Origin of the sequence: Streptomyces sp. NPDC088732, assembly GCF_044751205.1 — a bacterium.
Classification (GTDB): Bacteria; Actinomycetota; Actinomycetes; order Streptomycetales; family Streptomycetaceae; genus Actinacidiphila.
The window spans coordinates 1-50,684 of the sequence record NZ_JBIVLI010000041.1; the positions used below are offsets into that span (position 1 = coordinate 1).

Annotated in this window: 38 protein-coding genes; 19 read left to right on the plus strand and 19 right to left on the minus strand. The window is 72.1% G+C overall.

Going from position 1 to position 50,684, the window contains the following annotated elements:
- Positions 1-127: 127 nt before the first annotated feature.
- The 4 genes from ACIP9H_RS40620 to panB all read right to left on the minus strand — a co-directional run bounded on the left by ACIP9H_RS40620 (position 128) and on the right by panB (position 3,075).
- Positions 128-838 carry an anti-sigma factor family protein gene (locus ACIP9H_RS40620; RefSeq protein ID WP_401592970.1) on the minus strand — a complete coding sequence of 237 codons (711 nt, stop codon included), beginning with the start codon at positions 836-838 and terminating at the stop codon, positions 128-130.
- Positions 835-1,428: a sigma-70 family RNA polymerase sigma factor gene (locus tag ACIP9H_RS40625; RefSeq protein WP_319662217.1), complete on the minus strand. Its 594-nt coding sequence runs from the start codon at positions 1,426-1,428 to the stop codon at positions 835-837. The genes ACIP9H_RS40620 and ACIP9H_RS40625 overlap by 4 nt, the downstream gene beginning before the upstream one ends.
- On the minus strand, positions 1,428-1,976 hold the full coding sequence (locus ACIP9H_RS40630) for a hypothetical protein (protein ID WP_401592967.1): 549 nt from the start codon (positions 1,974-1,976) through the stop codon (positions 1,428-1,430). The genes ACIP9H_RS40625 and ACIP9H_RS40630 overlap by 1 nt, the downstream gene beginning before the upstream one ends.
- Before the next feature lie 217 nt (positions 1,977-2,193).
- The gene (panB, locus tag ACIP9H_RS40635) at positions 2,194-3,075 is read right to left on the minus strand and encodes a 3-methyl-2-oxobutanoate hydroxymethyltransferase (RefSeq protein WP_401592965.1); all 882 of its coding nucleotides are present in this window, start codon (positions 3,073-3,075) and stop codon (positions 2,194-2,196) included.
- A gap of 168 nt (positions 3,076-3,243) precedes the next feature.
- Between panB and ACIP9H_RS40640 the strand changes: the two genes are divergently transcribed.
- From ACIP9H_RS40640 to ACIP9H_RS40655, 4 genes are all read left to right on the plus strand, one after another.
- The gene (locus ACIP9H_RS40640) at positions 3,244-4,848 is read left to right on the plus strand and encodes an MFS transporter (RefSeq protein ID WP_401964056.1); all 1,605 of its coding nucleotides are present in this window, start codon (positions 3,244-3,246) and stop codon (positions 4,846-4,848) included.
- Positions 4,845-5,489 carry a TetR/AcrR family transcriptional regulator gene (locus tag ACIP9H_RS40645; protein ID WP_401592961.1) on the plus strand — a complete coding sequence of 215 codons (645 nt, stop codon included), beginning with the start codon at positions 4,845-4,847 and terminating at the stop codon, positions 5,487-5,489. The genes ACIP9H_RS40640 and ACIP9H_RS40645 overlap by 4 nt, the downstream gene beginning before the upstream one ends.
- Before the next feature lie 261 nt (positions 5,490-5,750).
- Positions 5,751-6,671, plus strand: a complete 921-nt coding sequence (locus ACIP9H_RS40650) for an endonuclease/exonuclease/phosphatase family protein (RefSeq protein WP_401593122.1) — start codon at positions 5,751-5,753, stop codon at positions 6,669-6,671.
- Positions 6,672-6,793: 122 nt separating this feature from the next.
- Entirely contained in the window at positions 6,794-8,005 is a 1,212-nt protein-coding gene (locus ACIP9H_RS40655; RefSeq protein WP_401592959.1) for an MFS transporter, read from the plus strand.
- Positions 8,006-8,833: 828 nt separating this feature from the next.
- Here the strand turns inward: ACIP9H_RS40655 and ACIP9H_RS40660 are convergent.
- Positions 8,834-10,591, minus strand: coding sequence for an NAD+ synthase (locus ACIP9H_RS40660; protein ID WP_401592957.1), 1,758 nt, complete (start codon positions 10,589-10,591; stop codon positions 8,834-8,836).
- Positions 10,592-10,789: 198 nt separating this feature from the next.
- Between ACIP9H_RS40660 and ACIP9H_RS40665 the strand changes: the two genes are divergently transcribed.
- Both ACIP9H_RS40665 and ACIP9H_RS40670 read left to right on the plus strand, forming a co-directional pair.
- Positions 10,790-12,151 carry a glutamine synthetase family protein gene (locus tag ACIP9H_RS40665; protein WP_401592955.1) on the plus strand — a complete coding sequence of 454 codons (1,362 nt, stop codon included), beginning with the start codon at positions 10,790-10,792 and terminating at the stop codon, positions 12,149-12,151.
- A gap of 331 nt (positions 12,152-12,482) precedes the next feature.
- Complete coding sequence (locus ACIP9H_RS40670; RefSeq protein WP_401964059.1) at positions 12,483-12,635, plus strand: hypothetical protein; 153 nt, start codon at positions 12,483-12,485, stop codon at positions 12,633-12,635.
- On the opposite strand, the gene pstS is transcribed toward ACIP9H_RS40670, so the two are convergent.
- Complete coding sequence (gene pstS, locus ACIP9H_RS40675) at positions 12,628-14,373, minus strand: phosphate ABC transporter substrate-binding protein PstS (RefSeq protein ID WP_401592953.1); 1,746 nt, start codon at positions 14,371-14,373, stop codon at positions 12,628-12,630. The two genes, ACIP9H_RS40670 and pstS, sit on opposite strands and share 8 nt — an antisense overlap.
- A gap of 399 nt (positions 14,374-14,772) precedes the next feature.
- Here pstS and ACIP9H_RS40680 point away from each other — a divergent pair, with 399 nt between their 5' ends.
- Positions 14,773-15,084, plus strand: coding sequence for a hypothetical protein (locus tag ACIP9H_RS40680; protein ID WP_401592951.1), 312 nt, complete (start codon positions 14,773-14,775; stop codon positions 15,082-15,084).
- A 76-nt stretch (positions 15,085-15,160) separates the two neighbouring features.
- Here ACIP9H_RS40680 and ACIP9H_RS40685 read toward each other — a convergent pair whose 3' ends face one another.
- A complete protein-coding gene (locus ACIP9H_RS40685; RefSeq protein WP_401592949.1) occupies positions 15,161-15,508 on the minus strand; it encodes an ankyrin repeat domain-containing protein in 348 nt (115 codons plus the stop codon).
- A gap of 55 nt (positions 15,509-15,563) precedes the next feature.
- Here ACIP9H_RS40685 and ACIP9H_RS40690 point away from each other — a divergent pair, with 55 nt between their 5' ends.
- Positions 15,564-16,106 carry a DUF6368 family protein gene (locus ACIP9H_RS40690; RefSeq protein WP_401592947.1) on the plus strand — a complete coding sequence of 181 codons (543 nt, stop codon included), beginning with the start codon at positions 15,564-15,566 and terminating at the stop codon, positions 16,104-16,106.
- Between the two features lie 50 nt (positions 16,107-16,156).
- On the opposite strand, the gene glpK is transcribed toward ACIP9H_RS40690, so the two are convergent.
- Together glpK and ACIP9H_RS40700 are read right to left on the minus strand one after the other, a co-directional pair.
- On the minus strand, positions 16,157-17,671 hold the full coding sequence (gene glpK, locus ACIP9H_RS40695; protein WP_401592945.1) for a glycerol kinase GlpK: 1,515 nt from the start codon (positions 17,669-17,671) through the stop codon (positions 16,157-16,159).
- 47 nt (positions 17,672-17,718) lie between these two features.
- Complete coding sequence (locus ACIP9H_RS40700; protein WP_401592943.1) at positions 17,719-18,486, minus strand: IclR family transcriptional regulator; 768 nt, start codon at positions 18,484-18,486, stop codon at positions 17,719-17,721.
- A gap of 183 nt (positions 18,487-18,669) precedes the next feature.
- On the opposite strand from ACIP9H_RS40700, the gene ACIP9H_RS40705 reads away from it, so the two are divergent.
- Positions 18,670-19,104, plus strand: a complete 435-nt coding sequence (locus ACIP9H_RS40705) for an ATP-binding protein (protein ID WP_401592941.1) — start codon at positions 18,670-18,672, stop codon at positions 19,102-19,104.
- A gap of 34 nt (positions 19,105-19,138) precedes the next feature.
- Here the strand turns inward: ACIP9H_RS40705 and ACIP9H_RS40710 are convergent, their stop codons facing one another.
- The 4 genes from ACIP9H_RS40710 to ACIP9H_RS40725 form a co-directional block, all read right to left on the minus strand.
- On the minus strand, positions 19,139-20,182 hold the full coding sequence (locus ACIP9H_RS40710) for a TolB family protein (protein WP_401592939.1): 1,044 nt from the start codon (positions 20,180-20,182) through the stop codon (positions 19,139-19,141).
- Positions 20,183-20,202: 20 nt separating this feature from the next.
- On the minus strand, positions 20,203-21,477 hold the full coding sequence (locus ACIP9H_RS40715) for an MFS transporter (protein ID WP_401592937.1): 1,275 nt from the start codon (positions 21,475-21,477) through the stop codon (positions 20,203-20,205).
- A gap of 2 nt (positions 21,478-21,479) precedes the next feature.
- Positions 21,480-22,379, minus strand: coding sequence for an alkaline phosphatase family protein (locus tag ACIP9H_RS40720; protein WP_401592935.1), 900 nt, complete (start codon positions 22,377-22,379; stop codon positions 21,480-21,482).
- Positions 22,380-22,579: 200 nt separating this feature from the next.
- Positions 22,580-24,874: a peptidoglycan recognition protein gene (locus ACIP9H_RS40725; RefSeq protein ID WP_401592933.1), complete on the minus strand. Its 2,295-nt coding sequence runs from the start codon at positions 24,872-24,874 to the stop codon at positions 22,580-22,582.
- Positions 24,875-25,227: 353 nt separating this feature from the next.
- Between ACIP9H_RS40725 and ACIP9H_RS40730 the strand changes: the two genes are divergently transcribed.
- Positions 25,228-28,200: a bifunctional [glutamine synthetase] adenylyltransferase/[glutamine synthetase]-adenylyl-L-tyrosine phosphorylase gene (locus ACIP9H_RS40730; RefSeq protein WP_401592931.1), complete on the plus strand. Its 2,973-nt coding sequence runs from the start codon at positions 25,228-25,230 to the stop codon at positions 28,198-28,200.
- A 47-nt stretch (positions 28,201-28,247) separates the two neighbouring features.
- On the opposite strand, the gene ACIP9H_RS40735 is transcribed toward ACIP9H_RS40730, so the two are convergent.
- Genes ACIP9H_RS40735 through ACIP9H_RS40745 form a run of 3 tightly spaced genes read right to left on the minus strand, consistent with a single transcriptional unit; the run spans position 28,248 to position 31,873 of the window.
- Positions 28,248-29,090, minus strand: coding sequence for a phosphatase PAP2 family protein (locus ACIP9H_RS40735; protein WP_360911568.1), 843 nt, complete (start codon positions 29,088-29,090; stop codon positions 28,248-28,250).
- A 37-nt stretch (positions 29,091-29,127) separates the two neighbouring features.
- The gene (locus ACIP9H_RS40740) at positions 29,128-30,216 is read right to left on the minus strand and encodes a LacI family DNA-binding transcriptional regulator (RefSeq protein ID WP_401592928.1); all 1,089 of its coding nucleotides are present in this window, start codon (positions 30,214-30,216) and stop codon (positions 29,128-29,130) included.
- A 25-nt stretch (positions 30,217-30,241) separates the two neighbouring features.
- A complete protein-coding gene (locus ACIP9H_RS40745) occupies positions 30,242-31,873 on the minus strand; it encodes a glycoside hydrolase family 13 protein (protein WP_401592926.1) in 1,632 nt (543 codons plus the stop codon).
- Between the two features lie 325 nt (positions 31,874-32,198).
- On the opposite strand from ACIP9H_RS40745, the gene ACIP9H_RS40750 reads away from it, so the two are divergent.
- The 5 genes from ACIP9H_RS40750 to ACIP9H_RS40770 all read left to right on the plus strand — a co-directional run bounded on the left by ACIP9H_RS40750 (position 32,199) and on the right by ACIP9H_RS40770 (position 38,326).
- Complete coding sequence (locus tag ACIP9H_RS40750) at positions 32,199-33,470, plus strand: extracellular solute-binding protein (RefSeq protein WP_401592924.1); 1,272 nt, start codon at positions 32,199-32,201, stop codon at positions 33,468-33,470.
- 118 nt (positions 33,471-33,588) lie between these two features.
- Complete coding sequence (locus ACIP9H_RS40755; protein ID WP_401592922.1) at positions 33,589-34,590, plus strand: carbohydrate ABC transporter permease; 1,002 nt, start codon at positions 33,589-33,591, stop codon at positions 34,588-34,590.
- A gap of 10 nt (positions 34,591-34,600) precedes the next feature.
- Positions 34,601-35,533, plus strand: coding sequence for a sugar ABC transporter permease (locus ACIP9H_RS40760; protein WP_401592920.1), 933 nt, complete (start codon positions 34,601-34,603; stop codon positions 35,531-35,533).
- A gap of 92 nt (positions 35,534-35,625) precedes the next feature.
- Entirely contained in the window at positions 35,626-37,257 is a 1,632-nt protein-coding gene (locus ACIP9H_RS40765; protein WP_401592918.1) for a glycoside hydrolase family 13 protein, read from the plus strand.
- A 31-nt stretch (positions 37,258-37,288) separates the two neighbouring features.
- Positions 37,289-38,326 carry a LacI family DNA-binding transcriptional regulator gene (locus ACIP9H_RS40770; protein WP_401592916.1) on the plus strand — a complete coding sequence of 346 codons (1,038 nt, stop codon included), beginning with the start codon at positions 37,289-37,291 and terminating at the stop codon, positions 38,324-38,326.
- Between the two features lie 214 nt (positions 38,327-38,540).
- Here ACIP9H_RS40770 and ACIP9H_RS40775 read toward each other — a convergent pair whose 3' ends face one another.
- On the minus strand, positions 38,541-40,034 hold the full coding sequence (locus ACIP9H_RS40775) for a hypothetical protein (RefSeq protein ID WP_401592914.1): 1,494 nt from the start codon (positions 40,032-40,034) through the stop codon (positions 38,541-38,543).
- 325 nt (positions 40,035-40,359) lie between these two features.
- Between ACIP9H_RS40775 and pulA the strand changes: the two genes are divergently transcribed.
- From pulA to ACIP9H_RS40790, 3 genes are all read left to right on the plus strand, one after another.
- Positions 40,360-45,792 carry a pullulanase-type alpha-1,6-glucosidase gene (gene pulA / locus ACIP9H_RS40780; protein ID WP_401592912.1) on the plus strand — a complete coding sequence of 1,811 codons (5,433 nt, stop codon included), beginning with the start codon at positions 40,360-40,362 and terminating at the stop codon, positions 45,790-45,792.
- A 215-nt stretch (positions 45,793-46,007) separates the two neighbouring features.
- A complete protein-coding gene (locus ACIP9H_RS40785; protein ID WP_401592910.1) occupies positions 46,008-46,766 on the plus strand; it encodes a TNT domain-containing protein in 759 nt (252 codons plus the stop codon).
- 13 nt (positions 46,767-46,779) lie between these two features.
- Entirely contained in the window at positions 46,780-47,130 is a 351-nt protein-coding gene (locus ACIP9H_RS40790; protein ID WP_401592908.1) for a hypothetical protein, read from the plus strand.
- A 73-nt stretch (positions 47,131-47,203) separates the two neighbouring features.
- On the opposite strand, the gene ACIP9H_RS40795 is transcribed toward ACIP9H_RS40790, so the two are convergent.
- A complete protein-coding gene (locus tag ACIP9H_RS40795) occupies positions 47,204-47,710 on the minus strand; it encodes a GNAT family N-acetyltransferase (protein WP_401592906.1) in 507 nt (168 codons plus the stop codon).
- Positions 47,711-47,817: 107 nt separating this feature from the next.
- On the minus strand, positions 47,818-49,797 hold the full coding sequence (locus ACIP9H_RS40800) for a hypothetical protein (RefSeq protein WP_401964067.1): 1,980 nt from the start codon (positions 49,795-49,797) through the stop codon (positions 47,818-47,820).
- 186 nt (positions 49,798-49,983) lie between these two features.
- Here ACIP9H_RS40800 and ACIP9H_RS40805 point away from each other — a divergent pair, with 186 nt between their 5' ends.
- Entirely contained in the window at positions 49,984-50,538 is a 555-nt protein-coding gene (locus ACIP9H_RS40805) for a DUF1203 domain-containing protein (RefSeq protein WP_401592902.1), read from the plus strand.
- The last annotated feature ends 146 nt before the right edge of the window (positions 50,539-50,684 follow it).

The following is a 50,684-nucleotide window of genomic DNA, read 5'->3' on the forward strand; positions in this document are numbered from 1 at the left end:
GCACCGGGCCCATATTTTGGGCGTCCGGGGGCGCCTAGCCCCCCCCGCGGGGCCCCCGCGGGCGGTATGGGCGGGGGGGGGCCGCGCCCCGGGCCCCCCCCCGCGCCTCTTCCGGGCCCCGCAGGGCTCAGACGTTCACCGACACCAGCCGCTGCCCCTGCGCCGTGATGACGTCGAAGCGCGCGATGTCGTCCGGCTGCATCCCCGCCGACCCGTCGAGCGTCAGCGGCTGCGGCTGGGCGGAGGTGCCGTAACCCGCCGTCGGGACGCTCCAGGTGGAGACGGTCTGCTGCGAGCCGTCCTTGCCGATGGCGACGAGGCGGCAGGTGAGCGGGCCCTGGACGCCGGAGAGGTTGAGGCCGACCTCGCTGCCCCACTTCTTCTCGTTGACGCCGACCGTGGCCTTGACGCCCGTGGCGGTGTCGGAGCTCTTGAACTCCTGGGCGTAGGTGTGGGCCGCCGGGGAGTCCGAGCCGCCGGAGGCCAGCACCGCGACCGTCGGGCCGCCGATGATGAGGGCGACGGACGCGGCGAGCGCGAACATCCTGCGCCGGGCGCGGGTCCTGCGCTCGTCGGAGACCTTGCCGAGCAGCTTGCCGAGGACCGCGTCGCCGCTGGGCGGCAGCGGTGCGCCGGCGCCGGCGGGGGCGAGTTCGGCGAGCACGGGCACCAGCCCGCTCAGCTCGTCGAGCTGCTGTCCGCACTGGTGGCAGATGGCCAGGTGCTCCTCGAAGCGCGCCATGTCGGCGTCGTCGAGGACGCCGAGGACGTAGGCCCCGACGTCGACGTGCGGGTCGTGAGGCGTACCTGCCCCGGAACCGTAACCGTAGACCGTCACGAGGTGGTCACACCCCTTTCCTCAAGAGCGATTTTCAGTGAGCGGAGGGCATAGAAGACCCGCGAGCGCACGGTGCCGGGCGGTACCCCCAGCGCCGCCGCGGCCTCGTTGACCGTCCGGCCCTTGAAGTACGTTTCGATCAGCACCTGGCGGTGGGCCTCGGTGAGATCTTCCAGTGCGTCGGAGATCGTCATCAGCCTCAGGGAGCGTTCGAGTTCGTCCTCGGCCGGGAGCTGGTCGAGGGCGGCCGGGGAGGCCTCCGGGGGCCGTGCCTGACGGCTGCGGTGGCCGTCTATCACGATCCGTCGGGCGACCGTCACCAACCAGGGCCGCAATGACCGGGCGCCCGGGTCGAGCCGCGAAGCGCTCTTCCATGCGCGCAGGAGGGTTTCCTGCACGACGTCCTCGGCGAGGTAGCGGTCACCGCCGACCAGCCGAAGGACGTATGCGAAGAGAGCGCCCGCGTGTTCGCGGTAGAGCGCCCGCATGAGGTCCTCTTCGGGGACCCCACCTGAGCGATGGTCGGCCACGAGCGCATCCTGCCCTACTGATCGCTGCGGGTCGAGTCCTCGCAATGCCTGCTGTCCCATCAGTATCCGTCTGACCCGTTCTGGGTGGTGGCGCTCTTCGGCCGTGCACCGGGCACGGCCTTCTCGCCTTGGATGTCGGCCGCGAACCAGACCCGGTCCACGCCCTGGCCCTTGGTGTCGCCCGGGTTCTTGTCGCCCGTGAAGCGGTAGAGCGGCCAGCCGTTGAGCGTGAGCTGGAGGGATCCGTCGGGACGCTTGACGCTGCCGACCAGGTTCTGGTCGACGCCCTGCACCTGGGTGTCGGAGACCGCGGCGGCCGGCAGCCACCGGGTCGCGCACGGGCCGGCGCAGGTCGCCGTCGGCGGGACGTTCCTGTCCTGGTCGAAGCGGTAGAGGACCCACCCCTGGTTGTCGGTGACGAGCGTGCCCAGCTGGGCGTTGTCCACGGTCCGCAGTCCCACCGCCTGCTGTGTGGCGGAGGGCAGGGGAAGGACCGCGTCCACCGGGGGACCGCTGCCGCCGCTCGCGTTGCAGGCGGTGGCAGCGATCAGCATCGTGGCGGCGAAGGCCCCCGCGATCACTGATCGGTGCAGCTTGTCAAGGCTCATGCCTGTGCCCCCGGCATTCCTGGTCGGTGCTCCGCCGCCCCCTGGTGGGCGGCTGCCCACTCATACGCGCGGGGGCCCGGGCGTACTCAACCGTCCCGGAAAAAACTTCCGCCCCGGGGAGGGGGATTCCCGGGGCGGAAGCAGGCGGCAGGGCGCACCGCCGCTCAGGAGGGTCTTCGGGGGGCCGGACCTCGCAGGAAGGCCCCGGCGGAAGACCTCAGTGGAAGCTGTGTTCCGCGGCGGGGTAGGCCCCGCCGGCCACGTCCTCCGCGAAGGCCTTCGCGGCGCCGCCGAGCGTCTCGCGCAGGGCGGCGTACTGCTTGACGAAGCGCGGCACGCGGCCGCCCGTCATCCCCGCCATGTCGGTCCACACCAGTACCTGGGCGTCGCACTCCGCGCCCGCGCCGATGCCGACGGTCGGGATGTGCAGGCTGCGGGTGACCTCCGCGGCCAGCTCGGCCGGGACCAGCTCCAGGACGACGGCGAAGGCGCCCGCGTCCTGCACGGCCTTGGCGTCGCGCAGCAGCTGCTGCGCCGCCTCCTCGCCGCGGCCCTGCACGGTGTAGCCGCCGAAGGCGTTGACGGACTGCGGGGTGAGGCCGATGTGGGCCATCACGGGGATGCCGGCCTGGACCAGCAGCTCGATCTGGTGGGCGGAGCGCTCGCCGCCCTCCAGCTTCACGGCGCCGACGCCGGCCTCCTTCAGCAGGCGGGTGGCGCTGCGCAGTGCCTGCGTCGGGCCCTCCTGGTACGAGCCGAAGGGCAGGTCGCCGATCACCATCGCGCGCTTGGTGCCGCGCACGACGGCGGCGGCGAGCATCGTCATCTCGTCCAGGGTGACGGGGACGGTGCTGTCGTAGCCGAGGTGGCAGTTGCCCATGGAGTCGCCGACCAGCAGGACGGGGATGCCGGCCTCGTCGAAGACGGAAGCGGTCATCGCGTCGTAGGCGGTGAGCATGGGCCACTTCTCGCCGCGCTCCTTGGCGGCGGCGATGTCCCGGACCGTGATGCGCCGGGTCCCCTTGCCCCCGTACAGCGCCTTGCTGCTGTCGGGTGCGGACGGGGCAGGCGGCTGGGCAGCCGAAACGGCGTGCGTCATCGCAACGCTCCTTGTGTTCATCTCGAGGCGCCCTGACGGCGTCCCCGGACCGTTTCCATGCTGACACGACCTGCCGCCCGCGCAAAGGGGGACTCCGGTCCCGTCGCTTTGCCGAGGTTTTACAATACGAGACGGTCTCGTATCGAAACTCGGGTCTAGCGTGGGACCATGTCCGCCGACGTGCCGCAGATCCGGCCCCTCAGCGTCCCGGAGGCGGTTCACCGCCGCCGCTGGGCGATACTCAGCGTCCTGTTGCTCAGCCTCCTCGTGGTGGTGCTGGACAACTCGATCCTCAACGTGGCGATGAAGACCATCGCCGAGCCCGCCCCGACCGGACTGGGCGCCACCCAGAGCCAGCTGGAGTGGGCCATCAACTCCTACACGCTGGTCTTCGCCGGTCTGCTCTTCACCGCCGGCCTGCTCGGCGACCGGATCGGCCGCAAGAAGGTGCTGCTCTTCGGCATGGTCGCCTTCGGCATCGGATCGGTGCTGTCGGCCTTCGCCGGCTCCTCCGGGGAACTGATCGCCTTCCGCGCCGTCATGGGATTCGGCGGCGCGTTCGTCATGCCCGCCACCCTCGCCATCATCATCAACGTCTTCGAGCGCGAGGAGCAGCCCAAGGCGATCGGCATCTGGACCGGCGCCGTGGGCCTGGGCATCGCCATCGGCCCGGTCACCGGCGGCCTGCTGCTCCAGCACTTCTGGTGGGGCTCGGTCTTCCTGGTGAACGTGCCGATCATCCTGGTCGCGCTGGTGGCGATGGTGCTGCTCGTCCCCGACTCCCGGGACCCGAAGCCGGGCCGGCTCGACCCGATCGGTGTGTCGCTGTCCATCGTCGGCCTCGTGCTGCTGGTGTACGGCATCATCAAGGGCGGCCAGCTGGCCGACTTCGGCGCCCCCGCCGCCTGGACGACCATCGTCGGCGGCCTGGTGATCCTGGGCGCCTTCGTCTGGTTCGAGGCGCGCAGCAGCCACCCCGCCTTCGACGTGGCGTACTTCCGCAACCCGACCTTCTCGGCCTCGGTCTCCGCGATCGGCCTGGTCTTCTTCGCGCTCATGGGCGTGACGTTCTTCATGGTCTTCTACATGCAGAGCGTGCGCGGCTACAGCGCCCTGGAGTCCGGTCTGCTCCTGCTCCCGCTCGCCGTCGCCCAGCTGATCTTCGCGCCGCGGGCCCGGCTCGTGGTCGACCGCATCGGCGCCCGGGCGACCTGCGGCGCCGGCCTCGGGCTGATCGCGCTGTCCTTCCTCGGCTTCCAGCTGCTGGACTCCGACAGCCCGATCTGGATCCTCGAGCTGCTGTTCTTCCTGATGGGCACGGCCATGGCGCACGTCATGCCGCCGGCGACCGTCGCCATCATGTCCTCCCTGCCGCGCGAGAAGGCCGGCTCGGGCTCGGCCGTCAACAACACCTTCCGGCAGGTCGGCGGCGCCCTCGGCGTGGCAGTCCTCGGCTCCGTGATGTCCACGGTCTACCGTGACGGCATCAAGGACCATCTGACCGGCCTCCCCGCCGGCGTGCAGCACCAGGCCGGCGAGTCCATCGAGGCCACCCGGGCCGTCGCCGAGCACATGGGGCCCGCGGGCAAGGCGCTGATCGCCCCCGCCACCGACGCCTTCATCCACGCCATCCACGTCACCGCGCTGGCCTCGACCGCCGTCGCCCTGCTCGGGATGGTCGTCGTGCTGATCTTCCTGCCGCGCAAGGGCGCCGCGGCGCGGCCCGCGGGCGGCGAGGAGCGTGAGGCCCGTCCGGTGGAGGTCGGCCGATGACGTTGCCGGCGACGCCCGCGCGGGAGGACTCCGAGGCCGGCCGGCCCCGGTGCCCGCGCGGGCGTCCGCGCAGCGCGGAGGCCGACTCGGCGATCGTCGAGGCCGTCCTGCGGCTCATCGAGGAGGGCGCCACGATCGGCGGGCTGTCCATGGAGGGCATTGCCCGCGCCGCGGGCGTCGGCAAGGCCACCGTCTACCGGCGCTGGCCCGGCAAGGACGCCCTCATGCTGGACGTCCTGCGCTCCGTCGACGAGGAGGCGCCCGAACTCGCCGGCGTCTCGGTCCGCGACGACCTGGTGACCTGCGTGGAGTTCATACGGCGCCGCGCCCTGGTGAAGCGGTCGTCCGCGCTCATGCGCAACGTCCTCGCCCAGTTCCAGAACGTGCCCGAGCTGTGGGCCGCGTACCACGACACCGTCATCGTCACCCGCCGCCGGCAGGTCGCCGACGTGCTCGCCCGCGGTATCCGCGAGGGCGAGCTGCGCGACGACGTGGACCTGGAACTGCTCAGCGACCTCTTCGTCGGGCCGATGCTCTCCCGCGTGATGCTCCGCCCGGAGGCCTCGCTCCCGGACGGACTGTCCGAGCAGATCGTGGACTCGGTGCTGAGCGGCGTGCGTGCCGTGCGTGGCGCGCCCTGAGCGGGCGGTAACGGGCGGAATGTGCCCGTTGTGTCACAGGCGGCCTCCCGCCACCCTTCGCGGGAACCCGCCGTCCGGCGCGCCCCGTCCTCCTTGTGTCGATCCCCTATGGTCGACTGAGCACTTCGCAAGACAGTGAGGACTTCCCCCATGGCGCAGGCGTACGACGCGAACGTGACCACCGACGGCGGCGGAGAGCCGCGACGCGGGTCCGGCGCGGCGGGGCGACTCAGGCGCTGGGCCGGGAAGTTCAGGGACGGCATGTGGCGGCGCGGCATCATCACCGCCGTACTGGCCGTCCTCATTGCCCTGGTGATGGGCTTTCACGGTGCCCTGCCCAACCGGATCGGCAACGTGGGCAGCCTGACCGAGACCTTCCTGCCGTGGGTCGGCCTGGCGATCCCGGTCCTGCTCCTGGTCGCCCTGCTGCGGCGCTCGGCGACCGCGCTGATCGCGCTCCTGGTGCCGGTGCTGGTCTGGGTCAACTTCTTCGGCGGCCTGCTCTCGGACAAGCACACCGGCGGCGGCGACCTGACCGTGCTCACCCACAACGTCAACGCCGACAACCCCGACCCGGCCGGCACCGCCCGCGACCTCATCGCCTCCGGCGCCGACGTGATCGCCCTGGAGGAGATCGCGGTCGGCCAGGCGCCCTCGTACGAGCACGGCCTCAAGGCCGCCTACCCCTACCACTCGGTGCAGGGCACGGTCGGGCTGTGGAGCAAGTACCCCCTCACCGGCGTGCACCCGGTCGACATCGGGCTCGGCTGGGTCCGCGCCATGCGGGCCGCGATCACCACACCGGACGGGAAGGCCGCGGTCTACGTCGCCCACCTGCCCTCGGTGCGGGTCAAGTTCAACGCGGGCTTCACGGCCGGGGAGCGGGACCACAGCGCCGACGACCTCGGCGAGGCCATCGCCGAGGAGAAGATGCCCGACGTGATCCTCATGGGCGACCTCAACGGGACCATGAACGACCGCGCGCTCGCCAACATCACCTCGCAGATGCGCTCCACGCAGGGCGCCGCCGGCCACGGGTTCGGCTTCAGCTGGCCCGCCGACTTCCCGATGGCCCGGATCGACCAGATCCTCGTCAGGGGCGCGGAACCCACCGACTCCTGGGTGCTGCCGGCGACCGACAGCGACCACCGGCCGGTGGCCGCGAAAGTGGCCCTTTCGTAGCAAGCGGGTTTAACGTGCCGTTCGTCTGTGGGTGACACCACGGGAAGAATGGTCGGGGAGAGTTTGTTCCGAAGATAAACTAATAACGCTCCCCGCGTCCCACCTCCCCGGAAGGGTCACTCATGCCTCTCGCCCTGCTCGCACTGGCGATCAGCGCATTCGGCATCGGCACGACGGAGTTCGTGATGATGGGCCTGCTGCCCAACGTCGCGGACGACCTGCACACCTCCATCCCGACCGCCGGCTACCTCGTCTCCGGCTACGCCCTCGGCGTCGTCATCGGCGCGCCCGCGCTGGCCGCCCTCACCACGCGCATGCCGCGCAAGACCCTGCTCATCATGCTCATGGGCCTGTTCACGGTCGGCAACACCCTCTCCGCGCTCGCCCCCGGCTTCGGCTGGCTGCTCGCCGGACGCATCGTCGCCGGGCTCCCGCACGGCGCCTTCTTCGGCGCCGGCGCGGTCGTGGCCGCGGGCATGGTCGACCCGGCGCGCAGGGCCCGCGCGGTCTCCCTCATGATCGCCGGGCTCACCGTCGCCAACATCGTGGGCGTCCCCGCGGCCACGCTCATGGGCCAGCACCTGGGATGGCGGGCCACCTTCCTCACCGTCGGCGTGATCGGCCTCATCGCCATGGCCAGCATCGCGCTCCTCGTCCCCCGCCTGCCCATGACGCCGGGCGGCGGACTGCGGCACGAACTCTCGGTCTTCCGCAACGGACAGGTCTGGCTGGCACTCGCCACCACGATCTTCGGCTTCGCCGCGGTCTTCACGGTCTACAGCTACGTCACGCCGCTGCTCACCAAGGTCGCCGGCTTCGGCGAGAGCAGCGTCACGATCGTGCTCGCGCTCTTCGGCGTCGGCGCCACCATAGGCAACCTGCTCGGCGGCCGCCTCGCCGACCGGGCCCTGCGGCCCGCCCTGCTCGGCAGCCTCGGCGCGCTCGCGGTGGTCCTGCTCCTGTTCACGGTGACCGCGCACGCGCAGTGGAGCGCCGCGCTCACCGTCGTCCTCCTCGGGATCGCGGCGTTCGCCGCGGGCTCCCCCCTGATGATGCTCGTCATGGACAAGGCCCGGCAGGCCCCCGGCCTCGCCTCCGCCGCGAACCAGGCGGCGTTCAACCTCGCCAACGCGGGCGGCGCGTGGCTCGGCGGGTTCGTCATCGCCCGCGGCCTGGGCTACGTCGCGCCCGCGGTGGCGGGGGCGGGGCTCGCCGTGTTCGGCGTCGCGATAGCGGGGGCGGCTGCGCTGCTGGAGCGGCGTGGCGGGGTGTCCGGGTCGCGGGTCGTGGCGGCGGGGGTGGTGCGGGGGGCGGCGCCCGAGCGGGTCGGCTAGCGCCTGGCCGCCGGGGTTTTTCCCCCGCCCTCCCTCCCGTGTGCCCTGTGAAGTCACGCGCCCCGACGCGCGTTGTTGGGGGTCGGGTTCGGGGCCTCCGGGGCTGCCATTCTGGACAGCACATTTAGGTGCCTCAGGTACCCGGCTTGATCACTCCGGGTCATGCACCCAAATATGCTCCAGTGTCCAGAACGCCACCCCTACGACCCCGCCCCCTCCGTCTCGTATCGCGCCTGATCCCCGGTGGGTGGGTAGAGACGGCACCGTGCCCAAGCCGTCGTTGGCGCAGCGCGGCCGTCACCTGTAGGCACTCGGACCGCGCCGGATCGCCAATGCACCGGGAAGTGTCGCGAGAGGATCGCGGGGCTGCCCAGCGCTGTCGGCTGGTCATCGACCGCAGCCGACCGTGCCGCACCGACGGGTGACCTGGCCGCCTTCCTACCCCCCGCCGGGGATCGGGCGCGAATGCCCACCTGCGGCACCCCCGGCCGAAGGCTGGTGGCCGTTCCCCTGCACCCGACTGCGCCGCGCCGACAGGTGGCCTGAGCACGGTGCTGCTTCATACCCCCCACCGGGGATCAGGCGCGAGAGCTCACGGAGGGGGCGGGGTCGTAGGGGTGGATGTTCTGGACGTTCGGCATATTTGTGTGCGGTATCCGGGGCGAACAGTGGAAAGCGCTGGAAAGGCACGTAAATATCCAGTCCAGGACGTGCAGCCCCGGAGGCCCCGAACCCGGCGCCCCGACGACTTGCGTCGGGGCGCGTGACTTCACAGGGCACACGGGCGGGAGGGCAGGAAAGGAACCTGACCGGTCCGGACGCGAAGCGTCAGGCGTGTTCGCGCCAGCGGTTCGTGATCGGAAGCCGCCGGTCCTTGCCGAACCCCTTTGCCGAGATCTTCGTCCCCGGCGGATACTGCCGCCGCTTGTACTCCGCCGTGTCCACCATCCGCAGCACCTTGGCGACGAGTTCCGCGTCGAACCCGGCGGCGACGATCGCGTCGCGTCCCTGGTCCTGGTCGACGTACATCGCCAGCATCCGGTCCAGGACGTCGTAGTCCGGCAGGGAGTCCGTGTCGACCTGCCCCGGCCGCAGTTCCGCGCTGGGGGGCTTGGCGATGGAGTTCTCGGGGATGGGCGGGGTCTGGCCCCGCTCCGCCGCGGCGCGGTTCCGCCACTGCGCGAGGCGGAAGACCGTGGTCTTGTAGACGTCCTTGATGGGCCCGTACGCGCCGACGGAGTCGCCGTACAGGGTGGAGTAGCCGACCGCGAGCTCGCTCTTGTTGCCCGGGGCGAGGACGATGTGCCCCTCCTGGTTGGAGATGGCCATCAGCATCGTGCCGCGCAGCCGGGACTGGAGGTTCTCCTCGGCGAGGCCGGTGAGCCCGAGGGCGCCCATGTACGCGTCGAACATCGGGGCGATGGGGACGGTGCGGAAGTTGAGCCCGGTGCGCCGGGCGAGTTCGGCCGCGTCGTCCTTGGAGTGGTCCGAGGAGTACCGGGACGGCATGGAGACGCCGTACACGTTGGCCGCCCCGACCGCGTCGCACGCGATGGCCGCGACGAGGGCCGAGTCGATGCCGCCGGAGAGCCCGATGAGGACGGAGCGGAAGCCGTTCTTGGCGACGTAGGCGCGCAGGCCCACCACGAGCGCGGTGTAGATCTCCTCGTCGTCGCCGAGCCGGGCCGCCTCCTCGCCGCGGACTTCCGGCTCGTACGCCGGGAGCGGTTCGGCGGAGAGCGTGACGTGCTCGATCTCCAGCCCGTCGTCCACGATGCCGCTCGGCACCTTGGCGGGGTCGGCGGCCGGCAGGTCGAGGTCGAGCAGGACGCAGCCCTCCTCGAACTGCGGGGCGCGCCCGATCACGTCGCCGGAGGCGGAGACGACGATGGAGTCGCCGTCGAAGACCAGCTCGTCCTGGCCGCCGATCATCGCACCGTAGGCGAGGGTGCAGCCGGCCTCCTGGGCCCGCTTGCGCACCAGCTCCAGCCGGGTGTCGTCCTTGGCGACCTCGTACGGGGAGGCGTTGATCGCGACCAGCAGCCCGGCTCCCGCGGTGCGGGCGGCGGGCACGCGGCCGCCGTCCTGCCACAGGTCCTCGCAGATGGCGAGGGCGACGTCGACCCCGTGCACGCGGACGACCGGGAGGGTGTCGCCGGGCACGAAGTAGCGGAACTCGTCGAAGACGCCGTAGTTGGGCAGGTGGTGCTTGGCGAACTTCAGCACGACCTTGCCGCCGTGCAGCACGGCGGCGGCGTTGCGGGGCGAGCCGGCCGGCTGGCCGTACCGCGGCTGGGCCTTCTCACTGCGGTCGAGGTAGCCGACGATCACCGGCAGGTCCCCGAGGCCCTCGGCGGCCAGGCGGGCCGCGAGCCGCTCCAGGGCGGTCCGGCTGGCTTCGACGAAGGAGGAGCGCAGCACGAGGTCCTCGACGGGGTACCCGGTCAGCGCCATCTCGGGGAACGCCACGAGGTGGGCTCCCTGTTCGGCCGCGTGCCGGGTCCAGCGCACCACCGACTCCGCGTTGCCGGCGAGGTCGCCCACCGTGGAGTCGATCTGATTCAGAGCGAGGCGTAGTTGAGGCACGGCGCCCAGTGTAATCGTCAAACCGACGCGATGTAGGAGTGCGCGCTGTGTGGCGCAAGCCACGTCCGTGCTTTCCCGACTGTCGTAGCGGCGCGACGGATGCGTAATCTTGTGGAAACCGCGGCGGGTGATACTGACGTGCTCCCGCCATGCCCTTGGCTGTGGTGCACAGGCCGTATGACCTGCAAGGATGTAGCTATGGACAAGCAGCAGGAGTTCGTTCTCCGCACCCTTGAGGAGCGGGACATCCGCTTTGTGCGGCTTTGGTTCACGGACGTGCTGGGCTATCTGAAGTCCGTGGCCGTCGCGCCGGCGGAACTGGAGCAGGCCTTCGACGAGGGCATCGGCTTCGACGGCTCCGCGATCGAGGGCTTCGCCCGGGTCTACGAGTCCGACATGATCGCCAAACCGGACCCCGGCAGCTTCCAGATCCTCCCGTGGCGCGCCGAGGCGCCCGGCGCCGCCCGGATGTTCTGCGACATCCTCATGCCCGACGGCTCGCCGTCGTACGCGGACCCGCGCTTCGTCCTCAAGCGATCCCTGGCCAAGGCCTCGGACCTGGGGTTCACGTTCTACACGCACCCCGAGATCGAGTTCTTCCTGCTGAAGAACCTTCCGCTGGACGGCACCGTGCCGGTCCCGGCGGACAACTCCGGCTACTTCGACCACACGCCGCAGAACGTGGGCCAGGACTTCCGCCGCCAGGCGATCACGATGCTGGAGTCGATGGGCATCTCCGTGGAGTTCTCCCACCACGAGGGCGCCCCGGGCCAGCAGGAGATCGACCTGCGCTACGCGGACGCGCTCTCCACCGCCGACAACATCATGACCTTCCGGCTGGTCATGAAGCAGGTCGCGCTGGAGCAGGGCGTGAACGCCACCTTCATGCCGAAGCCCTTCAGCGAGCACCCCGGCTCCGGCATGCACACCCACCTGTCCCTCTTCGAGGGCGACCGCAACGCCTTCCACGAGTCCGGTGCCGAGTACCAGCTCTCCAAAGTCGGCCGCTCCTTCATCGCCGGCCTGCTGAAGTACGCCGGCGAGATCTCCGCGGTCACCAACCAGTGGGTCAACTCGTACAAGCGCATCTGGGGCGGCGCCAACCGCACCGCGGGCGCCGGCGGCGAGGCCCCCTCGTACATCTGCTGGGGCCACAACAACCGCTCCGCGCTGATCCGCGTGCCCATGTACAAGCCCGGCAAGACCGGCTCCACCCGCGTCGAGGTCCGCTCCCTCGATTCCGGCGCCAACCCCTACCTCGCCTACGCCGTGCTCCTCGCGGCCGGCCTCAAGGGCATCGAGCAGGGCATCGAGCTCCCGCCGGGCGCCGACGACGACGTCTGGGCCCTGTCCGACGCCGAGCGCCGCGCCCTCGGCATCGAGCCGCTGCCGCAGAACCTCGGCGAGGCCATCCACCTCATGGAGCGCAGCGAACTGGTCGCCGAGACGCTGGGCGAGCACGTCTTCGACTTCTTCCTCCGCAACAAGAAGCAGGAGTGGGAGGAGTACCGCTCCGAGGTCACGGCGTTCGAGCTCCGCAAGAACCTCCCGAACCTGTAGCCGCGCCTCCGGCGGAGGTCCCGCCGTTACGACGCGCTCCGGGCCGGCAGCACGACGCTGCCGGCCCGGCGTCGTCTTGTTCGGCCTGTGCCGCCCGCGGGTTTCCCCGCTCGCGGCCGACCGGGTCCCGGTCGTCCGCTGGTGGACCGGGTCAGTTCCTGCGCCGGGCTCGTGGTGGCCCTCGTGATCCTGAGCGTGGGAGTCTCCCAGTACCGGCAGGGTGGCTCGGTCTGGTGGGCCCTCGTGCCCGCGCTCGGGGTTCTCAGCGAACTCCGTCTGGTGTGGCGGGCCTTCCGTTCGCGTCGCCCGCCGACAGCCGGGGAAGTCCGGAGTGACACTGCCGTCTGACATCGTCGACGCCGCACAGCGATCGTGGGTCGCGCCGGTGCGGGGGCCGTACGAGGAGCGTGAGCGCGGGGCGGCCGCGCTCACGCTCTCGTTCCGGGGCGGGCCCGCGGTGGCCGGGGCCGGGTCGCTCAGATGACGGTCAGCGTGAGGACCGCGGTGTACGTGCCGGGCACGGTGGTGGTGGGGGCGTCCAGGTTGAGCTCGGCGCCGAGGTCCGCGGTGCCGGGGCCGGTGCCGGTGGCCAGGGTCCGGGCGTCCGCGAGGCCGGTGCCGTCGCCGAGGGGGATGGGGTCGCCTGCGGTGACCGTGTGGACGTTGCCGCGGTCGGCGACGCTGGGGGTCCAGGTCAGGTGGGTCGCGTCGATGGTGTTGCCGGCCGGGTCGGTGAAGTCGCCTGCCTGGGCCGTGGCGGTCCAGCCGAAGTTGCCGGGGCGGGTGTCGGTGACGGTGACCGGGGTCAGCTGACCCGAGGTGTGCAGGTACTCGCCCGACTCACCGAGCAGCGGGGTCGGCAGCTCCACGTGAGGGTCGCCCGCGACGGACATCACGAGCGTCCCGGGTTCGAGGGTCGTCGTGATGAACTCCGACGCGTCGTCGGGGGTGCCGTCGCACGAGGGACCGCTGCCCAAGCGGTCGCAGACGGACGGGTAAGGGGCCGTCTTGACGAGGGTGTTGGTGCCGTCGGAGGAGAAGGTGGGGTTGTGGCAGTTCGTGATGTCGATGCCGGCGACGTTGACGCCGGGGACCTTGCGGACCTGTTCCAGACCCGCCTGCACGAGGTTGACGGGCAGCGGCGCGTAACCCAGGTCGTCCACGCTCTGCTGGCCCTGGCAGAGCGCGAAGTAGGCGAAGGCGCCCAGGGTCTCGCCCTTCTGGGCGTTGAAGTGCGACTCCAAGGCGGTCGGAATGATCATGTAGCTGTAGCTGGAGAGCGGGTAGGCACGCGGGTCGGTGCTGTTGTAGACGCCGTCGAGGTTCTGCGTCGCGTCCTGGTTGATCCGCGCCTCCAGCAGTGCCACCGCGACGTTCGACGCGGTGGGCTCGACGTAGTAGCCGGCCTTGTTGAGCACCTTGGCGACCGGAAAGCCGGTGGTGTACTTCGCGTACGAGTACTCGACGTACGTGATGGTGCCCATGCTGCCGCTCTGCGCCACGTAGCCGGAGACCCCGTTCGAGCCCGCCTGGGCGACGAAGCCGCTGCCCTGCACCAGCGGGTAGTTCGAGGTCGTCCCGCAGGGGGCGCTGCGCCCGGCCCGGGCGCAGTAGTCGTCCCACAGGGAGGGGTACTGCTTGCTCATCCAGGTGCTGAGCTGCGCCGTGGTGCCGGAGGTGTCGGAACGCACCACCGGGACGACCGGGCGGTCGGGCAGCTTGGAAGCGATGGCCGGGTTGTCGGCCTTGATGGCGGGGTCGTTCCAGTTCGTGATCCGGCCGGTGAAGATCTTGGCGATGACCTCGCCGGACAGCCGCAGGTCGGTGACCCGCTTCCCGTCGATGGTGAGGTTGTACATGAAGGACGTGCCACCGGCCGTGATCGGTAGGTAGCTGTAACGGCGCACCGGTGGCACGTCGACGACGCCGGAGTCCGCCATGCCGTAGGGGATCTCGGAGACGGCGTAGTCCACCGTGCCGTTGCGGAACTGGTTGCGGCCGTCCGACGAGCCCGTGCCGCTGTAGTTGATGATCATGTTGTACTGCTTGACGCTGGCCCGCCACTGGTCGAGCGCGTTCTGGCTCCAGGTCGACCCGGCGCCCGAGATCGGCGTGTACGTCGCGGCGGTTGCCGGGCCGGCGCCGAACAGGACGCCGGCCAGAAGGGTGAGAGCGGTGACGACTCTCAGGCGTGCGAGAAATGCCGGAAGTGAGCCGGGCATGGTGAAGGACTCCTGGTTGCTGTGGGTGAGTGCGTGCCGTCGGTGGAGCGGTTGCTCAGTGCCCGGGGCGGCGGTTGCGGACCTGAGGCGGGCTCGCCTGCTCACGCGTGCTCGGCGTTCCGGCGCCGGGCCGGTACCGGCCGGTGCCGTCGATTGCCGACCGTTCCCATGAACCATCGATCCCCCCGTGTCGCGGAGCACGGATTCCGTGCCCGCGGTGCGATCAAGGGCCCCCTGCGCCTTGTTCGCATCGCGTAAGACTGCGCGCCCGGCCGCAACCCACGACGACGGCCAGGTGAAGGACGAACGAACGCGCCTGCCCCGTACGGCCGTTGAACCTGCTGTGGCTCAACCCGTTCGGTGCCGCGTGTGTCGGACCCTGCTGGAACCGTGTTTCGTATGCCGGCGACCAACAGTTCCGAACAGTCCGTGACCGCTCGCTACCGCCTCGGCGGCGAGGGCTTCGGCGAGCCTGACGAGCGCGCACGCTTCTACGCGGCGCAACGTGCGCTGTCGGCGGCCGTCGAGGCGGCGGGGGTCGGTGAGCTGGGCGGGAACGAGTTCGGCGGGGGTGAAGCCGTGCTCTACGCGTACGGCCCGGATGCCGATGCCCTCTTTGCCGTGCTGGAACCGGGCTTGCGCGCGCTTCCGTTCCGGCCGGCGCACGTCGTCCTCTGCCGCGAGGCCGACGTGTCCCGGACCGACCTGTGAAGTGGCGACCCGCAAGGCGAGGACCTGCGGCCCTGACGCCTGCGCGCCGGATACGCCACGAGAACGCCTGAGGCGGCTACCCCTGGGCGCGACGGCGAGCAATGTGCGCTTCCAGGAGGCGCACCGCCATCTCGTGCCGTGCCTGGAACGCGAGATGCATCGGGGTGAGTCCGTCCCGTGAGGGCCGCTCGGGGTCAGCACCGTACGCCAGGAGAATCGCGGTCGTTGCCGCCTCCAGCGGCTTTCCCGTCTGCACCGACCCGTCCGACTCGCCTTCGATCGCGCGGAGCAGCGGGGTCCAGCCGTTGAACTCGTCGACTTCGTCAGGATCGGCGCCGGCATCGAGAAGGCGCGTCAGTTCCTCGCGCTCGTCCATCTCAACAGCCAGGTGCACGGTGAACAAGTGGTCCGGCTCATCGCTCATACGCTGGATGATCACATGCGCCGGACCGCCGTGGCGGGCGGGCTGGGCTCGCGCTGTGGCCGACCCGGTGTTGGTGATCGAGTTGCCCGCGGCTCCCTCCGCCGCGGTGATCCAGCGACTCCGCGACCTGCTGGTAGGTGCTTCGTCCTGGTTCGAGGAGCGGCGTCCCGGCTTCTACGACATCAACGTCTTCGCGGACCGTCTGGGCGTTGTGGGCCCAGGGAATGTCGACACGCGCCGGCCTTTCCTGGTGTCCGTGGTGGGGCCCGGCATCGGGGACGAGGAGATCTTCGAAGGCGAGCACGAAGACGGGCCTGATCTGGAGGCACTCGTCGGATTCCGCCCCACGCATGCCGTGGACGTCATCGCCGGGTGCAACGACCGGATCGATCACATCGCCACGGCCTTGCTGACGGCTTCCATCATGGACGTGATGGGCGGCGTGGCCGGTGTCGAGCTGTGGGACGGCCGGATGGCCGTCGTGGCAGGCCTTCCGGGTGTGCCGGCGATGACGGACGATGCGTGGCCGACCGCGTTCGCCACAGCGGAGTTCCTGCGCGCGTGGACAGCCCGGCCGGGCTTCCGGCTCCTCGAATAACCGGGGCGTCGCCGGCCGGCCCGGCTGCGCCCCCGCGCCGCGGGGCCGGGTCAGGGGGCCTTGGGGGGCCGGATCCAGCCGATGGAGCGCTCGACGGCGCGCTTCCAGCAGTCGTACTCGGCCTCGCGTTCCGCGGGTTCCATCGCGGGCAGCCATTGCCCCGCGCGGTGCCAGTTGCGGCGCAGGACCTTCAGATCGGGCCAGTAGCCGGCGGCGAGGCCGGCGGCGTAGGCGGCGCCGAGGGAGACGGTCTCGGCGACCATGGGGCGCACCACGGGGACGTCGAGGACGTCGGCGAGGAACTGCATGAGGAGGTTGTCGGCGGTCATGCCGCCGTCGACCTTGAGTTCCTTCAGGGCGATCGAGGAGTCGGCGTTCATCGCGTCGACGACCTCGCGGGTCTGCCAGCCCGTGGCCTCCAGGACGGCGCGGGCCAGGTGGCCCTTGGTGATGTACGAGGTGAGGCCGACGATGACGCCGCGGGCGTCGCTGCGCCAGTGCGGGGCGAAGAGCCCGGAGAAGGCGGGGACGATGTAGCAGCCGCCGTTGTCCTCGACCGTGCGGGCCAGGGTCTCGATCTCCGGCGCGCTGTTGATCAGGCCGAGCCGGTCCCGGAACCACTGGACGAGCGAGCCGGTGACGGCGATCGGGCCCTCCAGCGCGTAGACCGCGGGCTGTCCGTCGATCTTGTAGGCGATGGTGGTGATCAGCCCGTGGTTCGAGAGTACGAGCCGGTCGCCGGTGTTGAGCAGCAGGAAGCTGCCGGTGCCGTACGTGCACTTCGCCTCGCCGGGCGAGAAGCAGGTCTGCCCGAACAGCGCGGCCTGCTGGTCGCCGAGGGCGGCGGCCAGGCGCACCCCGGGGAGCACGGCCTTGGCCTCGCCGTAGACCTCGGCCGAGGCGCGGATCTCCGGGAGCATGGCGCGGGGCACGCCGAAGAAGTCCAGCAGCTCGTCGTCCCAGGCCAGCGAGCGGAAGCTCATCAGCATGGTGCGGCTGGCGTTGGTGACGTCGGTGATGTGCAGGCCGCCGTCCGGGCCGCCGGTGAGGTTCCACAGCAGCCAGGTCTCCATCGTCCCGAAGAGCACCTCGCCGTCCGCGGCGCGCTCCCGCAGGCCGGGGGAGTGCTCGAAGAGCCAGCGCAGCCGGGGCGCGGAGAAGTAGGTGGAGGGCGGCAGGCAGCACCGTTCCATGAAGAACTCCGCCCCGGGGTCCCGCAGCAGCTCGTCGACGAGGGGGCCGGTGCGGGTGTCCTGCCAGACGATGGCCCGTCCCAGCGGGGTGCCGGTGGCGCGGTCCCACACGACGGCGGTCTCCCGCTGGTTCGCGATCCCGATGGCGGCGACCTCCTCGGGGGTGATGCCGGCCTCGGACAGCGCCTGCGGCACGACGCGCTGGAGGTTGCGCCATATCTCCAGGGCGTCGTGCTCCACCCACCCGGGCTTGGGGAAGTGCTGCTGGTGCTCGCGCTGGGCGACCGCCACCAGGCGGCCGCGATGGTCGAACAGGATGCATCGGGTGGAGGTGGTGCCCTGGTCGATGGACAACACATACCGTTCAACCATGTCGGGGGCCTGCCTTCCGATGCGTTCGGGGCCAGCTGGGTGACCTGCTACCAGCGGGCCGCGCCCAGGTCTCTGGAGATCGCCCGTGCCGCCTCCCGGAGCAGGGTGACCATGGCCGGTTGCGGCCGGCCCTTGGAGTCGCAGATCCGCTCGACGGGGCCGGAGACCCCGATCGCGCCCACCACCAGCCCGCCGTGCCCGCGGATGGGTGCCGCGATGCCCGCCTCGCCCATCGACATCTCCTGCACCTCGCCGCCCCAGCCCTGCTCGCGGACCTCCGCGAGGGCGCGCTGGAGGTCGTCGGGGTCGGTCAGGGTGTGCCGGGTGTACGCCTCCAGTCCGGCGGCGATCGCCGCTTCCACGGGGCTGGACCCGAACGCCATCAGCACCTTGCCGAGGGCGGAGGCGTGCAGCGGCAGCAGCACCCCCATGTCGAGGGTCTGCAGGCTGTCGTCGGGGCGGAAGACGTGGTGGACGATGAGCACCTGGCCCTCCAGGGGGGTGCCCAGCCGTACCGCCTCGCCGCTGCGCGCGGCCAGGGCGTCCGCCCAGTTGATGGAGCGCGAGCGCAGGTCGTTGACGTCCAGGTAGCTGCTGCCCAGGTGCAGCAGGGCGGCGCCGAGCTGGTACTTCCCGGTGGCGGGGTCCTGCTCGACGAAGTCGACGTGCTGGAGGGTGCGCAGAATTCCGTGGGCGGTGCCCTTCGCCAGCCCCAGCGAGGCCGCCACCTCGCCGAGTCCCAGTCGGCGGGAGCCGCCGGCCAGCAGACGCAGGATCGCCGCCGCCCGTTCGATGGACTGGAGCGGGCCGGCCATGTATCGATCGTAGCCCGGCTGTTACGGGTCGGCAGCGGACGCGCTCCCGGGGGCCCCGGGGCGGGCGGATTGCGGCGTTCGGTAATGCCGACCCGGTTTCATTGCCCTTCGCCGGGTCTGTCAATACCGTTCCCACGACGCCCGGGTGCCCACGCCCGGCCGGGCCCCTCGGAGGGAGGACACATGGCGGCGGAGCCGAACACGATGCCGCAGCGTGAAGACGTGCACGTGGCCCCGCTCTCGCACATCCCCGGCGCCCTGTCCGTCGTGCGCCGGCGGGTGCGCGCGGTACTGGCCGACTGGAACCTCTGCCCCGAGCTGGCGGAGGACGTGCTCCTGGTGATCTCCGAGCTGACCACCAACGCGATCGTGCACGCCCTGGGGCCCGCGACCCTGCGGGTGTCGTGGACCGCGCTGGACGGTCTGAGCGCCCTGCACATCGAGGTGACCGACTCCGGGCCGGCCAACCCCTGCGGGCCGCCCGGCGGCATCGACCCGGACGAGCACGGCCGGGGGCTCGGCATCGTCAAGGCACTGTCCGCCCGCTACGGCATGCGCACCGACTGCGAGGGCGTCACCCGCTGGGCGGAGCTCCCCGTGCGGGTGGTCGCTGCCTGACCCGGCCCCACCGCCCGGGTCCCCGCCGCCGCGGCTAGCCGAGGTACGCCGGCGCCAGCGCGGCGGTGGCCATGCGCCGCGCAGTCCCGGTCCCGTCGGCGGGCACGGTCCACAGGTCGGCGCCGAAGTCGCCCGCGAGGGCGTAGACGAGCGTGCGGTCGTCCCGCCAGACGACCTGGTCGTCCACGCTGCGCTCCTCCGCGAGCGGGCGCTCGCGCATCGTGGCGAGGTCCAGCACGTACAGCCGCCACGGGGCGTCGGGGGACAGGCCCGCCACGCGCTTCTTGAAGACCAGGCGGGTGCCGTCGGGGGACAGCGAGGGGCATTCCACGTTGCTGCGCAGGGTGCGGACGGTCCGGGCCGCGACGTCGCCGTGCACCAGGTAGGTGTGGCCCGCGGTGCCCAGGGTGGCGTAGAAGTGCCCGTCGTCGGCGAAGGTCACGCCCCAGAAGTTGGCGTCGGCCGCGTGGTAGGGCTTGCCGTCCTTGGTGATCGAGAAGTCCTCCAGGTTCGCGCGCAGGTCCCAGGTGCGCGTGTCGAGGACGGAGGTGCGGGTGGAGAAGTTGGTGCCGGCGTAGGAGTCGCCGCCGACGAAGACCGTCCAGGCGACCATGCGGCCGCTGGGGGAGACCCGGGCCCGGGTGGGGATGCCGGCCAGCGGGTAGGAGCGCAGCTCCTTCAGGTGCGCGTCGAGCACGACCGCCCGGTAGGAGTCCTGGACGGCGCCGTGCACGGCCTGGAGGCAGATGCCGGTGCCGGCGGCCGCGTAGAAGCGCAGGCACTTGGTGCCGGAGGCGGTACGGGCCCCGGTGGGGTCGTCGGCGGGGACCGTGGCGAGCTCGTCGCGGTGCGGGCCCCAGGCCATGTTCCGGAAGACCATGCGGGGCGCGTCCGGCGCGAGCGAGACGGTGCCCTCGGTGACGGCGGGACCGCCCGCCTGGGGGCGGTCCTTCTCGGCGGCCCGGTCCGCGGCGTGCAGCACGGCCGCCGCGGCGACGGCGGCCAGCACCGCGACCGCCGCCAGCAGCACGAGCAGGCGGTTCCGGGTGCCGAGGGGGGCGCTGTGGGCGCTGTCCATGCGCAGCCTTTCTGTGGAGGTCAGGCGGCCGGGGCCGGCGGGGCTGTCGGGCGCAGCCACACCGCGCAGACCGCGCACGCGGCCAGGGCCACGGTGGCGGTGGTCAGGGCCGTACGGTCGCCCCAGGCGGTCCAGGCGGCGCCGAAGGCCAGGGACGCGGCGAAGCGGGCCGCGGCCTGGCCGGTCTGGATGAGGGCGAGCCCGGCACCGCGTTGCTCGGCGGGCACGGCGGTGGAGGCGGCGGCCATCAGGACGCCGTCCGTGGCGGCGTAGAAGGTGCCGTGCAGCAGCAGCACGAGGACGGCGGGCCCGTGCGCGAGCAGCAGGGCGTACGCGCCGAGCAGCGCCACGTGCCCGGCGAGGAACATCCGCCAGCGCCCCAGCCGGTCGGCGAGCCGCCCCAGCGGGATCGCGAGCAGCAGGAAGCCCGCCGCGGTGCCCAGCGGCATCAGTGCGAACCAGCGGTCGGGCACCCCGAGGCGGTGCTGGAGCAGCAGGTAGACGAAGGAGTCGCTGACCGTCGACAGCCCGAGCAGGGTGGCGCAGATCGTCAGCCGCCGTACGTCGGGCCGGCGCAGCAGCGCCACCGACGCGCGCAGTGAGGGCTGCGCGGCGGGGGCCGCGGGGACCGCCGGGTCCTCGGCGGGCCGCGCCCGGCCACCGGGGACGAAGAGCAGCAGCACGACCACGCCGACCGCGGCCACGCAGAAGCTGACCGTGAAGACCGCGTCGTAGCCCTCGGCCGCCTGGCGCAGGATGAGGAAGGCGACCAGCGGGCCGAGCAGCGCCCCGGCGGTGTCCATCGCGCGGTGCACGCCGAAGGCCCGCCCGCGCGCCTCGGGCGTGGAGGAGAGCGAGATCATGGCGTCGCGCGGCGCCGTGCGCAGGCCCTTGCCGGTGCGGTCGACGGCGAGGACCGCGCCGATCAGCGGCAGGCTGTGGACCAGCAGCAGGGCCGGCTTGCACACCGCCGACAGGCCGTAGCCGAAGGCGGCGACGGCCTTGTGGCGGCCGCCGCCGCGGTCGGCGAGGTGGCCGCCGACCAGGCGCACCAGCGCGCTGAAGCCGTTGTAGACGCCGTCGAGCAGGCCGAAGCCGAGCGGTGACAGGCCGAGCCCGGCGACGAGGTAGAGCGGCAGTACGGCCGTGACCATCTCCGACGAGACGTCGGTGATGAGGCTGACCGTGCCGAGGACGAGGACCGTGGGGGCGACGGCGGCCGCGACCCGAGGCCCGGGACGCGTCGCGTCCCGGGCCTCGCTGCCGGCGGCGCCGCGGCTGTCCGCGACGTACACGCTCAGCTCGCCCAGATGCCGGTGATGTCGGAGGCGGAGGCGGCGTTGCCCGCGTGCGTGGTGAGACCGGCGAGGTCCTCCAGCGTGCGGAGCATGTTGTAGTGGTTGTAGGTCGTGGCCGAGGTCGAACCGGGCGTGACCAGCTGCCCGTACAGGACCGTCGGGATGCGGTTGCCCGCCAGGCGGTTGTCCTCGTCGAAGGTGACGACGAGGACGCTGTTGTGGGTCTTGGCCCAGGTGGCGTAGGCGCCCAGCTTGTTCTTCACCCAGGTGTCGCCGGTGGAGACGGAGCAGTCGTGCATGTCGCTGCACAGGTTCGGCGTGACGAAGGAGATCTTCGGCAGCGTCGTGAAGTCCGTCGGGAACTGCGTGAAGGTCTTCGCCGTCGACGTCGGGACGTTGCTGAAGGCGAACCAGGGGTTGTGCTTGCGCGCGTAGTCGCCGCTGCTGCAGGTGGTGGAGCCCTGGCTCGGCAGCGTCTCGTTGTAGCTGGCCCAGCTCTTGCCCGCGGCGATCAGCTCGGAGGCGAGGTTGGCGGCCTTGCTGAAGCCGGGGGTGTAGCAGCCGTCGTCGGTGACGCCCTGGTTGCCGCCCGAGAAGATCTGCATGTAGTTGGGCTGGCTCGGGTGCGTGACGCCGTACGACTGGGTGAGGCTGGCGCCGCCGGCCTTCAGCGTGTTGTTGATGTACGGGGCGCTGGAGCTGCCGATGACCTGGTTGTACGCGTGGTTCTCCATCATCACCACGACCACGTGGTCGGGGTTGGGAACGCTGCCCGCGGCGTGGGCGGTCTCGGAGCCGCCGAGCGCGGCCCACAGGCCGAGCGAGGCGGCGGCGAGGCCGCAGGCGGATGCGAGTGCGGTGACAGTGCGGCGGGGACTGGACAGGGACCAGCCGGACACGACGGACCTCCGGGGCGGGGGACAGGGAGTGGCGCCGCGCCAGGTTAGGAGGGGGCCGCGGAAGCCGGAAGCGCTCCGCAGATGAAGGTACGTCGAACGCTCCGTAGGACCGGGTTCCGGGAGGTCAAGGGCAGGCAAAGGGCCCGGGAGGCGCGCAACTCGCGTCTCCCGGGCCCTTGCTGTCAGAGCGTCACCTCAGGTCATTTGATGTAGGTGATGCCGTCCGTGGTGATGGCCGGGCGGCCCGAGGTGCCGACCACGACGATCTTCAGGGTGTGCTTGGCGCTGGTGCTCCAGGAGGTGGACCAGATGGTCTGCCGGTACAGCGTGCCGGCGGACTTCAGCTCCACGGTGGCGGTCTTCTTGCCGTCCACGTAGATGTACGCCTGTCCCGAGGTCGAGGCCCGCGAGACCACCCAGCCCACCGAGCGTCCGGTGAACGTCCAGGTGAGCGACGCGTTCTTGGAGCTGGAGGTGAGCGACTTGCCGCCCAGGTAGCTGGTGGAGCTCTTCGCCGACCAGGTTCCGGTCTTGACCGCGGAGGTCTCCTGGATGATCGCCGCCGTGCGGCTCACCGAGGCGCTGCCGTAGTTGCCGGCCATGTCGGTGGCCCTGAGCCCGTAGGTGACGGCGCTGCCGGCCTTGCCCGCGGTGCTCCAACTCGTCGTCGTGGGACCGAAGGAGGCGACGCTCGGGGCAGTGCCCGAGGAGCCCTTGAGCACCGTGTTGTCGGCGGCCTTCCAGGTCACCGTGACCGGCACCGAGGTGTTGGACACCGTGGCGTTGCGGATCTTCACGGCCGGCGCGGTGGTGAACGTGGGCGCGGTGGTGTCGCCGGTCACGGCGAGCGACGCCGAGACGGAGGTCTTGTTGTTGATGTGCACCGCGCGCACCGCCACCGTGTGCTTGCCCGTCGGCACCGTGATCGCGGCCGAGGTGGCCGTCGCGGTCGCGGTGGCCTTCACGGCGCCGTCGACCAGCACCTCGAAGCGCTTGACCAGCACGGCCGGCGTCGTGGTCTTCCAGGTCACCGTCATGGCGCCCTTGGTGTAGTACGTGGTGCCGGACTTCGTGGCGCCGGTCGGCGTGCCGAGCGTGGGCGCCGCGACGGGGCCCGCCGCGTAGGCGCGGATCGTGGGCAGCTTGTCGTACAGGTCCTGGCCGGGGCAGGCGGTGGCGAAGCCGTCACGGTGCCCGGAGATCGCGTTGAACGAGTACGTCTTGCCCAGGACGAACGGCTTGCTGTCGCTCGCGCCCTCGGTCAGCGTCTGCGTCTTGCTGCCCGGGTTGGGGTTGATCCCGTACTGGCCGAGCTTCCAGGCGGCGAGCGCCGCCACCGAACCCAGCATCTGCGAGGTGATGGGCGTGGCGGACTTGCCGTCGATGACCTGGTAGGTGCCGAGCACCGCGATGCCGAAGCTGCGGGTGTTGAAGCCGTAGGTGTGCGCGCCGATGACGGGCAGGTCGATGCCGCCGAAGCGGCCCTCGAAGATCTTGCCGCACTTGTCGACCAGGGCGTTGTAGCCGATGTCGCGCCAGCCCTCGGCCTGCACGTGGTACGCGTAGACCGAGCGCACGATGCTCGCCGACTGGGAGCAGTCGTAGCTGACCGCGGTGTCGGTGTGGTGCACGAAGACCGCGTTCACCTTGTCCGCGTAGTCCGGGTCGCCGGCCTCGCGGATCTTCTCGTCGGCACCCCAGCCGGCCCGGGTGACGATGGCCGGCTTCGCCACGGTCGAGGAGGGCGCGACCGGCCGGGTCGAGGTCGGGGTCGGGGTGGCGCTCTTGGTCGCCGTGGCCGTCGGGGTGGCGGTCTTCGTCGGCGTCGCGCTCACGGACGGCGAGGTGCCGGTCGTCGGCGTGGTGGTCTGCGAGGCCGGGGCGGACGCGGTCGCGGTGTCGGTGGCCGTGGCGGTCGCCGACGGGTCCGGCGTGGTGCTGCCGGTCGCGGTGTCCGTCGGCGTGGACTCGCCGGCGGTGGCGGTGGGGGAGTCCTCGCCGCCGGCGGCGTCCGCCTCGAAGGCCGCGGGGGCCATCGCCAGGCCGGAGCCGGAGGTGCCGGAGTCGCCGTGTGCCGCGTCGCCGACGAGTGCGAGGCGCATGCCCTCGGGCAGCTTCCCGGACACGCCGTGCGCGGAGACGACCTTCAGCTGCACGCCGTTGGACGGCCCCACGTACAGCGGCGCGGAGCCGCCGCGGGTGCCCTGCTCGGCGTCCGGGTCCGGCGCGTCGTCGTTGTGCGGGTCGACCGTGTTCCAGTCGGACCACTGGCCGGTGGCCACCGACCGGGTCCGTACCTGCACGGTGCCGTCCAGGACGCTGCGCGGGTCGTCCCACGTCACGCCGACCAGCCCGAAGGTGTCGGTGGCGCGCTGCGGCACGGTGCGCTCGCCGCCCTGCCCCTTCAGCTCCACCGAGCGGACGACGGTGGGCACCGGCTTGCCGGCCTCCGACGCGGCGGTGGTGGTGCCCTCCGGGCTCTGCGCGACGGTCACGGCCGTGACCGCTCCCACGCCGCCGAGCACGACCGCTCCCACCGCGAGCCAGGCCCGACCGCGCAGCGGCGGCAGTCCCGGCAGTCTTCTCGACCCTGCGGATCTCCTGGATCCCTTTGGCATTCCGTTGCCCCGCCCCTGATGACCGATCGGCCGGCTGGTTGTAGGTTCAAATGACCAACGCTTTCTATCAGATGGCCCTTTGGCCCCTCGCGTCGCGGTCGGGGTTCGCGCGAAAGCACCCATAACGTGGCATATCGGAGCCGGAACAGGCCGGATACTCTCTGACATGCGGATCGGCGCGGCCGAGGGCCGGACGCCGTGACGCCGGGAGACGGCGGAAGGTGGTCGGAGTGCTGGAAGGGCGACGGGACACCAGGTTCGGGCGGCTGCTCAAACGGGGCTTCGCCGACGCCGTCGCCGCCGAGCGGCTCCTGGGCGGCGAGGAACTGGGGTCCGTCGGCAGTGACCCGGTGCTCCTGGACGCCCTGGGCGCCACCGCGGACCCGGACCAGGCGCTGACCGGTCTCGTCCGGCTGGTGGAGGCCCTGGACGAGGGCGAGCGCCGCACCCTGCTCGACACGATCACCGCCGCCAAACCGCTGCGCGACCGGCTGCTCGGCGTGCTGGGAGCCTCCGAGGCGCTGGGCGACCACCTGACCCGGCACCCGCGCGACTGGCACGCCCTGGTGACCTACGAGCACGCCGATCTCCACCCGGGGACAGCGGAGTTCGAACGCGGCCTGCGCGCCGCCGCCGACCCCGACGCGCTGCGGGCCGCCTACCGGCGCTGCCTGCTGGGCATCGCCGCCCGCGACGTGTGCGGCACCAGCGACCTCGTGCAGACCGCCGCCGAACTGGCCGATTTGGCGACCGCGACCCTGCGCGTCGCGCTGTCGATGGCCGAGGCGGAGGCCCCCGCCGACGCCGCGCAGTGCCGGCTCGCGGTGATCGCCATGGGCAAGTGCGGCGGCCACGAACTCAACTACATCTCCGACGTGGACGTCATCTTCGTCGCCGAGGCCCGGGCCGAGACCGAGGGCCTGGAGGACGAGGCCAAGGCGGTCCAGGCGGCCGGCCGGCTGGCCTCGCGCATGATGCGGATCTGCTCCGACACCACCGCCGAGGGCACCATCTGGCAGGTCGACGCCAACCTGCGGCCCGAGGGCCGGCGCGGCCCCCTGGTCCGGACGCTCTCCAGCCACGTCGCGTACTACAAGAGGTGGGCGAAGACCTGGGAGTTCCAGGCGCTGCTCAAGGCCCGCCCGGTCGCCGGCGACCCGGCGCTCGGCCAGGCGTACGTCGAGGCCCTCTCGCCGATGGTGTGGCAGGCCGCCGAACGCGACCACTTCGTGCCGGACGTGCAGGAGATGCGGCGCCGCGTCGTGGAGAACATCCCCGTCGCGCACGTGGACCGGGAGCTCAAGCTGGGCCCCGGCGGACTGCGGGACGTGGAGTTCGCCGTGCAGCTCCTCCAGCTCGTGCACGGCCGCACCGACCCCGCGCTGCGCAGCGGCACCACCTTGACCGCGCTCGCCCAGCTCGCCGCCGGCGGCTACGTGGGGCGGGCGGACGCAGCGGCGCTCGACGCCTCGTACCGCTTCCTGCGGACGATGGAGCACCGTATCCAGCTGCAGAAGCTGCGCCGCACCCATCTCGTGCCCGAGGACGAGACGGACCTGCGCCGCCTCGGCCGCTCCCTGGGGTTCCGCGCCGACCCCGTCACCGAGCTGCACCGGGAGTGGAAGCGGCACGCCCGTGAGGTGCGCCGCCTGCACGAGAAGCTCTTCTACCGGCCGCTGCTGGACGCCGTGGCGCAGCTCGCGCCCGGCGAGGTCGGCCTCAGCCCGGACGCGGCCAAGCAGCGCCTGGAGGCGCTCGGCTACGCCGATCCCGCCGCCGCCCTGCGCCACCTGGAGGCGCTGGCCTCCGGGGTGAGCCGCAAGGCCGCCATCCAGCGCACGCTGCTGCCGGTGCTGCTCGGCTGGTTCGCCGACTCCGCCGATCCGGACGCGGGCCTGCTGAACTTCCGCAAGGTCAGCGACGCGCTGGGCCGCACCCCCTGGTACCTGCGGCTGCTGCGCGACGAGGGCGCCGCCGCCGAGAACCTCGCCCGGGTGCTGTCCTCGGGACGGCTCGCCCCCGACCTGCTGATGCGCGCGCCCGAGGCGGTCGCCCTCCTCGCCGACGACGAGGGCCTGCAACCGCGTTCCCGGGCCGCGCTCGACCAGGAGGTGCTGGCCGCCGTCCACCGCGCCGGCTCCGCCGAGCAGGCCGTGGCCGCCGTGCGCGGCGTCCGGCGCCGCGAGCTGTTCCGCACCGCCGCGGCCGATGTGACCGGGGTCCACCGGGAGGCGCCCGACGCGGTGGGCGCGGCCCTCACCGACGTCAATGCCACCGCCGTCGCGGGGGCGCTGCAGGCCGCCGTCAACGCCGTCGAGGCCGCGGACGGCGAGCCGCTGCCGACCCGTTTCGCGGTCATCGGCATGGGCCGCTTCGGCGGTCACGAACTCGGCTACGGCTCCGACGCCGACGTCCTGTTCGTCCACGAGCCGTACGAGGGAGTGGAGGAGCACCACGCCTCCCGCACGGCCGTGAAGGTCGCCAACGAACTGCGGCGCCTGCTGCAGATCCCGACCACCGACCCGCCGCTCCTCATCGACGCCGACCTGCGACCGGAGGGCAAGAGCGGCCCCCTGGTGCGCACGCTGGCCTCGTACGCCGCCTACTACCGGCGCTGGTCGCTGGCGTGGGAGAGCCACGCGCTGCTGCGGGCCGAACACGTCGCGGGCGACGAGCAGCTGGGCGCGCGCTTCATGGAGCTCGCGGACCCGCTGCGCTACCCGGCCGGGGGACTGACGGAGGAGGCGGTCCGGGAGATCCGCCGTCTCAAGGCCCGCATGGAGTCCGAGCGCCTGCCGCGCGGCGCCGACCCGACGACGCACGCCAAGCTGGGGCGGGGCGGGCTCAGCGACGTCGAGTGGACGGTGCAGCTCTTCCAGCTGCAGCACGGCGCGCGGATCGCGGGCCTGCGGACCACCCGTACCCGGCCCGCGCTCGCCGCGGCGACGGAGGCGGGCCTGCTCGGCGCGGAGGACGCCGAAGTCCTCGACGCCGCCTGGGTGCTGGCCGGCCGCGTCCGCAACGCGGTGATGCTCGTCCGCGCCCGCCCCGGCGACACCTTCCCGGGGGACGGCAGGGAACTCGCCGCGGTCGGCCGCCACCTCGGGTACGAACCCGGGCACGTCGGCGACATGGTGGAGGACTACCGCCGGACGACCCGCCGCGCACGTGCGGTGGTGGAGCGCCTCTTCTACGACGCCTAGCGCCGGCGGGACGGGACGCGACCGTGTCCCGCACCGCCCGCGCGGCGCTATGCGGTGGCGACCCGCACCTGGCGGGGGAGTTTGTACGCCAGCCCGCCGTAGACCGCCCAGGACGCGGCGAAGCCGACCGTGAGGCAGGCGGTGCCGCCGGCCGCGTCCAGCCAGAAGTGGTTGGCGGTGGACACGATCACGAGCAGCGTGGTGACGGGGTAGAGCACCCCGAGCACCCGGACCCAGGTGTGCCGCGCCAGCATCGCGACCGTGATGCCGCACCACAGCGACCACCCGATGTGCATCGAGGGCATGGCCGCGTACTGGTTGGACACGTGCGCCAGGTCGCCGGAGGCCATCGAGCCCCAGGTGTGGTGGATCCGCACGGTGTCGATGAAGCCGCTGCCCATCAGCCGCGGCGGCGCCAGCGGGAAGAAGTAGTACCCCAGCAGTGCGATGCCGGTCGTCACGAACAGCACCAGCCGGGTCGGGGCGTAGCGCCCGGGGTGCCGGCGGAAGAGCCAGACGAGCACCGCGAGAGTTACCACGAAGTGCAGCGTGGCGTAGTAATAGTTCATCCCGACGATGAGCCACGTTACCGAATTCACGGCATGGTTGATCGCGTGCTCGAAGGCGAGGCCGAAGGACTGTTCCAGGTCCCACACCCGGTCCGCGTTGCGCATGGCCGCGGCCTGCTGTTCGGGCACGGCGTTGCGCACGAGTGAGTAGATCCAGTAGCTGACGGCGATCAGCAGGATCTCGAACCACAGCCGTGGTCGGCGTGGTGCCAGCCGCCCGTTGCCCGTCGTCGCTCCATCGGCGTCACGGGAATCGATGGAGCGCGGCGGGGCTGCCGTTGCGGCTCGGCGTGCCAGGATCTTCGCGGTCGATTCCCCCATGGGGGGATAGTCTGCCATGCGGGGGTAGGCCGTCCGATCAGCCCCCGGTCGGATTCCGTGCATCCTGCGTACGCCTCCAGGCCGACTGCTGTACCGGTACGGCTGCCCCGGCCCCGGGACCTGATGCCGTCGAACCGCGTACGACCAGTTCAGGCAGGAAGACGAACTCGCTGTGCGGGGCCGGGGTGCCCCCGACCTCCTCCAGCAGCGCGCGCACCGCGGCCTGGCCCATCGCCGTGACCGGCTGGCGGATCGTGGTGAGCGGCGGATCGGTGAACGCGATGAGCGGGGAGTCGTCGAACCCGACGACCGAGACGTCACCGGGCACCGACAGGCCGTGCTGCCGGGCGGCCCGGACGGCGCCGAGCGCCATCATGTCCGAGGCGCAGACCACGGCGGTGCAGCCGGCCCCGATCAGCCCCGAGGCGGCCGCCTGGCCGCCCTCCAAGGTGAACAGCGAGTGCTGGATGCGGTCCTCGGCGAGCCGCGCCGGTATGCCGAGCACCTGGTCCATGCTGCGCAGGAAGCCCTCGATCTTGCGCTGCACCGGGACGAAGCGCTTGGGCCCGACGGCCAGGCCGATCCGCTCGTGGCCGAGCGATGCCAGATGAGTGACGGCCAGCCGCATCGCGCCCCGGTCGTCGGGGGACACGAACGGCGCCTTGATCCGGTCGGAGAACCCGTTGATGAGGACGAAGGGCACGCCCTGGCCGTGCAGCCGGTCGTAGCGCTCCATGTCGGCGGTGGAGTCGGCGTGCAGGCCGGAGACGAAGATGATCCCGGCGACGCCGCGCTCGACGAGCATCTCCACCAGTTCGTCCTCGGTGGAGCCGCCGGGTGTCTGGGTGGCCAGCACCGGGGTGTATCCCTGGCGGGTCAGCGCCTGGCCGATGACCTGGGCGAAGGCCGGGAAGATGGGGTTCTCCAGCTCGGGCGTGATGAGCCCGACGAGCCCGGCGCTGCGCCGGCGCAGCCGGACCGGCCGTTCGTAGCCGAGCAGATCGAGTGCGGTCAGCACGGATTGGCGGGTTGCCGCGGAGACCCCGGGCTTGCCGTTGAGAACCCGGCTGACCGTCGCTTCGCTCACCCCCGCCTGGGCTGCGATGTCGGCAAGCCTTGCGGTCACAGGATTGGACTGTACCGGTCGCATCTCAGATCGCCCACCAGATGCACGAATGGGCCGGAAGACGGATGTTTCCGCCGGTGGTTCCCAACGGCTCGCTGGAGAGCACCGGCCGCCCGGGAACGGGCAGTTCGACGGGCGTGGAGCGGGTGTTCAGGGTGCAGACCAGGCCGGGCCGGGAGAGGGCCAGCACACCCTCGGGGGCGTCCAGCCACCGCATCGGGCCGTCGCCGAGACCGGGCAGTTCGCGGCGCAGCCGCAGGGCCTTGCGGTACAGCTCCAGCGTGGACGCCGGGTCCCCGGTCTGGGCCTCGACACTCAGGCCGGCCCAGGAGGCGGGCTGCGGCAGCCAGCTGCCGCCGCTGCCGAAACCGTACGAGCTGCCGCCCGCCGTCCACGGGATCGGCACCCGGCAGCCGTCGCGCAGTCCGTCCTGCCCGTTGTCGCGGAAGAAGGAGGGGTCCTGGCGGACCTCGTCCGGCAGGTCGGTGACCTCGGGCAGGCCCAGTTCCTCGCCCTGGTAGACGTAGACCGAGCCGGGCAGCGCCAGCATCAGCAGCGCCGCGGCCCGCGCGCGGCGCAGCCCGGTGGCGCCGCCGCCGTAGCGGGTGACATGGCGGACCACGTCGTGGTTGGAGAGCACCCAGGTGGTGGGGGCGCCGACGGAGACGGTGGCGGCCAGCGACTCGTCGATGACGGCGCGCATGGCGGCGGCGTCCCAGTCGCAGCGCAGGAAGTGGAAGTTGAAGGCCTGGTGCAGTTCGTCGGGGCGCACATAGAGCGCCATGCGCTCGGGGGTGGGCGCCCAGGCCTCGGCGACGCCGATGCGCCGGCCCGGGTAGCCGTCGAGCAGCCGCCGCCAGGAGCGGTGGATCTCGTGCACGCCGTCCTGGTCGAAGAACGGCAGCACCTGGGAGCCGATCAGCTTGACCTGCTCCTTGTGCCCGATGTCGGGCAGGCCGGGGGCCTTGACCATGCCGTGGGCGACGTCGACGCGGAAGCCGTCGACGCCGAGGTCGAGCCAGAAGCGCAGGATCTGCTCGAACTCCTCCCGCACCTCGGGGTGCTCCCAGTTGAGGTCGGGCTGCTCGGGCGCGAACAGGTGGAGGTACCAGTCGCCGTCGGGCACGCGGGTCCAGGCCGGGCCGCCGAAGACCGACTCCCAGTCGTTGGGCGGCAGTTCGCCGTTCCCGCCCTTGCCGGTGCGGAAGTGGTAGCGCTCGCGGGCCGGACCCCCGTGCCGGTCCGCGAGCGCGGCCCGGAACCACGCGTGCCGGTCGGAGGTGTGGTTCGGGACGACGTCCACGATCACCCTCAGGCCCAGTTCGTGCGCGGTCCGGACGAGGTCGTCGGCGTCTGCGAGGGAGCCGAAGAGGGGGTCCACGGTCCGGTAGTCGGCGACGTCGTAGCCGCCGTCGGCCTGCGGGGAGGCGTAGAAGGGGGTCAGCCAGACGGCGTCGGCCCCCAGCTCCGCCAGGTAGGGCAGCCGCGCCCGGGCGCCGGGCAGGTCGCCCACGCCGTCGCCGTCGCCGTCCGCGAAGGAGCGCACGTACACCTGGTAGATGACGGCACTGCGCCACCAGTCGGGGTCCGAGCCCTCGGGGCGGCCCGCGGCCGCGGGGGCCGCGCCGTGGACGACGGGGGCGAGCTCTTGGGTCATGTCGGTCCCTCGTGAGTCGGCGCCGGTTCCTGCCGATGATTCCCATCCACCGCCCGATCGGCAATGCCTTTCAGAATTTTGCGGAAGATGGCGTAATGACTTCCACGTCGTCGTGCTTCCTCCCGCACGTCTCCTCTCGGCAACTGCCGGGACACACCGACGTAACGATCGGAAGATCTTGCAAGTCTTTGCTGCAAGGTCTTTCCGGAAGCTTTCATCCCTGTTACGTTCCTCGACAGCCCGGCGGCCGCAACGGTGCAGTCGGCAGGGGGGACGCGGCGACGCGCCCCGCAGTATCACGGGCTTTCATCCTGGAGGAGATCACATGCGGCGTGGCATAGCGGCCACCGCGCTGGTTGCGGCGCTCGGGCTCGCGGCGACGGCTTGCGGCGGCGACAGCGGCAGTGACAAGGCCGACGGTCCCGTCACCATCACCTGGTGGGACACCTCGAACGCCACCAATGAGGCGCCGACCTACAAGGCCCTGGTGGCGGACTTCGAGAAGGCGAACTCGAAGATCAAGGTCAAGTACGTCAACGTCCCCTTCGACGCGGCGCAGAACAAGTTCGACACCGCCGCCGGCAGCAAGGGCGCCCCCGATGTGCTCCGCTCCGAGGTCGGCTGGACGCCCGCGTTCGCCAAGAAGAGCTACTTCCTGCCGCTGGACGGCACCGAGGCCCTCGCCGACCAGGACAAGTTCCAGGCGTCCCTGCTCAAGCAGGCCCAGTTCGACGGCAAGACCTACGGTGTCCCCTTCACCACCGACACCCTGGCGCTGGTCTACAACAAGAAGCTCTTCCAGCAGGCCGGCATCGCCGAGGCCCCCAAGACCTGGGACGACCTGAAGGCCGCCGCCAAGACCATCAAGGCGAAGACCGGTGCCGACGGCTTCTGGCTGAACACCGCCTCCTACTACGCCCAGCCGTTCCTGTACGGCGAGGGCACCGACATGGTCGACACCTCCGCCAAGAAGATCACCGTCAACGGTGACGCCGCAGTCAAGGGCCTCACCACCTGGCAGAGCATGTTCTCCGGCGCCGGGCTGCACAAGGCCGACACCACCGCGGACGCCTACGCCCACATCCAGGACGCCTTCGTCAACGGCAAGGTCGCCGCGATCATCCAGGGCCCGTGGGAGATCACCAACTTCTACAAGGGCTCCGCGTTCGCCGACAAGGCGAACCTCGGTATCGCCCCGGTCCCGGCCGGCTCCGCCGGTTCGGCCGGCGCCCCCACCGGCGGCCACAACCTCGCCGTCTACGCCGGCTCGGACAAGGCCCACCAGGAAGCCGCGCTGAAGTTCGTGAACTTCATGACCTCGGCGAAGAGCCAGACCACCATCGCCCTGAAGAACTCCACGCTGCCGACCCGCTCGGACGCCTACACCGCGCAGGTGACCGCGGACCCGGGTGTCGCGGGCTTCCAGTCGGTGCTGTCCTCCGCCCAGCCGCGCCCCGAGCTGCCCGAGTACAGCTCGTTGTGGGGTCCGCTCGGCGACGAGCTGACCAAGGTCGCCGGCGGCAAGGAGCCGCTGGACAAGGGCCTGGACAACGCGGCCGTCGCGATGGCCAAGCTGCTGCCCGACTACAGCAAGTGATCCCCGCGGCCGCCGGCCCCGCCCCCGAACCGGGCGGGCCGGCGGCCACCGGCTGTCCTCCGCCGGAAGACGCCCCGCACGAAGCCCCGCACGACACCCCGTGGAGAAGGCCCCAACGATGACAGCCGCCGCCCCGGGCACGGTGCGCGAGTCCCGCGAAACGCGCGGATCGCGCCCCGGTCCGATCGAGCGCCTCAAGCGCTCCTACCAGAAGCACTGGTACGCGTACGCGATGATCGCCCCGGTGGTCGTCGTGCTCGGCGTCCTGGTGGGCTACCCGCTCGTCCAGGGCATGTACCTCACGCTCACCGACGCCAACAGCCTGAACTCGGCCCGCACCATCGGCGTCAACCACATCGACGCCACCTACCAGTTCATCGGCCTGCACAACTACGCCGACATCCTCTGGGGCCCGACCTCCTACGACCGCTTCTGGTCGCACTTCATCTGGACGGTGATCTGGACCGCGGTCTGCGTCGCCCTCCACTACGGCCTCGGCCTCGGCCTGGCGCTGCTGCTCAACCAGAAGCTGCGCGGGCGCACCTTCTACCGGATGATGCTGATCCTGCCCTGGGCGGTGCCGACGTTCGTCACCGTCTTCTCCTGGCGGATCATGCTCGGCGACTCCGGGGTGGTGAACTCCGTCCTGGGGGGCCTGCACCTGCCGCAGCCGCAGTGGCTGGAGGACAGCACCTTCCAGCAGATCGCCGCGATCCTGGTCAACACCTGGGTGGGCGTGCCCTTCATGATGGTCTCGCTCCTCGGCGGTCTCCAGTCGATTCCGTCGGAGCTGTACGAGGCCGCCGAGATGGACGGCGCGAACGCCTGGCAGCGCTTCCGCAATGTGACCCTGCCCGGCCTGCGCTCGGTCAGCAGCACCGTCGTGCTGCTCGGCATTATCTGGACGTTCAACCAGTTCGCCATCATCTACCTGCTCTTCGGCAGCGGCGCGCCGGACGCGCAGATCCTCGTGACCTGGGCCTACCAACTCGGGTTCGGCCAGCAGCCGCGCGACTACGCGCAGTCCGCCGCCTACGGCGTGCTCCTGCTGTCGATCCTGGTCGTCTTCACCACCTTCTACCGCCGCTGGCTGGCCCGCCATGACCAGCTCGCCGCCTGAGGGGATCAGCATGAGCACCACGACCCAGACCACGATCCCGGGGCCCGGCCCCGATTCCTCCGGCGAGCCGCAGGGCGCCGCGCCGGGGAAGCGGCGCCCGGGCGGGTACCGCCGCGGCCGCCGCAGCCGGACCGCCTCGGTGCTGTCGCACGGTGTACTGTCCGGCGCCAGCCTGATCGCGCTCTTCCCGATCGGCTGGCTGGTCTTCCTCTCCCTCGGCCCGGACAAGGACGACTACCTGCACCCCGGCCGGATCCTGGACAAGGCCGGCTTCTCCAACTACTCCTTCGTCCTGCAGCACACGGGCTTCCTCACCTGGTTCGGCAACACCCTGATCGTCGCGGGGGCCACCTGCCTCATCGGCGTACTGATCGCGGCCACCACCGGCTACGCGGTCTCCCGCATGCGCTTCCCGGGCTACAAGAAGTTCATGTGGGCGCTGCTGATCACCCAGATGTTCCCGGTCGCCGTGCTCATGGTCCCGATGTACGTGATCCTCTCGGACCTGGGGCTGATCGACACCTACGGCGGCCTGATCCTCGTCTACTGCAGCACCGCCGTGCCGTACTGCGCGTGGATGCTCAAGGGCTACTTCGACACGATCCCCTTCGAGATCGACGAGGCCGGCCGCGTCGACGGGCTCAGCCCGTTCGGCACCTTCTGGCGGCTGGTGCTGCCGCTGGCCCGGCCCGGCCTGGCGGTGGCCGCCTTCTACACCTGCCTCACCGCTTGGGGCGAGGTCGCCTTCGCCACCACCTTCATGCTCGACGACGGCAAGTACACCCTCGCCGTGGGCCTGAGCAGCTTCGTCAGCGAGCACGACGCGCAGTGGAACTACATGGCCGCCACCGCGGTGCTCATCGCCATCCCCGTCAGCTTCGTCTTCTACCTCGTGCAGAAGCACCTGGTCACCGGCCTCACCGCCGGCGCCGCCAAGTCCTGACCGCACGCCCCGGGGTGCCCGGCCCGACCGGCCGGGCACCCCGGCCCCGCCTTCCTCGCCGTACCGCGCCTCCACTCCTCCAAGGGATCACCATGACCCAGTACCTGGCGGACTCCACCCGTCACCCCCACCCCTCCGACCAGCCCGTGGCCGCCACGGACTGGTGGAGAGACGCGGTCATCTACCAGGTCTACCCCCGGAGTTTCGCCGACGGGAACGGCGACGGCATGGGCGACATCCCCGGCGTCCGCGAGCGCCTTCCGTACCTGCGCGACCTGGGTGTCGACGCGGTCTGGCTGAGCCCCTTCTACGCCTCCCCGCAGGCCGACGGCGGCTACGACGTCGCCGACTACCGGGCCATCGACCCGATGTTCGGCACCCTGCACGACGCCGACGGGCTGATCCGCGACGCCCACCGGCTGGGCCTGCGGATCATCGTCGACCTGGTCCCCAACCACTCCTCCGACCAGCACGAGTGGTTCAAGCAGGCGCTGCGCGAGGGCCCCGGCTCCCCGCTGCGGCAGCGCTACCACTTCCGTGCCGGCAAGGGCGGGAACGGCGAACTGCCGCCCAACGACTGGGAGTCGGTCTTCGGCGGCCCGGCCTGGACCCGCGCGGCCGACGGCGAGTGGTTCCTGCACCTGTTCGCGCCCGAGCAGCCCGACTTCAACTGGGAGCACCCGGCCGTCCAGGACGAGTTCCGCTCGATCCTGCGCTTCTGGCTGGACATGGGCGTCGACGGCTTCCGCATCGACGTCGCGCACGGCCTGGTGAAGGCCGACGGCCTGCCCGACATCGGCGCCCACGAGCAGCTCAAGCTGCTTGGCAACGATGTCCTGCCCTTCTTCGACCAGGACGGCGTGCACGAGGTCTACCGCTCGTGGCGGCGCATCCTCGACGAGTACCAGGGGCAGCGCATCGCCGTCGCCGAGGCCTGGACGCCCACCGTGGAGCGCACGGCCAACTACGTCCGCCACGACGAACTGCACCAGGCCTTCAACTTCCAGTACCTGGGCACCCGGTGGGACGCCGCCGAGCTGCGCGAGGTCATCGACCGCTCGCTGGACGCCATGCGCCCGGTCGCCGCGCCCACCACCTGGGTGCTGTCCAACCACGACGTGGTCCGCCACGCCACCCGGCTCTCCGCCGACCAGCGGACGTACGACGTGGGCCGCGCCCGTGCCGCCTCCCTGCTGATGCTGGCGCTGCCCGGCTCCGCGTACGTCTACCAGGGCGAGGAGCTGGGCCTGCCCGAGGTCACCGACCTGCCGGACGAGGTCCGCCAGGACCCGGCGTTCTTCCGCGCCGCCGGCCAGGACGGCTTCCGCGACGGCTGCCGGGTGCCGATCCCGTGGACGGCGGAGGGCAGCTCGTACGGCTTCGGCAGCGGCGGCAGCTGGCTGCCGCAGCCCGCCTCCTGGGCCGGCCTGAGCGTGGCGGCGCAGACCGGGGACCCGGCGTCCACGCTGGAGCTGTACCGCGCGGCCCTGCGGCTGCGCCGCGAACTGCCGGGCCTCGGCGCGGGGGAGTCGGTGCACTGGCAGGACGCCCCGCGGGGCGTGCTGGTCTTCCGCCGCCCCGGCTTCGTCTGCACCGTCAACACCACGGGCGCCCCGGTGACCCTGCCGGCGCCGGGCACGGTGCTGCTGAGCAGCGCCCCCGTCGAGGTCACGGCGGACGGGGCCGTCCTCCCGTCCGACACGACCGTCTGGTGGGCCGTTTGACGTGCGCCGCGGTCGCATAGGCTCGGGGATCGTGAACACCACGGCCCGCCTCGCCGACATCGCGGCACAGGCGGGGGTCAGCGAGGCCACCGCCAGCCGCGTGCTGAACGGGAAGGCGGGGGTCGCCCCCGCCACCCGGCAGAAGGTGCTGGCCGCACTCGACGTGCTCGGTTACGAGCGCCCGGTGCGGCTGCGCCGGCGCAGCGCCGGTCAGATCGGCCTGATCACCCCCGAGCTCAACAACCCGATCTTTCCCGCCTTCGCCCAGGTCATCGAGCAGAACCTGACCGGCTACGGCTACACCGCGGTGCTGTGCACCCAGCACCCCGGCGGCTCCACCGAGGACGAACTGGTGGAGGCGCTCGTGGAGCGCGGGGTGCGCGGCATCGTCTTCCTGTCCGGCCTGCACGCCGATGTCACCGCCGACCCCGAGCGCTATGCCCGGCTCCTCGGCCAGGGCGTGCCCTATGTGCTCGTCAACGGTTACAACCCGGCCATCGCGGGCCCGTACATCTCGCCGGACGAGCGCGCCTCGGCGCGGATCGCCGTGCAGCACCTGGTGGACCTCGGCCACCAGCGGATCGGGCTGGCCGTCGGGCCCAACCGGTATGTGCCGGTGCACCGCAAGGTCGACGGCTTCGTGGAGGCGCTGGGCGACTTCCTGGGCCTGGACAAGGAGGAGGCGGCGGGCTGCGTGCAGCACACGCTCTTCTCCGTCGAGGGCGGTCACGCGGCCGCCGGCGCGCTGCTGGACCGGGGCTGCACGGGCATCGTGTGCGGCAGCGACCTGATGGCGCTGGGGGCCGTGCGGGCGGCGCGGGAGCGGGGGCTGACGGTCCCCGGGGACGTCTCGGTCGTCGGCTACGACGACTCGCCGCTGATCGCCTTCACCGACCCGCCGCTGACCACGGTCCGGCAGCCGGTCGAGGCGATGGGGGCGGCCGCCGTGAACGCGCTGCTGGAGGAGATCGGCGGCAATCCGGTGCAGCGTTCGGAGTTCGTCTTCCAGACGGAGCTCGTCGTGCGCGGCTCCACGGGCCAGGCGCCCGGCGGCGGCCGCCGCTCCTGACGCCGGGCCCGGCGTCAGGAACGGCCTTTGTCCGTACGTCCCCGGTCCGGCCGGCCGGGCGCGTGGGGCCGCCGTCAGGCGCGGACCCCCGGCCGGCCGGACCGGGACGATGAGGAACGTAACAGCGCTTCCCGGCGGGACGGAAGGCCCCTGCAGAAACTTTCTGCAAGATTCTGCAGGTGGGAGGCGGGCGGCGCCGCCCGGGGCGCGCCGCTCAGGGCGCGATGCCCACGCCCGGCAGCCGGCTGAGCACCCGCTCCCGTGCCGCGGACAGCGCCGGCCAGTGCGTACCGCCCGGCCGCGGGTAGACGCGGGTGGCGTACGGGCGCGGGAACCAGTCCGGGGCGAAGAAGCAGCCGGTGCCGTAGCCGGCGTCGTACGCCGGGCAGGAGGCCGCGACCGACGCCGGTGTGGGCGTGCGGCCGGTGCGCACCCAGCCGGCGAGGGCGTCGAGGGCGGCGGCGTACTCCGCGGAGCTCAGTTCGCTGTGCTCGGACTCCCGGGTGAAGGTCTGCACGAGACGGACCCGCCCCCGGTCGCCGCGGGAGCGGGCCGCGCCCTCCAGCGACGCCCGGTAGGCCGCCTCGTGCTCGACGAACGCCGTGGGGTCGTCGATGGCGTGCATCGTGAGCACGGGCAGGGAGACGGCGCCGGTGATGTCGCTGTCGAAGGACAGGTCCCGCTTGGCCGACGGGTCCGCGGCGAAGCGCTCCACGCCCGCGTTGAGGGCGGCGTCGTCGTGCGAACCGCGGTACCGCACGGTCGTGTTGTCGAACGGATTGCGGCCGCCCAGCCGGTTGACGACGATGTCGCGGAAGGTGAAGGTCGCGAAGCGCAGGTGCGACTCCAGCGTCCGCTCGGGGACGCGCGTCACCGCGAGGATGTCGTCCAGGTTCCGCTGCTGGAGCGGCGTGCGCTCCTGCGGCGGCGACGCGTAACCGGTGCACTCCTGGAGCCTGGAGCGCAGACCCGTGGCCGTCATCGTCGAGTCCGCGCGCAGCCCCGTCCACAGGGGGTACTGGGGCTCCGTGGGACGCGGGTGGTTCCGGCAGTAGTACTGGTAGACCACGCGCAGGTCCACCCGGTAGTCGTAGCCGCGCGAACCGCCGCCGAGGACACCGCTGGTGAGCAGGACGCCGTCGTAGGGCGCGTGCCTGCCGGTGCCGTAGATCTCGGCGACCTTGGCCGCCACGTCGCCGCCCCAGGACTGGCCGTGGACGAAGGTCCGGCGCGGGGTGCCGAAGCGCTTCACGAACAGCCGGCGCACGTTCTCGGTGTCCGCGGCGGCCATCCGCGTGCCGTAGCCGCCGCGGCGGTACGACGAACCCGCCCAGGCGTAGCCCTCCTTGACCATCACCGACCAGCGCTCCAGGTCCCCGGTGCTGCGCTCGGGGTCGGAGGTGTCGCCGAGGTCGGGGCCGCCGTGGGCGTGCACGACCAGCGAGCCGTTCCAGTCGTGCGGGACGGCCATCGCGTAGAAGGCGCCGCTCGCGTCCTGGCCCCGGTAGCAGGTGGCCTCCGCCGCCAGGTTCGCCGGGCACTGCGCGGGGGCGGGGCCGTCCGTCGCGGCGGCCGGGAGGGGTCCGGCCGTGCCGGCGGCGAGGATCGCGGCGAGGCCGCCGGCCACCGCGGCGACGCGGCGTCCCGCGGACCGGCCCCCGGCCGGCGGCACCGCGGAGCGTGTGCGGCGAGAGAAAAGCCCGAGCATCTCGTCGTCTCCCTTCGGTCTTCCCGCGCCTCGTCGCGCGGCGCACCGATGCTCGGCGACCGCGGGCCGGCGGTCCAGGGACATCGCGTTTGCGTTCATAGTGTTCGGTGACGGTTCGTCAGAACTCGTGTGGCGAGAAGGGGTCGGGCGGGTCGCAGGGGCAGGGCGCGACCCGGTTGGAAATCCTTGCGACATCTTGCTGTAAGACCCGCGCAAGAGGTACGGTCCCGCTCACGGTCCGGCACTGCCGCCGGGCCACGGCTCATGGCGCGTGGGCTCCCAGAGGTACAACCGTCCGCACACGGATTCCGCAAGGAGAACCCCCGTGGCCCAGCCCACCGGGCTGCCCGCGTCCGCCGCGCGTCCCCGCGCGCGCAGACGCGGAGCCGCAGCCGTCGCGGTGGCGGCCCTCGCCGCCGCCCTCGCCGTTCCCGCCTCGGCCCCCGCCGCGTCGGCGGCCGCCCCGCCCGCCCCGCCGTCCGATGCCGTGCTCGCCGTACAGCCCGCCCGTCACGACCTGACGCGCGAGCAGTTCTACTTCGTCCTGCCGGATCGTTTCGCCAATGGCGACCCCTCCAACGACAGGGGCGGCCTGACCGGCACCCGGCTCAGCACCGGCTACGACCCCACCGACAAGGGCTTCTACCAGGGCGGCGACCTCAAGGGCCTGACCCGGCGCCTCGACTACATCAAGGGCCTCGGCACCACCGCGATATGGATGGCGCCGATCTTCAAGAACCGGCCCGTGCAGGGCACGGGGGACCAGGCCTCGGCCGGCTACCACGGCTACTGGATCACCGACTTCACCCAGGTCGACCCCCACTTCGGCACCAACGCCGACCTCAAGACGCTGATCTCCAAGGCCCACGCCAAGGGCATGAAGGTCTTCTTCGACGTCATCACCAACCACACCGCCGACGTCGTCGACTACGACGAGAAGTCCTACGGCTACCTCTCCAAGGGCGCGTTCCCCTACCTGACGAAGGACGGCGTGCCCTTCGACGACGCCGACTACGCGAAGGGCGGCAAGGGCTTCCCCGCCGTCGACCGCGACTCCTTCCCCCGGACCCCCGTCGTCACCTCGGACGCCAAGGTCCCGGCCTGGCTCAACGACCCGGCGATGTACCACAACCGGGGCGACTCCACCTTCGCCGGCGAGAGCGCCGACCAGGGCGACTTCTCCGGCCTGGACGACCTGTGGACCGAGCGCCCCGAGGTCGTGAAGGGCATGGAGGAGATCTACGAGAAGTGGGTCCGCGACTTCGCCGTCGACGGCTTCCGCATCGACACCGTCAAGCACGTCGACCTGCCGTTCTGGACCCAGTGGGCCACCGCCCTCGACGCGTACGCCGCCCGGCACGGCCGCAAGGACTTCTTCATGTTCGGCGAGGTCTACTCCGCCGACACCGCCATCACCTCCCCGTACGTCACGCAGGGGCGCCTGGACTCCACGCTCGACTTCCCCTTCCAGGACGCCGTCCGCCAGTACGCCTCCCAGGGCGGCTCCGCGGGCAGGCTCGCCTCGGTCCTCGGCGACGACTACCGCTACACGACCGACAAGGCCAACGCGTACGAGCAGGTCACCTTCCTCGGCAACCACGACATGGGCCGCATCGGCACATTCCTGGAGCAGGACAACCCGCAGGCCGGCGACGCCGAACTCCTGCGCCGCGACCGGCTCGCCAACGAGCTGATGTTCCTCACGCGCGGCAACCCCGTCGTCTACTACGGTGACGAACAGGGCTTCACCGGCGCCGGCGGCGACAAGGACGCCCGCCAGACGATGTTCGCCTCGAAGGTCGCCGACTACCTCGACGACGACGAACTCGGCACCGACCGCACCCACGCGAGCGACGCCTACGACACCGGCGCCCCGCTCTACCGGGCGATCGCGAGGCTCGCCGCGCTGCGCAGAACCGATCCGGCCCTCGCCGACGGCGTCCAGACCGAGCGCTACGCCGCCGACGGCGCCGGGATCTACGCCTTCTCGCGCACGGACCCCAGGACCCGCACCGAGTACGTCGTCGCCGTCAACAACGCGACGGGGGAGCGGACCGCGGAGGTGCCCACCGGCTCCGCGAACACCGCCTTCACCGCGCTCTACGGTACCGAGGGCTCGGTGCGCAGCGGGGCAGACACCAGGATCGCCGTCACCGTCCCGGCCCTGTCCGCCGTGGTCTGGAAGGCGGCGAAGCCGCTCGGCGCCCCCGCCACCAGGCCGTCCCTCACCCTCGAAGCCCCCGCGGCGGGCGCCACCGGCACCGTCGAACTGTCGGCCGGCGTCCAGGGCGGGCAGCTGAACCGGGTCGTCTTCGCCGCGCAGACCGGCAACGGGCCCTGGAAGGTGCTCGGCTCCGCGGACCACGCGCCGTACAAGGTCACCCAGACGGTCGGTGACGACGTGACGCCCGGGACCGCGCTGCGGTACAAGGCGGTCGTGATCGATTCCGCCGGCCGCACCGCGAGCGCCACCGCCGAGTCCACCAGCGGCACCCCGGTCCCGCCGCAGCCCCCGGTGGCGAGCAGCCGCGACTACGCGATCGTCCACTACAAGCGCACCGACAACGACTACACCGACTGGCGGCTGTACGCCTGGGGCGACATCGCCGAAGGCGAGGGCACCACGTGGCCCGCGGGGCACGACTTCATCGGCCGCGACGCCTACGGCGCCTTCGCCTATGTGAAGCTCAAGCCGGGTGCCTCCAGCGTCGGTTACCTCGTCATCGACAAGGACGGCACCAAGGACGTCGGCTCCGACCGCTTCATCGACGTCACCAGGACCGGCGAGATCTGGGTCGAGCAGGGCAAGGAGGCCGTCGCCACCCAGGCCCCCTCCGGCACCGAGCCGGGACAAGACCGTTCGAAAGCGGTCCTCCACTACCACCGGGCCGATGGAGACTACAGCGGCTGGGGCCTGCACACCTGGACCGGCGCCGCCAACCCCACCGACTGGACCGCCCCGTTGCAGCCGGTGCGGACCGACGCCTTCGGCGCCGTCTTCGAGGTGCCGCTCGCCGCGGGCGCCACGTCGCTGAGTTACATCCTGCACAAGGGCGACACCAAGGACCTGCCCGCCGACCAGTCGCTCGACCTCGCCACCTACGGACACGAGGTGTGGCTCCTGAACGGCACCGAGAAGTACCTGCTGCCGACCACGTCCGGTTCCTCCGCCGACCTCGACCTCTCCACGGCCAAGGCGCAGTGGATCGACGCGGACACCGTCGCCTGGAAGACCGGCGACGGCGCCGCCAGCCAGCAGCTGGTCTACGCCCCGGACGGCGGCCTCGCCGTCAAGGACGGCGTGCTGACGGGTGAGGGCCACTGGCTGCGCCTCCACCGCGTCCCGGGCGGCCTGACCGACGCCCAGAAGGCCCGCTTCCCGCACCTGAAGGACTACGCGGCCTTCACGATCGACCCGCGCGACCGCGACCGCGTCCGCGCGGCCCTCACCGGCCAGGTCGTCGCCACCCAGCACCTTGCCAATGGAGCGCTGCTGTCCGCCACCGGCGTCCAGATCCAGGGCGTCCTGGACGACCTGTACGCGGCGAAGGCGACCAGGGCCGCGCTCGGCCCGGTCTTCGACCGCGGCAGGCCCACGCTGTCGGTGTGGGCCCCCACCGCCCAGTCCGTCGCCCTGGACCTGGACGGGCGCACCGTCCCGATGCGGCGCGACGCCTCCACCGGCGTGTGGAGCGTGACCGGTGAGCGGAACTGGACCGGCAAGCCGTACCGGTACGCCGTGAAGGTCTGGGCGCCCAGCGTCCAGAAGGTCGTCACCAACACCGTCACCGACCCCTACTCCGTGGCCCTGACCGCCGACTCCGAGCAGAGCCTCGTCGTCGACCTCGACGACAAGGCGCTCGCCCCCAGCGGCTGGTCGCACCTGGCCAAGCCCGAGGCGGTCGGCCTGAACAACGCCCAGATCCAGGAGCTCCACATCCGGGACTTCTCCGCCGAGGACACCTCCGTCCCCGCCGCGGACCGGGGCAAGTACACCGCCTTTACCGACACCGGCTCCGCCGGCATGGCACACCTGCGGGCGCTGGCGAAGGCGGGTGTCTCCTACGTCCACCTCCTGCCCGCCTTCGACTTCGCCACCGTGGCCGAGAAGGACGCCGACCGGTCCACGGTCGACTGCGACCTCGCCGCCTACCCGGCCGACTCCGAGAAGCAGCAGGAGTGCGTGGCGGCCGTCGCCGCCGAGGACGCCTACAACTGGGGCTACGACCCCTTCCACTACACCGTCCCCGAGGGCTCGTACGCCACCGACCCGGACGGCACCCGGCGCACGGTGGAGTTCCGGAGGATGGTGCAGAGCCTCAACACCTCCGGCCTGCGCGTCGTCATGGACGTGGTCTACAACCACACCGCCGCGAGCGGCCAGGACGACACGTCCGTCCTCGACCGGATCGTGCCCGGCTACTACCAGCGTCTCCTGGACGACGGCACCGTCGCGAACTCCACCTGCTGCTCCAACACCGCGCCCGAGAACGCGATGATGGGCAAGCTCGTGGTGGACTCGATCGTCACCTGGGCCAGGGAGTACAAGGTCGACGGCTTCCGCTTCGACCTCATGGGCCACCACCCCAAGGCCAACATCCTCGCCGTCCGCAAGGCGCTGGACGCGCTGACCCCCGCCAAGGACGGCGTCGACGGAAGGAAGATCATCCTCTACGGCGAGGGCTGGAACTTCGGCGAGGTCGCCGACGACGCCCGCTTTGTGCAGGCCACCCAGAAGAACATGGCCGGCACCGGCGTCGCCACCTTCTCCGACCGGGCCCGCGACGCGGTCCGCGGCGGCGGCCCCTTCGACGCCGACCCCGGCGTCCAGGGCTTCGCCTCGGGCCTGTTCACCGACCCCAACGGCTCCGCCGCCAACGGCACGCAGGCCGAGCAGAAGGCCCGTCTGCTGCACTACCAGGACCTCATCAAAGTCGGCCTGACCGGCAACCTGAAGTCCTTCTCCTTCACCGACAGCGGCGGCAAGGAGGTCACCGGCGCCGAGGTCGACTACAACGGCTCGCCCGCCGGTTACGCGGACGCCCCCGGCGACGCGCTCGCCTACGTGGACGCCCACGACAACGAGGCCCTCTTCGACGCGCTCGCCTTCAAGCTGCCGAAGGACACCTCGCCCGCCGACCGGGCCCGCATGCAGGTGCTCGCCGAGGCCGTCCCCGCCCTCTCCCAGGGCCCGGCCCTCTACCAGGCCGGCTCCGACCTGCTGCGCTCCAAGTCCCTGGACCGCAACTCCTACGACTCCGGTGACTGGTTCAACGCCGTCCACTGGGACTGCCGGGCCGGCAACGGCTTCGGACGCGGCCTGCCCCCGAAGGCCGACAACGAGTCCAAGTGGCCCTACGCCAGGCCGCTGCTGGCCGCGGACACCCTCAAGGCCGGCTGCGAGCAGATCACTTCGGCCTCGGCCGCGTACCAGGACCTGCTGCGCATCCGCTCCACCGAGCCCGACTTCGGGCTCAGCACGGCCGCGCAGGTGCGGGACCGGCTCTCCTTCCCGCTGTCCGGCAAGGACGAGACCCCGGGCGTCATCACCATGAGGCTCGGCGACCTGGTCGTGGTCCTCAACGCCACCCCGCAGGCCCAGGAGCAGCGCGTCACCGCCCTCGCCGGCACGGGCTGGGCCCTCCACCCGGTCCAGGCCGCGGGCTCCGACCCGGTGGTCAGGCACTCCGCCTACGACCGCGCCTCGGGCACCTTCACGGTCCCGGCGCGGACCGTCGCGGTGTACGTCCACCGGTAACGCGACACTCCGTCACCGCCCGGCCGGAGCTCCCCCGAGGGGGTGCCCCGGCCGGGCGGTGCTGCGTACGGGCGAAGTGCGGGCCCATCCGGATGAATTCACGGCGCGCCGGTCCGGCGGGCGGGGCGGGGCGGGGTACGTATTCGCGCGGCCTCGGTGACCCAGGGTGACCGAGGCTCCCGAATGCCCGGTTCCCGTCGTCCCATGGAGGACCCTTGAAGCGGCGCCAGCGAATATCGCTCACCACTCTTCCTGCTCTGCTCGTCCTGGTTGTCAGCACCCTTGTCGGCACGGTCGCGCCCTCGCAGGCCGACGACCGGGGCCCGGGCTCGCACGCCCCGGCCCCCTCCGTCCGTCCGGCGCCTTCCGTGCGCCCTGCCGCGGCTCCGGCGGCGGCCCCTCTGGTGGGTCCCGGCCGGCCTTTCACCGCAGGCCCGCACACCCCCCGCATCTGCGTCGGTGCCACCTTCACCGTCCCGACGTTCTTCTGCGGCGATCCGCGGCTCGGCCCGCGCGTCCTGCCCCGCAAGGGCCTGATCGGCGCGATGCTGACCGGCTACCGCCGCCTCGACGGCCAGAACGCCAACGGATTCCTGTCGACCTGGTACGACTCCGCGGCGGGCAGGTACCGGTTCCCGGTCGACGACGGTTTCCTCCCGGACGCCCCCACCACGACCCTCAACCTCAGCGTCGGACAGAAGATCGACCGCTTCGGCGGCGAGGGCGGCAGGTTCCTCGCGCCGGCCGGCTCGCCGTACGCGCAGCGCTCCATCGCGCCGTCGAACCTCAACACCTTCGACGCGGGCTACCCCTTCAACTACCACCTGTACAAGGTCGTGCATCGCTTCGAGGTCCGCGCGGGGCTCGTCGCGCCCTTCTACGGCCAGCCGGGCAACGGGCTCCAGTACGTGCTGGACAACGGCGACAGCGTGGCCAACCACATCGCCAACGGCGATCTCGTCCGGCTGAACTGACGGGACCGCGCCCATGGACCGGCGTGAGCTGTGCGAGGCGCTCGCCTCCGAGGGGGTGCCCGGCGGCCTGTACGAGATCCCCGGCTTCCACGAGTTCGACGTGCGGCCCCCGGACTTCTCCTACCTCCGGCAGGAGGACGACGCCTGGGTGGTCGGCAACTGGGAACGCGGCGTTTACGACCCGCACCGGCGCTTCGACAGCGAGGACGCGGCCTGCCGCTACCTCCACGACCGGCTGACGCGGCGCGGGTCCGGCCCGGGCCCCGGCGTGGACGAGGAGATGGAGGCGGTCCTGCGGGACCGCGAGGAGATCCGGCGTGCGGCCGACGCGGCGTACGACCGGGCCCGTCGCGCACAGCCCTGATCCGCGAGCCCTGTCACGCCCAGCGGTGGAGCGGCCCGCCCCCGGACCTCCGGGGGCGGGCCGCTCCGCTGTGCTAGAGCGCCTTCTCCAGCAGCGTCACCGCGTACGGGCTGCCCCTGCCGCCCTGCTTGCGGGGCTGCTCCCCGACGACGGTGTAGCCGGCCGCCTCGTACCAGCCGCGCAGCCGCGGGTTGCCGGCCACGCAGTCCAGCCGGGCCCAGCGGCGTCCCTCCGCGGCGATACGGCGTTCCGCCTCGGCCAGCATCGCCGCGCCGGCGCCGCGCGGGGCCGTCCCGCGGTCCACCATCAGCCGGTGCACATAGCCGGCGTCCGGCGGCCGCACGCCCCAGGCGGGCTCGTCCGCCCACCACAGTTCCCAGCCGCCGACGACCCGGCCGCGGTCCTCGGCGAGCCACACCTCGCCCTCGGCCATGCGGGCCCGGAAGTGGTCCTCGCCCATCTCGCCGGGCTTCCACTGGTCGATGCCCCGCTCCTGCATCCAGCGCGCGGCGCCGTCCCTGAGACGTACGAGCAGGGCGGCGTCGGAGTGCTCCGCGAGCCGGAAGCCGAGAGGGTCCATGCCGCCATTGTCGCCGACCCGTCCGCCGACCTGTCCGCGGACCCGGGACGGGGCCGGGCCGCCCGGCCGGTGGCGTGGACGGCCACCGGCCGGGCGGCCCGGACGGTTCAGCGCAGCGTGCTGATCCTGGTGCCCGAGTCGAGCACCGCGGACAGCTCCGCCCGGGCGCCCTGCTCGGCACGCACCGCCATCGCGGGGCCGTCGGCGGAACCGGTCACGCCGCCGGTGGCGGTGATCCGCTCCACGTCGGGGCTGCCCGCCGCCAGCAGGTACCAGTGCCCGGCCGTGGACTTCCACAGCACCCCGGCCAGCACCTGCGGCACCGACCGGCCGCACGCCCCGGTGTCCTTCGTGCTCTGGCCCACCGGCGCGCCCGGGCTGGTCGGCTCGGTGACCGGCGGCAGGAACAGCGCGAGGGTCCGCCCGTCCGTGCCCGTCCAGGTGTCGGCGCGGGTGCACACCCAGGCGGCCCGGCCGTTGTTCTCGGGCAGCGGCTGCTCGGCGTACTGCCAGGCGTTGACCGTGCGCACGCCCAGCCCCCGCATCGCGCCGAGGTGGCAGACCGTGCGCGCCCAGCTCGCCAGGGCGTCCTTGCCGGCGGCCTCGCCCGGGACGGCGCTGCCGGCCGGCTGGTACGTCAGGTGCACCGGTACGAGGTCGCCCAGGTCGGTGAGGAGGATCGGCTTGCCCGGGCCCACGCCGTCCGCCGCCCGGAACTCCAGGGCCGGCCACGCGGTGCCGCACGGCCCCTTCGCACCGGCCGAGGCGCTGTCGCTCTCCGCGCCCGGCATCCGCACGGGGTCGGTCACCCCGTCCGCCGCCAGGCGCAGCTTCTGCGCGGGCCGGTCCGGCCCGAGCAGGTCGCGGGACGCCGTCCCGGTCACCCAAGGGGCGGCCAGGAAACGCGTGTTGCCGTCGATCCGGCCCACCACGACGGCGGCCGTCGAGACGTCGGCGCCGTCCACCCGCGTGAAGTCCAGGGCCGCCTGGCCCTTGCCGTCGCGGGGCTCCGCGTAGCGCACGAGCCGCAGGCCGTCGTACATCAGCACCACGCTCGCGGCGTCCACGTCGCCCGCGTACAGCAGTTGCGGGGGCTGCGCGGGCAGGCCCTCGGTGGTGCCCTTGGTGGCCGAGACCGCGACCCGCTCGCCGGGGTGCGCCCACACCTCGAGCGCCCGGCCCAGCAGCTTCGCGTCCTTGACCCGGCCGCCGCGGGCGGGCCAGACGGTGAAGTCCACCCGGGAGGCGCGCTTCCACACGGCGCCGTCGACCCGGACCAGCCGCGCCGGGTCCAGGAGACTCGCGCCGTACGCGTTCGGGGGGCCGCCCGCGGAGTACGGCTCGGGCCCGCCGCCCAGCACGGCGACCAGGGCCGCCGTGACGGCCACCGCGGCGGCCGTGATCAGCGCGGCCCGGCCGTGCTGGCGCCTGCGCAGCAGATCCGTCGGCCGGGCCTGCACCGTGCAGGGGTCGAACCCGCCCGCGCCGAGCAGTCCGTACGGGACCGCCTCCGCGGACTTGAGCGCGCCGCGGGGGTCGGGCGCGTCGGCGGCGGCGAGCAGCTTGCGCACCTCGCGGCCGTCGGAGCGGCGCAGGTTCTCCAGCTCCAGGAGCGCGTACGCCGCCCGCGCCGGGGCGTCGAGCCCGGCCAGCGCCCGGTCCAGCGCCGCCTCGTCCGTCCCGCCGGCCTTCGGGTGCAGCCGCAGGCCCCAGACGTGCGGCGGCAGGACGCCCGTCGCCGTCTTCCGCAGCCAGCCGCGCGCACCCTCCTCCTGCTCGAAGGCCAGCGCGGCGCAGAGCACTTCCTGCCGCATCAGCGCGTAGGACCGGTCCACCGGGCCGCGCGGCCCCGGGACGCTCAGGGACGCGGGGTCGGGCTCGCTCGCGGATCTCGGCAGGGTGCGCTGCACCAGGGAGTGCGCGGTCATGACCCGGCGGTGCCTGCCGAGCCCCGCGGGCAGGATCAGATACGCCAGCCGGACCAGGTGCGGGTAGTTCTCGACGAGCGCGGCCTCGGCCTCCTCGACGTCCACGATCACGGGAGTGCCGCGCCGGGTCCGGGAGGCGGTCGCTTGTTGAGAAGTCACGTTCCGTTGAACGAGTGAACCCCCGGTTGGTCACCCCCGCGTGCTCCGGGCGAACCCCGCGCGACAGGGAAACCCCTTTCTCCGCAAGCGATCTGACGGTGCGTGGGATCGGGTTGCGGGCGGACGGCCGAACACGGTGTCCGTATCCCGCCGGACCGGGCGGCCCGTCGCGGCGAGGCTGGGGGCATGACCACGGCATACACGGTGCACCCGACGTACAGCTCCCCCTTCTTCTCCGTTCGCGCCATCGACCCGGCCGTCCTGGAGCGGCTGCGCCGCACCGACGACGCGGGGCTGACGCCCGAGCCCGCGGTGGACGGCGAGGGCGGCGCCCCGCTGCGCTGCTGCCTGCGCCGCAGCGCTCCCGGTGAACGCGTCGCCCTGGTCGCGTACGCCCCGTTGCGCCGCTGGGCGGCCGCGACCGGCGCGCGGCCCGGCCCGTACGACGAGACCGGCCCGGTCTTCGTCCACGCCCGTGCCGCGGACTGCCCCGGGCCGCCCGCGGGCACCGGGCACGCCCAGGCTCTCGGCCTCCACGGCGAACACCGGGTCCTGCGCTCGTACGACGGCAACGGCCGCATCCTGGGCGGCCGCCTGGTGCTGCTCAGCGCGGAGGAGGCCGCGGCCGGCGCCGCCGAGGCCGTGCTCGCCACCCGCTTCGCCGACCCGCGGGTCGCGCTGGTGCACGTACGGGCCGTGGAGTACGGCTGCTTCCTCTACGAGGCCGTGCGCGCGCGGTGAGGCCGTACGCGCCGAGGGCGCCCGTCGTGGTGACGGGCGCCCTCGGTGTGCGGGAGCGGTGGGTGCCGGACGGCAGCCGCTGGTCAGACGAGGTCGGCCTTCTCCAGGGCGGTGCAGCAGGTGTCGACCATGAGGCGGGTGACGGT

What these genes read in the sequence shown, in the direction of transcription:
- glpK (WP_401592945.1), bottom strand. Translation starts at nt 17,671, where the DNA reads ATGGTTGAACGGTATGTGTTGTCCATCGACCAGGGCACCACCTCCACC.
- ACIP9H_RS40665 (WP_401592955.1), top strand. Translation starts at nt 10,790, where the DNA reads ATGGACAAGCAGCAGGAGTTCGTTCTCCGCACCCTTGAGGAGCGGGAC.
- ACIP9H_RS40750 (WP_401592924.1), top strand. Translation starts at nt 32,199, where the DNA reads ATGCGGCGTGGCATAGCGGCCACCGCGCTGGTTGCGGCGCTCGGGCTC.
- ACIP9H_RS40745 (WP_401592926.1), bottom strand. Translation starts at nt 31,873, where the DNA reads ATGACCCAAGAGCTCGCCCCCGTCGTCCACGGCGCGGCCCCCGCGGCC.
- ACIP9H_RS40805 (WP_401592902.1), top strand. Translation starts at nt 49,984, where the DNA reads ATGACCACGGCATACACGGTGCACCCGACGTACAGCTCCCCCTTCTTC.
- ACIP9H_RS40795 (WP_401592906.1), bottom strand. Translation starts at nt 47,710, where the DNA reads ATGGACCCTCTCGGCTTCCGGCTCGCGGAGCACTCCGACGCCGCCCTG.
- ACIP9H_RS40625 (WP_319662217.1), bottom strand. Translation starts at nt 1,428, where the DNA reads ATGGGACAGCAGGCATTGCGAGGACTCGACCCGCAGCGATCAGTAGGG.
- ACIP9H_RS40710 (WP_401592939.1), bottom strand. Translation starts at nt 20,182, where the DNA reads ATGGACAGCGCCCACAGCGCCCCCCTCGGCACCCGGAACCGCCTGCTC.
- ACIP9H_RS40685 (WP_401592949.1), bottom strand. Translation starts at nt 15,508, where the DNA reads ATGAGCGATGAGCCGGACCACTTGTTCACCGTGCACCTGGCTGTTGAG.
- ACIP9H_RS40790 (WP_401592908.1), top strand. Translation starts at nt 46,780, where the DNA reads ATGGACCGGCGTGAGCTGTGCGAGGCGCTCGCCTCCGAGGGGGTGCCC.
- ACIP9H_RS40775 (WP_401592914.1), bottom strand. Translation starts at nt 40,034, where the DNA reads ATGCTCGGGCTTTTCTCTCGCCGCACACGCTCCGCGGTGCCGCCGGCC.
- pstS (WP_401592953.1), bottom strand. Translation starts at nt 14,373, where the DNA reads ATGCCCGGCTCACTTCCGGCATTTCTCGCACGCCTGAGAGTCGTCACC.
- ACIP9H_RS40645 (WP_401592961.1), top strand. Translation starts at nt 4,845, where the DNA reads ATGACGTTGCCGGCGACGCCCGCGCGGGAGGACTCCGAGGCCGGCCGG.
- ACIP9H_RS40735 (WP_360911568.1), bottom strand. Translation starts at nt 29,090, where the DNA reads ATGGGGGAATCGACCGCGAAGATCCTGGCACGCCGAGCCGCAACGGCA.
- ACIP9H_RS40640 (WP_401964056.1), top strand. Translation starts at nt 3,244, where the DNA reads ATGTCCGCCGACGTGCCGCAGATCCGGCCCCTCAGCGTCCCGGAGGCG.
- ACIP9H_RS40655 (WP_401592959.1), top strand. Translation starts at nt 6,794, where the DNA reads ATGCCTCTCGCCCTGCTCGCACTGGCGATCAGCGCATTCGGCATCGGC.
- ACIP9H_RS40705 (WP_401592941.1), top strand. Translation starts at nt 18,670, where the DNA reads ATGGCGGCGGAGCCGAACACGATGCCGCAGCGTGAAGACGTGCACGTG.
- ACIP9H_RS40760 (WP_401592920.1), top strand. Translation starts at nt 34,601, where the DNA reads ATGAGCACCACGACCCAGACCACGATCCCGGGGCCCGGCCCCGATTCC.
- ACIP9H_RS40765 (WP_401592918.1), top strand. Translation starts at nt 35,626, where the DNA reads ATGACCCAGTACCTGGCGGACTCCACCCGTCACCCCCACCCCTCCGAC.
- ACIP9H_RS40630 (WP_401592967.1), bottom strand. Translation starts at nt 1,976, where the DNA reads ATGAGCCTTGACAAGCTGCACCGATCAGTGATCGCGGGGGCCTTCGCC.
- ACIP9H_RS40650 (WP_401593122.1), top strand. Translation starts at nt 5,751, where the DNA reads ATGTGGCGGCGCGGCATCATCACCGCCGTACTGGCCGTCCTCATTGCC.
- ACIP9H_RS40755 (WP_401592922.1), top strand. Translation starts at nt 33,589, where the DNA reads ATGACAGCCGCCGCCCCGGGCACGGTGCGCGAGTCCCGCGAAACGCGC.
- ACIP9H_RS40680 (WP_401592951.1), top strand. Translation starts at nt 14,773, where the DNA reads ATGCCGGCGACCAACAGTTCCGAACAGTCCGTGACCGCTCGCTACCGC.
- panB (WP_401592965.1), bottom strand. Translation starts at nt 3,075, where the DNA reads ATGACGCACGCCGTTTCGGCTGCCCAGCCGCCTGCCCCGTCCGCACCC.
- ACIP9H_RS40700 (WP_401592943.1), bottom strand. Translation starts at nt 18,486, where the DNA reads ATGGCCGGCCCGCTCCAGTCCATCGAACGGGCGGCGGCGATCCTGCGT.